At 68.9% G+C, this 57,303-nt stretch carries 48 protein-coding genes and 2 tRNA genes (2 of these 50 only partly in view); 25 read left to right on the top strand and 25 right to left on the bottom strand.

The window, feature by feature from the left end:
* From ACSMFO_RS22200 to ACSMFO_RS22215, 4 genes are all read right to left on the bottom strand, one after another.
* Positions 1-856: the 5' portion of a PucR family transcriptional regulator gene (locus tag ACSMFO_RS22200; protein ID WP_436460345.1), read on the bottom strand. 380 nt of this gene lie to the left of the window's left edge; the window shows 856 of its 1,236 coding nt (coding positions 1-856); the start codon lies at positions 854-856; its stop codon lies off the left edge, out of view.
* 37 nt (positions 857-893) lie between these two features.
* Positions 894-2,084, bottom strand: coding sequence for a helix-turn-helix domain-containing protein (locus ACSMFO_RS22205; RefSeq protein ID WP_038512015.1), 1,191 nt, complete (start codon positions 2,082-2,084; stop codon positions 894-896).
* A gap of 339 nt (positions 2,085-2,423) precedes the next feature.
* Positions 2,424-3,413 (bottom strand): alpha/beta fold hydrolase, encoded by a 990-nt coding sequence (locus ACSMFO_RS22210; RefSeq protein ID WP_436460346.1) that lies wholly within the window; start codon positions 3,411-3,413, stop codon positions 2,424-2,426.
* Between the two features lie 341 nt (positions 3,414-3,754).
* The gene (locus ACSMFO_RS22215) at positions 3,755-4,966 is read right to left on the bottom strand and encodes a PucR family transcriptional regulator (protein WP_436460347.1); all 1,212 of its coding nucleotides are present in this window, start codon (positions 4,964-4,966) and stop codon (positions 3,755-3,757) included.
* Between the two features lie 314 nt (positions 4,967-5,280).
* Between ACSMFO_RS22215 and ACSMFO_RS22220 the strand changes: the two genes are divergently transcribed.
* On the top strand, positions 5,281-6,477 hold the full coding sequence (locus ACSMFO_RS22220) for a PucR family transcriptional regulator (protein ID WP_436460348.1): 1,197 nt from the start codon (positions 5,281-5,283) through the stop codon (positions 6,475-6,477).
* Between the two features lie 148 nt (positions 6,478-6,625).
* Here the strand turns inward: ACSMFO_RS22220 and ACSMFO_RS22225 are convergent, their stop codons facing one another.
* Both ACSMFO_RS22225 and ACSMFO_RS22230 read right to left on the bottom strand, forming a co-directional pair.
* Positions 6,626-7,843 (bottom strand): lipase family protein, encoded by a 1,218-nt coding sequence (locus tag ACSMFO_RS22225; RefSeq protein WP_436460349.1) that lies wholly within the window; start codon positions 7,841-7,843, stop codon positions 6,626-6,628.
* Between the two features lie 36 nt (positions 7,844-7,879).
* Positions 7,880-8,452, bottom strand: a complete 573-nt coding sequence (locus ACSMFO_RS22230) for a hypothetical protein (protein ID WP_037339454.1) — start codon at positions 8,450-8,452, stop codon at positions 7,880-7,882.
* A 487-nt stretch (positions 8,453-8,939) separates the two neighbouring features.
* Between ACSMFO_RS22230 and ACSMFO_RS22235 the strand changes: the two genes are divergently transcribed.
* The 7 genes from ACSMFO_RS22235 to ACSMFO_RS22265 all read left to right on the top strand — a co-directional run bounded on the left by ACSMFO_RS22235 (position 8,940) and on the right by ACSMFO_RS22265 (position 17,913).
* A complete protein-coding gene (locus tag ACSMFO_RS22235; protein ID WP_436460350.1) occupies positions 8,940-10,175 on the top strand; it encodes a DUF6801 domain-containing protein in 1,236 nt (411 codons plus the stop codon).
* 64 nt (positions 10,176-10,239) lie between these two features.
* The gene (locus ACSMFO_RS22240) at positions 10,240-11,361 is read left to right on the top strand and encodes a DUF6801 domain-containing protein (protein ID WP_436460351.1); all 1,122 of its coding nucleotides are present in this window, start codon (positions 10,240-10,242) and stop codon (positions 11,359-11,361) included.
* 286 nt (positions 11,362-11,647) lie between these two features.
* Positions 11,648-13,861: a heavy metal translocating P-type ATPase gene (locus ACSMFO_RS22245; RefSeq protein WP_436460352.1), complete on the top strand. Its 2,214-nt coding sequence runs from the start codon at positions 11,648-11,650 to the stop codon at positions 13,859-13,861.
* A gap of 49 nt (positions 13,862-13,910) precedes the next feature.
* Positions 13,911-15,794 carry a serine/threonine-protein kinase gene (locus tag ACSMFO_RS22250; protein WP_436460353.1) on the top strand — a complete coding sequence of 628 codons (1,884 nt, stop codon included), beginning with the start codon at positions 13,911-13,913 and terminating at the stop codon, positions 15,792-15,794.
* Positions 15,795-15,803: 9 nt separating this feature from the next.
* Entirely contained in the window at positions 15,804-17,648 is a 1,845-nt protein-coding gene (locus ACSMFO_RS22255; protein ID WP_436460354.1) for a serine/threonine-protein kinase, read from the top strand.
* 79 nt (positions 17,649-17,727) lie between these two features.
* Positions 17,728-17,802: transfer RNA gene (locus tag ACSMFO_RS22260), tRNA-Val, on the top strand.
* A gap of 36 nt (positions 17,803-17,838) precedes the next feature.
* Positions 17,839-17,913, top strand: a tRNA-Val gene (locus ACSMFO_RS22265).
* Between the two features lie 759 nt (positions 17,914-18,672).
* Here the strand turns inward: ACSMFO_RS22265 and ACSMFO_RS22270 are convergent.
* The 4 genes from ACSMFO_RS22270 to ACSMFO_RS22285 all read right to left on the bottom strand — a co-directional run bounded on the left by ACSMFO_RS22270 (position 18,673) and on the right by ACSMFO_RS22285 (position 22,300).
* Positions 18,673-19,665, bottom strand: a complete 993-nt coding sequence (locus ACSMFO_RS22270) for a caspase family protein (RefSeq protein ID WP_436460355.1) — start codon at positions 19,663-19,665, stop codon at positions 18,673-18,675.
* A gap of 6 nt (positions 19,666-19,671) precedes the next feature.
* Positions 19,672-20,043: a TIR domain-containing protein gene (locus tag ACSMFO_RS22275; protein ID WP_436460356.1), complete on the bottom strand. Its 372-nt coding sequence runs from the start codon at positions 20,041-20,043 to the stop codon at positions 19,672-19,674.
* A 547-nt stretch (positions 20,044-20,590) separates the two neighbouring features.
* Complete coding sequence (locus ACSMFO_RS22280; protein ID WP_436460357.1) at positions 20,591-21,004, bottom strand: hypothetical protein; 414 nt, start codon at positions 21,002-21,004, stop codon at positions 20,591-20,593.
* 711 nt (positions 21,005-21,715) lie between these two features.
* Positions 21,716-22,300 carry a TetR/AcrR family transcriptional regulator gene (locus ACSMFO_RS22285; protein ID WP_436460358.1) on the bottom strand — a complete coding sequence of 195 codons (585 nt, stop codon included), beginning with the start codon at positions 22,298-22,300 and terminating at the stop codon, positions 21,716-21,718.
* A gap of 88 nt (positions 22,301-22,388) precedes the next feature.
* Between ACSMFO_RS22285 and ACSMFO_RS22290 the strand changes: the two genes are divergently transcribed.
* A complete protein-coding gene (locus ACSMFO_RS22290; protein WP_436460359.1) occupies positions 22,389-22,808 on the top strand; it encodes a VOC family protein in 420 nt (139 codons plus the stop codon).
* 34 nt (positions 22,809-22,842) lie between these two features.
* On the opposite strand, the gene shbA is transcribed toward ACSMFO_RS22290, so the two are convergent.
* From shbA to ACSMFO_RS22320, 6 genes are all read right to left on the bottom strand, one after another.
* A complete protein-coding gene (shbA, locus tag ACSMFO_RS22295; RefSeq protein ID WP_436460436.1) occupies positions 22,843-23,415 on the bottom strand; it encodes an RNA polymerase sigma factor ShbA in 573 nt (190 codons plus the stop codon).
* A gap of 157 nt (positions 23,416-23,572) precedes the next feature.
* A complete protein-coding gene (locus ACSMFO_RS22300; protein ID WP_360130398.1) occupies positions 23,573-24,097 on the bottom strand; it encodes an RNA polymerase sigma factor in 525 nt (174 codons plus the stop codon).
* Between the two features lie 73 nt (positions 24,098-24,170).
* Positions 24,171-25,664 carry an MFS transporter gene (locus tag ACSMFO_RS22305; RefSeq protein ID WP_436460360.1) on the bottom strand — a complete coding sequence of 498 codons (1,494 nt, stop codon included), beginning with the start codon at positions 25,662-25,664 and terminating at the stop codon, positions 24,171-24,173.
* On the bottom strand, positions 25,661-29,857 hold the full coding sequence (locus tag ACSMFO_RS22310) for a beta-ketoacyl synthase N-terminal-like domain-containing protein (protein WP_436460361.1): 4,197 nt from the start codon (positions 29,855-29,857) through the stop codon (positions 25,661-25,663). Before ACSMFO_RS22310 ends, ACSMFO_RS22305 begins: the two co-directional genes overlap by 4 nt.
* Positions 29,854-31,590 (bottom strand): fatty acyl-AMP ligase, encoded by a 1,737-nt coding sequence (locus ACSMFO_RS22315; RefSeq protein ID WP_436460362.1) that lies wholly within the window; start codon positions 31,588-31,590, stop codon positions 29,854-29,856. The genes ACSMFO_RS22310 and ACSMFO_RS22315 overlap by 4 nt, the downstream gene beginning before the upstream one ends.
* Positions 31,591-31,627: 37 nt before the next feature.
* Positions 31,628-32,287 (bottom strand): hypothetical protein, encoded by a 660-nt coding sequence (locus ACSMFO_RS22320; protein ID WP_436460363.1) that lies wholly within the window; start codon positions 32,285-32,287, stop codon positions 31,628-31,630.
* Positions 32,288-32,734: 447 nt separating this feature from the next.
* Here ACSMFO_RS22320 and ACSMFO_RS22325 point away from each other — a divergent pair, with 447 nt between their 5' ends.
* Genes ACSMFO_RS22325 through ACSMFO_RS22345 form a run of 5 tightly spaced genes read left to right on the top strand, consistent with a single transcriptional unit; the run spans position 32,735 to position 36,656 of the window.
* Positions 32,735-33,772, top strand: a complete 1,038-nt coding sequence (locus ACSMFO_RS22325; RefSeq protein WP_436460364.1) for an alpha/beta hydrolase — start codon at positions 32,735-32,737, stop codon at positions 33,770-33,772.
* Positions 33,769-34,602, top strand: coding sequence for an SDR family NAD(P)-dependent oxidoreductase (locus ACSMFO_RS22330; RefSeq protein ID WP_436460365.1), 834 nt, complete (start codon positions 33,769-33,771; stop codon positions 34,600-34,602). The genes ACSMFO_RS22325 and ACSMFO_RS22330 overlap by 4 nt, the downstream gene beginning before the upstream one ends.
* Positions 34,599-35,825 (top strand): glycosyltransferase, encoded by a 1,227-nt coding sequence (locus tag ACSMFO_RS22335; RefSeq protein ID WP_436460366.1) that lies wholly within the window; start codon positions 34,599-34,601, stop codon positions 35,823-35,825. Before ACSMFO_RS22330 ends, ACSMFO_RS22335 begins: the two co-directional genes overlap by 4 nt.
* Before the next feature lie 28 nt (positions 35,826-35,853).
* Complete coding sequence (locus ACSMFO_RS22340; protein ID WP_378413059.1) at positions 35,854-36,228, top strand: hypothetical protein; 375 nt, start codon at positions 35,854-35,856, stop codon at positions 36,226-36,228.
* Positions 36,225-36,656, top strand: a complete 432-nt coding sequence (locus ACSMFO_RS22345) for a MarR family winged helix-turn-helix transcriptional regulator (protein WP_436460367.1) — start codon at positions 36,225-36,227, stop codon at positions 36,654-36,656. The genes ACSMFO_RS22340 and ACSMFO_RS22345 overlap by 4 nt, the downstream gene beginning before the upstream one ends.
* Here ACSMFO_RS22345 and ACSMFO_RS22350 read toward each other — a convergent pair.
* Positions 36,622-37,062, bottom strand: a complete 441-nt coding sequence (locus ACSMFO_RS22350; RefSeq protein WP_360130370.1) for an SRPBCC family protein — start codon at positions 37,060-37,062, stop codon at positions 36,622-36,624. The genes ACSMFO_RS22345 and ACSMFO_RS22350 overlap by 35 nt on opposite strands.
* A 436-nt stretch (positions 37,063-37,498) precedes the next feature.
* Here ACSMFO_RS22350 and ACSMFO_RS22355 point away from each other — a divergent pair, with 436 nt between their 5' ends.
* Both ACSMFO_RS22355 and ACSMFO_RS22360 read left to right on the top strand, forming a co-directional pair.
* Positions 37,499-38,302 carry an LLM class flavin-dependent oxidoreductase gene (locus ACSMFO_RS22355; RefSeq protein ID WP_038512070.1) on the top strand — a complete coding sequence of 268 codons (804 nt, stop codon included), beginning with the start codon at positions 37,499-37,501 and terminating at the stop codon, positions 38,300-38,302.
* A gap of 159 nt (positions 38,303-38,461) precedes the next feature.
* Entirely contained in the window at positions 38,462-39,445 is a 984-nt protein-coding gene (locus ACSMFO_RS22360; RefSeq protein WP_395871580.1) for a TerC/Alx family metal homeostasis membrane protein, read from the top strand.
* Positions 39,446-39,555: 110 nt separating this feature from the next.
* Here the strand turns inward: ACSMFO_RS22360 and ACSMFO_RS22365 are convergent, their stop codons facing one another.
* Positions 39,556-39,987, bottom strand: a complete 432-nt coding sequence (locus tag ACSMFO_RS22365; protein WP_436460368.1) for a hypothetical protein — start codon at positions 39,985-39,987, stop codon at positions 39,556-39,558.
* Between ACSMFO_RS22365 and ACSMFO_RS22370 the strand changes: the two genes are divergently transcribed.
* From ACSMFO_RS22370 to ACSMFO_RS22380, 3 genes are all read left to right on the top strand, one after another.
* Positions 39,962-40,357: a hypothetical protein gene (locus ACSMFO_RS22370; RefSeq protein WP_436460369.1), complete on the top strand. Its 396-nt coding sequence runs from the start codon at positions 39,962-39,964 to the stop codon at positions 40,355-40,357. The two genes, ACSMFO_RS22365 and ACSMFO_RS22370, sit on opposite strands and share 26 nt — an antisense overlap.
* A 171-nt stretch (positions 40,358-40,528) precedes the next feature.
* Complete coding sequence (locus ACSMFO_RS22375; RefSeq protein WP_436460370.1) at positions 40,529-41,317, top strand: hypothetical protein; 789 nt, start codon at positions 40,529-40,531, stop codon at positions 41,315-41,317.
* Positions 41,314-42,981, top strand: coding sequence for a serine/threonine-protein kinase (locus tag ACSMFO_RS22380; RefSeq protein WP_436460371.1), 1,668 nt, complete (start codon positions 41,314-41,316; stop codon positions 42,979-42,981). The genes ACSMFO_RS22375 and ACSMFO_RS22380 overlap by 4 nt, the downstream gene beginning before the upstream one ends.
* 21 nt (positions 42,982-43,002) lie before the next feature.
* On the opposite strand, the gene ACSMFO_RS22385 is transcribed toward ACSMFO_RS22380, so the two are convergent.
* A complete protein-coding gene (locus tag ACSMFO_RS22385; RefSeq protein ID WP_436460372.1) occupies positions 43,003-43,806 on the bottom strand; it encodes a DUF2382 domain-containing protein in 804 nt (267 codons plus the stop codon).
* 370 nt (positions 43,807-44,176) lie between these two features.
* Here ACSMFO_RS22385 and ACSMFO_RS22390 point away from each other — a divergent pair, with 370 nt between their 5' ends.
* A complete protein-coding gene (locus ACSMFO_RS22390) occupies positions 44,177-45,778 on the top strand; it encodes an ABC-F family ATP-binding cassette domain-containing protein (protein ID WP_436460373.1) in 1,602 nt (533 codons plus the stop codon).
* A gap of 4 nt (positions 45,779-45,782) precedes the next feature.
* Here ACSMFO_RS22390 and ACSMFO_RS22395 read toward each other — a convergent pair whose 3' ends face one another.
* The 3 genes from ACSMFO_RS22395 to ACSMFO_RS22405 all read right to left on the bottom strand — a co-directional run bounded on the left by ACSMFO_RS22395 (position 45,783) and on the right by ACSMFO_RS22405 (position 49,774).
* The gene (locus ACSMFO_RS22395; RefSeq protein WP_436460374.1) at positions 45,783-46,604 is read right to left on the bottom strand and encodes a class I SAM-dependent methyltransferase; all 822 of its coding nucleotides are present in this window, start codon (positions 46,602-46,604) and stop codon (positions 45,783-45,785) included.
* A 427-nt stretch (positions 46,605-47,031) separates the two neighbouring features.
* Positions 47,032-48,045: a YdcF family protein gene (locus tag ACSMFO_RS22400; protein ID WP_436460375.1), complete on the bottom strand. Its 1,014-nt coding sequence runs from the start codon at positions 48,043-48,045 to the stop codon at positions 47,032-47,034.
* 109 nt (positions 48,046-48,154) lie between these two features.
* On the bottom strand, positions 48,155-49,774 hold the full coding sequence (locus tag ACSMFO_RS22405) for an ABC-F family ATP-binding cassette domain-containing protein (RefSeq protein ID WP_436460376.1): 1,620 nt from the start codon (positions 49,772-49,774) through the stop codon (positions 48,155-48,157).
* A gap of 63 nt (positions 49,775-49,837) precedes the next feature.
* Here ACSMFO_RS22405 and ACSMFO_RS22410 point away from each other — a divergent pair, with 63 nt between their 5' ends.
* Positions 49,838-50,194, top strand: a complete 357-nt coding sequence (locus ACSMFO_RS22410) for a DUF6412 domain-containing protein (protein ID WP_038523096.1) — start codon at positions 49,838-49,840, stop codon at positions 50,192-50,194.
* 68 nt (positions 50,195-50,262) lie between these two features.
* Positions 50,263-51,039 carry a membrane protein insertase YidC gene (gene yidC, locus ACSMFO_RS22415; RefSeq protein ID WP_436460377.1) on the top strand — a complete coding sequence of 259 codons (777 nt, stop codon included), beginning with the start codon at positions 50,263-50,265 and terminating at the stop codon, positions 51,037-51,039.
* Here the strand turns inward: yidC and ACSMFO_RS22420 are convergent.
* Positions 51,029-51,676 (bottom strand): GOLPH3/VPS74 family protein, encoded by a 648-nt coding sequence (locus ACSMFO_RS22420; RefSeq protein WP_436460378.1) that lies wholly within the window; start codon positions 51,674-51,676, stop codon positions 51,029-51,031. The genes yidC and ACSMFO_RS22420 overlap by 11 nt on opposite strands.
* Before the next feature lie 50 nt (positions 51,677-51,726).
* Here ACSMFO_RS22420 and ACSMFO_RS22425 point away from each other — a divergent pair, with 50 nt between their 5' ends.
* Positions 51,727-52,284, top strand: a complete 558-nt coding sequence (locus ACSMFO_RS22425; protein ID WP_436460379.1) for a hypothetical protein — start codon at positions 51,727-51,729, stop codon at positions 52,282-52,284.
* A 63-nt stretch (positions 52,285-52,347) separates the two neighbouring features.
* Here the strand turns inward: ACSMFO_RS22425 and ACSMFO_RS22430 are convergent, their stop codons facing one another.
* Positions 52,348-54,696, bottom strand: a complete 2,349-nt coding sequence (locus tag ACSMFO_RS22430) for an excinuclease ABC subunit UvrA (RefSeq protein ID WP_436460380.1) — start codon at positions 54,694-54,696, stop codon at positions 52,348-52,350.
* A gap of 57 nt (positions 54,697-54,753) precedes the next feature.
* Between ACSMFO_RS22430 and ACSMFO_RS22435 the strand changes: the two genes are divergently transcribed.
* A complete protein-coding gene (locus ACSMFO_RS22435) occupies positions 54,754-55,722 on the top strand; it encodes a helix-turn-helix transcriptional regulator (RefSeq protein WP_436460381.1) in 969 nt (322 codons plus the stop codon).
* Between the two features lie 62 nt (positions 55,723-55,784).
* On the opposite strand, the gene ACSMFO_RS22440 is transcribed toward ACSMFO_RS22435, so the two are convergent.
* The gene (locus ACSMFO_RS22440) at positions 55,785-56,249 is read right to left on the bottom strand and encodes an Lrp/AsnC family transcriptional regulator (RefSeq protein ID WP_038512105.1); all 465 of its coding nucleotides are present in this window, start codon (positions 56,247-56,249) and stop codon (positions 55,785-55,787) included.
* A gap of 162 nt (positions 56,250-56,411) precedes the next feature.
* Here ACSMFO_RS22440 and ACSMFO_RS22445 point away from each other — a divergent pair, with 162 nt between their 5' ends.
* Positions 56,412-57,303 carry the 5' portion of an indolepyruvate ferredoxin oxidoreductase family protein gene (locus ACSMFO_RS22445; protein WP_436460382.1) on the top strand. It continues 2,558 nt past the right edge of the window, so 892 of the gene's 3,450 nt are visible here — the first part of the coding sequence; the start codon lies at positions 56,412-56,414; its stop codon lies off the right edge, out of view.

The raw sequence follows: 57,303 nt of genomic DNA on the forward strand, positions 1-57,303 counted from the left end.
CGGCGAAGACGGGTGGGACCGCGGGGCCGATCGCGGCTCGCGTGCCCGCCAGGGCTTCGGCGAATCGCTCCCGTTCGTCCGGTTCCGGAGCGGGCAACAGCAGACAGGGCGAGCTGCTCTCGAAGTCGGCGAGCGCGGCCGGTGGGGCCTCGACCGACGGCTGGTCGAGGGCGACGGCGACGAGCAGGTCCGGTAGTTGCCAGCGGGCCAGGTCGGCGGCGTGTTTGACGACTTCGGGAGGCGACGGGGGGTCGGCGAGGAGGAGCTCCATCAGCCGGTGCCGCCGGCGCTCCAGTGCGCCGGCGGCCTTTTCCCGCGCCTCCGCGTGGCCCTCGACAGACAGCGCCGAAAGCTCGTCGATGTAGGCGAAGATGGCTTCCGCGAGCAGGCACAGTGTCGCGGAAGGCACCCCGGCGCGGCGTCCGATTTCGGCCATCCGCCGCCAGGTCACCCTGGCGCCCACCCGGTAGGCCGCCTGGAGGACGTCGACGTTGCGGCCCTGATGGAACTCCTGGACGCCCAGGCTCACGAACACGCTCCGCCGGTCCTCCGGCGGTGCCTCGGGGTTTCCGAGGCGTTCCAGGAACTGCACGAACGCCATCTGCACGCCGGTCTTGAGCGCCTTCCCGAACGCTCCGTCCAGTGGCCGCGCGTATTCGGGGATGGTCCGCTGGATCTCCCGGACCACCTCCCCGGCCGTATCGCCCAGCCCTGGCCGGAACACGGTCGCCAGTTCTCTCGGCAGCAGCGCCCAGAGCTGGACCGGACGCCCGCTCGACCCACCCGGCCGGGCGGGCGTGAGCAGCGGTCCGTACGTCGCCTCGACCCCGCTGCGGGCGTCCTGCGGTCGGGTCACCTCGTCACCTCGTTGTGAGTGGGAAACGCTGATCTGGTCAGTCCTCGGCGAGGAGGGCCTCCGCGCGCAGGGCGATCTCCATGTCGAGCCGGTCGTCGGCGTTGTTCAACCGGTCGCCGAAGAGATCGATGAGCTGGTGCATGCGGTACCGGACGGTCTGCGGGTGGACCTTGAGCTTCTTCGCGATCTCCGGAGCACTGCCCCGGGATTGGAGCCAGATCAGCAACGTCTCCCCGAGCCGCGCCCGCTGTTTGGGCGTGAGGTCGTCGAACGGGGCGAGGCTGCGCGTGCACAGCTCACGGACCAGGAACTCGTCGGCGAGCAGCCACAGGGTGGACAGGTGATCGCTGTACCGCGTGACCGGATTGTCCGGCAGGACCCCGCGCTGGACCAGCCGCAGGGTGCGGCGCGCCCACAGCAGGGAACGCGGCGCTTCGGTGAGCCGCACGGCCGGGCCGATCACCGCGCGCCAGCCGGGAAGCCGTTCGGCGAGATCCTTCAGGTGCTTGTCCGGGTCGCCGGTCACCAGGCAGGGCTTCGGACCTTCGAAGTCGACCAGGACGTCGGCGTCCAGATCGGCGCTGTCGGGGTCCAGCGGGCCGAGCCGTCGCTCCAGCGCGACGACCGTGACCTCGGTGGGCAGTGCCCACTGCGCGTTCGCGGCGTGCGACGCGATCGACTGCGGGGAGGACGGGGGATCGGAGAGCATCAGTTCGAGCAACCGGCGCCTGCGTCTCGCCCTGGTCCCCGCGGCCCGTTCCTGGGCGGCCGTGTAGCCCTCGATGGACAGTGCGGAAATCTCGTCCACGTAAGCGAAAATCGCCTCGGCCGCGGTGCACAGGAGATCGGCGTCCGCTCCGATCGCCTGCCCGAATTCCGAAACGTGCCGCCACGCGACACGGCCGCCGACGCGGTAGGCCGTCTGCAGGCAGTCGAGACTGCGGCCCTCGCTGAATTCGACCTTCCCGAGGTTGCGGAACACCGCCGACCACTTGTCGAGCGGCGCCGTCCCCTGACCGACGGTATCGAGACAGTGCAGGATCGCCTGCCGGATACCCTGCGTGATCATCTGCCCGAACGCGCCTTCCAACGGCTGCGCGTATTCGGGAACGGCTCGTTGCACCTCCTGCAGGATGGCTCGTGCCAAGGGGTCGGCCCGCGGCCGGAACCGCTCGCCCAGGTCTCTGGGCAATGACGCCCACAGTCCATTCGCACCGGTGCTGCGCACAGGTCGGTTCTCCACTGGGGTTCTCGGTGCCGGCGTGAAGGCGCGCGGTCGCTGGACCGGACCCGGTGGCTGGCGGTGCGGGGTGGCGGGGTGGCGCACGTCGGGGTCGGGGCGTGCGGTCCGCAGATCGTGCCGCGAGAATCCGGTATCCAAGTCGGTCATGTTTTTATCCTTGTTAGCAACAAAATCAGCCTCTTCAACGGTGAAGCCGATCCAGATTTTGTGGCTCACGCAACATAAAATCCGGCCGAGAGGACTGTCAACGGCTGGCGGGAGCTTGATCGGCCACCTGGATGGACTACACCCGAACGGGTGGTCGGATCCGGCGGCGAGTGACATTTAGGCGGGCCTGAGATGGCGTCCGGATGACAACTTTTCCGGGACGTTTTCGGGCGCTTCCGCCGCCTCGCTGGCGCGGATGAGCACCTCGACGACCTCGTCCAGGCTCAGCCTGGCGGGCGCGGTCGCGGCGAGGAAGCGTTCGAGCTCGCCGGCGAACCGGGCCGGGTCGGCCACATGTGGAAAGTGTTTCGCATTTTCGAACACGGTCAATCGGCTGTCCGGCAGCACTTCGGCGGTCTTCCGGCCGTGCGCGACCGGGATGAGCGGATCGTGCGCGCCCCAGACGACGAGCGTCGGCACCTCCCTGGCGAGGTAGAGCTTGTCGATCGCGCTCGCGCGCTGGCCGCGGAGGTCGATCAGGCTGCGGGCGATGAACAGGAACGCGCGCCGCCTGCCCGCGTCGGCCAGTGACGCAAGGTGACGGGTCAGCTCGCGGGTCTCGGGGGAAAGTTTCCCGCCGAGGGACCGGCATGCCGCGGCGAGTCCGCGCGCGATCGCGACGGTGGCGGGGTTGACCGCCAGGGAAAGCGTCACGTTGGCCCCTGGCAGCGCCGTCGCGCGCAGCACCGGGGTCACCTGCGGGCCGAGCCCCGCACTACCCACGAGCACCAGCCGGGCGCACATCTCGGGGAACTGGTAGGCGAACTGCATCGCGATCCCGCCGCCGAGGGAGTGCCCGACGATGGTGGCGTGCCGGTTCCCGGTGAGCGCGAGGACGTCGCGCACCACGCTGGCCATCGCGCCGAGGCCGTAGTCGGCCCGCGGGGCGGCCGAATCGCCGTGTCCGGGAAGGTCCGGGACGAGGACGCGTCGCTCGAACCCGCTTCGCTCGAAGTGGTCGAGCAACGGGACCCAGGTCTCGCCGCTGCCCGAGATCCCGTGCAACAGCACGAGCGGCTCGCCCGCGGCGTCCTTTGTGGACGGAACGTATTCCCGCAGCCGGATTTCCCGGCCGTGCAGGGTCAGGGTGCGCGCTTGGAGGGCCATGTCCCGCCTTTCCGTTGTCAGGCGTCAAAATAACGTGTGGAACGCCGGGTTCGTCAGCGTGTCGCGGGACACGTCCGTCGATTGCGACCCGGGTGACAAGAATGCCGGGGCCGACCCCGAGGCGGATGCCAAAAGCGGGAACGACGGCCTATTGCGCATCGACATTTTCCCACCGTCCCGGTATTCAGGAAAGCGTCGGTAAACACCCGTCACCACGGGGAGAAATGCGATGGCCTGCCGGGCTGACTTCCATGTCGACCAGCCGAGGGCGAAGCACGCCCGCCGCGGCCTCCGCTGGGTGCTCCCCACCGTGCGGCCACCGGAACGGCGAGTGCGGCGGATCAGGTCCCTTCGTCGCGGCGGTGAGCGCGCATGAGGCGTTGCGCGCGCAGGGCGAGCTGCATGTTCAACCGGTCGTCGGCGTCCCTGAGGCGGTCGCCGAACAGATCCTCCAGCTGACGGAGGCGGTTCCGCACGGTCTGCGGGTGCACGCCGAGCCGCTGCGCGATCTCCGGTGCCCCGCCACGGGTTTCCAGCCACGCCAACAGGGTGTCGCTGAGCCGTTCCTGCTGTTTCTCACTCAGCGAGGTGAACGGGTCGAGGCTCTGCTTGGCGAGTTCGGCGCCGAGGAAGTCTTCGGCGAGCAGCCACAGCGTGGCGAGATGGTCCCGGCACCAGATGACCGGGCCGGGCGCGTCCTCGCCGGTCAGCAGGAGCGCGCGGCGCGCGGTGCGGAGCGCGGCAGGGGCGTCGACGAGCGGTACGACGGGGGAGACCGCCACCCGCCAGCCGTCCAGTGCGTCCTTAAGCGGGGCGAGGTCGGCGTCGGGATCCGCGGTGAGCAGGTACGGCTCCGCGGTGTCGAGGTCGGCCAGCACGGTGTCGTCCAGGAGATGGGCCGGAAAGGCGGGAGCCCCCGCGGCGCGTTGGAGGGCGACCATCGCGGCGGTACTCGGAACCCGCCAGCCCGCGCCGTCGGCCAGGCTGGCGATGCTGCACGCCGAGCCTTCCGGCGCCTGGGCGATCAGCTCCAGCAGCCGTCGCCGCCGGAGCGGGATCGCCCCCGCCGCCCGGGCTTCCGCCTGCTGGTAGCCCTCGATCGTCGTGGCGCAGAGTTCGTCGACGTAGACGAAGACGGACTCGGCCGCGAGCGCGATGACGTCGAGACCGACGCCGAGCCCGCGCACGATGGGCCGCATCGCCCGCCATGCCGCCCGCGCGCCGACGGTCACGCTGTCGTGCAACGGTTCCAGGCTCCGGCCCTCGGCGAACTCCATCCGCCCGCGCATGCGGTAGAAGTCGATCCAGCGGTCGTGGGGGATGTCCGGATCGCCGATGCAGTCCACGTAATGCCGCACCGCCCGCTCGCACGAGACGACCAGGACACGGCCGAAGACGCCGCGCAACGGCTGCGAATACGCGGTGACCGACCGCTGCACCTGCTTGACCATGGCGGCCGCGGCGTGCCCGGTATACGGACGCAGTTCTTCGCCGAGCGAACGCGGCAACGTCGCCAGCATGCCGAAACCGCGGTACTCGACCACCAAGACCACCCTTTGATTTTCTTCGAACCGGGGAGAGAAACATGAATCCGTTTGCATAACCACGTCGGATCGACGGGAACGGTGCGGGGCCGTTTGTACTGGATCGGCGGACGGCCTGTACCCCGAATGTGACGTTGAATTTGCAACGGAAAGTCGCGGGGCTCACCGAGGTGACAACGGACGGGCGTTTCGGTGTGACGTCTTTTGACACGGATGTGTCGACGGTTCTACGCTCCGTGCATTCGAGCGCGCCGGTGGCGCGCGGACGAAAGGGAATTGGTGCCCGTAATCGTCGGCCTACTTCTCAACGGGGGATCGCACACGTGAGCTGGCAGCCCGTCGGCGCCCTGTGGGCACGCCTGCCGAGGGAACTCGGCGACGCCGTCCGCCCGCGCATCCCGGCGATCGCCCGGCACTGCGTCGAAGGCGTGGTGTCCGAGATCGGCGAATGCGCCGAGGTGTTCAGCGACGGTGAGGCCCGTGCGGCGGCCGTCGAGCTGACCAGGCGCAGTATCGAACGCGCCATCGACCGGGTCGGCGTCCCCGAACTGCTGCAGAACGACCTCCTGGTCGATTTCCGCGCACAGGGCCGCATCGCGTTCCATCAAGGACTCAGCCGGGAAGCCGCGCAGGCGGCGTTCAGGGTCTCGAGCCGGGTGCTGTGGCGTTCGATCGCTTCGATCGGCCGTCAGCTCCAGCTGCCCGGTGACGTCCTCTATGGAGCGGCCGAATGCCTCTTCGGCGACGTCGTCGAGGTGACGATGGCGCTGACCGACGGCTACAACGCCGCACAGGCGGAGGCGACGGGCCCGGCGGAGCAGCGTGCGCGGTTGTTCCGGCTGCTGGCAGGCGGCACCGGGTACAGCCAGGCCGACGCGAGCGCGCTCGCCGTCGCCATCGGCTGGCGGATCCCGGAACGGATCACGGCGGTCGTCTTCACCGCGGCACCCGGGGCACCCTCGTTCCCGGCCGGTCTGCTGCCCTCGGCGGTGCCCGTCGATCTCGTCTCCGACGTGCCCGGCGCGCTGGTGGCCTGCCCCGAAGCCGACCTGAGCGGTCTGCGGGAGCTGCCGTCCGGATGGACGGCGACGGTGGGGGTGTCGGTCCCGATCGCGCAGGCCGCCGAGTCGTACCGCATCGCGCGCCGCGCGTCCGAGCTCGCCCAGCGCGGCATGATCACCACGGTCGGCCCCGTGCTGTGGTGCGAGGAGCACATCACCACGCTGCTGTTGCTCGCCGACGAGTTCCTGCTCGACCGGCTGGCCGGCGAGGCGCTGGAACCGTTGTCGGGGCTGGCGCCTCGTCAGCACGACGAGCTGTCCGCGACCCTGCTCACGCAGGTGCAGACGCGGGGGAGCGCGCCAGAGATCGCCCGGCAGCTCGCGGTGCACCCGCAGACGGTGCGAGCGCGGCTGCGGCGGCTTTCCGAGCTGTTCGGCGAGCGGCTGGACGATCCGGATCAGCGGCTGCGGATCGAGCTGGCGTTGCGCGCGGAACGCCAGCGGCCCGCCGACGTCTGACGGTCCTTGTCCACAAAGGACGCTCGGTCGCGTGACTGGATGGACGGCACGTGTGATCAGACGGACGACACGCGTGTCCCGGCGGACGGCTCGGGGTCGTGAGTGGCGATTCGGGTTCTAAGCCGAAACGCCACTCACGACCGGTACGTCAGGCGCAGTTCGACGTCGCAGGGGTGCCCGCGACCCGGTCCTTGAGGAACGCGAGCACGTCGGCGTTCCCGGTGTAGACCGCCGTGATGTGGTCGGTCTCGAAGGTCTTCCAGGTCGTCTTGACCCCGGCGGTGCAGTAGGCCTTGTGCAACGCGTCGGCCTGGGCGAACTGCACGAGCTGGTCCTGGGTGGCGTGGTAGAGGAACACCGGGACCTTCGGGGGAGTGCCGCCGAGCTTGTTCTCGTTGAGGCGCTTCACCCATTCCGGGCGCACGTACCCGGCGCTGGTCGTGTAGTCGGCGATCTTGTTGTTCGCGTAGGTGGTGAGCAGTTCGAACGTGCACGCGCTCTTCTGCATCTCGGCCAGTTTCACGCGGCCGTTGTCGCTGAGGAACGAGTCCAGTTTCAGTTCGGGGTAGGCGTTGTCCAAGCCGATCAGGGCGTAGGCGAAGACGCCGAAACCGAACTTGCCGTCGAGCTGCAGGGTGACCTGGACGAGGTCGGCGGGCACACCGCCGGCGGCGACGCCGACGAGGTTCAGCTCCGGTGCGTAGGTGGGCTGCAGTTCGCCGGCCCAGGCGGCCGCCCCGCCGCCCTGCGAGTACCCGCGGAAGAGCACCTTGGCGTCGGCCGACAGTTTCGACTCCGGCAGACGCTGCGCCGCACGGACGACGTCGATCACCGCCGGGCCTTCCGAACGCCCGACCACGTACGTCGTCTTCGGATCCTGGCGGTAGCCCTCGTAGTCGGTGAGGGCGACGGCGTACCCGGCGTCGAGCGCGTCGTCGAGACCGGACTGCTCGTAGAACGCGCCGATGTCGATCATCTTCGACGGGGTGCAGGTGAACGCGGGACCGTGCGTACCGGCGGCGAACGAGACGATCGGCGCCTTCGCCGGGTCCACGTTCTTCGGCACCAGCACGGTCCCGGTCACCGCGTCCGGCTGCCCGAGTGCGTTCGTCGACAGGTACATGACCTGCCACGCGTTGACGGAATCCTTACGCGGACCGGCTTTCGAGACCCGCGAGCGGATGATGTCACCCGGTTTGCCCGCCGGGAGCGGAGACGGCGGGGTGTAGAACGAGTCGTCGGACGCCGCCGGGACGGCGGAGCTCGCCGGGCTTCCGGTCAGCACGGTCAGGAGACCGGCGGACAGGACGATCGCCAGCGCGACGGCGAGCGTCCGGCGGGACGGGCGGGGGAACGGGGTCGGCACGGCCGGGCCTCCAGGGCGGGGTGGCGGGTCGGGGGATCAGGCGTTGCCGCCGTAGACCTGGCGGCAGGTCGTGGACTCGGTGAACGCGAGATCCAGTTCCGGGTTGGTGCGCAGATGCTTGATCGGGCCTTCCGGCTCGCTCAGCCCGCTCATCGTGCTGTCCGCGTCGGCGACCACCTTCTGCAGGCTTGCCTGGTCGGTGACCTTCGCGTCCTGCATCTGCGTCAGGGTGGCGGACACCTTCGACTTGGTCTCGCCGAGCGTGGTGGTGGCCTTGTCCACGGCGGACTGTCCATCCGGGACCGGCGGCACGCCGGCGTTCCGGATCCCGCCCGCCATGTCGTCGAGCGCGGCGGACAGCGAGTTCAGGAAACTCACCATCGCGGTTTTCGTCGCCTGCGGGTTGGCGGGGTCGAACGCCGGCGGCTGGGACAGTTTCGCCGAGCCCGTCGCGACGCCCGAGCACACCTTGTCCACCCACGCGAGCGCGGCCGGGTCGGCGTGCCTGCCCGCGTCGGCCGGGTCGTCCGACCCGCAGGCGCTCAGCAGGACCGCCGCGGCGGTCACGGAGACGGTGGCGAACGCGATTCGCGCTGCCGTGCGGCGCATTCTTTTCATGGTTTCCCCGTCGAATTCGGCGAAAGAGGGCCTGCCGCGGCACGACGAGCGGGATTCCGCGATGGTCGGTGGCGACCGGCTTGCTGAACCGCGAGGTTACTCACGAAAGATTACGGCAGGCAAGGCGGGTGCGAGCCGGAAAAGGGGGATTGGCACGCGCGAGATAGTTTTCCGGGACGCGATTGTCACCCTCGTCAGCGGTTCCGCGAACGGCCTCATTCGGCTCTGAACTGGGGAAACCCATGTGCCGCTACTAGGAACACCCCTGGCGCACCGTGCCAGCGTGACAATTTACCGATGGCGCGTCAACTTTTCCGGGGAAGCACTTGATAGCGGTGCGGACGCGTCGTTAGTTTACTGTTCGGTTGCGATCCGTCAGACATCGTCGCTACCCGGAGAATTCTCTCGGGCCGGTAATCATTGCTCTGGGGAATTGTACGCCGTTTCGTATCATCGTTGATACCACGGAAGGACGATCGTGAGTCACCGTAGAGGAACCAAGAAGGCGGTCGCCGCCGCCGCTGCCGGTGCCGTGGGGCTTGCCACCGCGGTACTCGTGGTCGGGGCACAGTCCAGTGTCGCCGATCCGATCTCGCTCCCGCTCAACTATCACTGCAACCTGCCGCTCGTGGGGTCGCAGTCGCTCAAGGTGGTGATCAACACCGATCTTCCGCTGTCGGTCAAGACCGGTCAGCCGACCGGGACGTTCGACATCAAGGCCGTCTCCACGATCAACGCGGACACGGTCAGCGGGCTCAACCTGATCGGTGCGACCACGCTCGAAGGCCAGGCCATCGCGGCGGCGAACGTGGCGGCACCGGGGCTCAACCTCCCGGTCAAGGTCCCGAACGACATCGCCAAGCAGAACATCCCCACCTCGGGCGAGATGACGATCAACGCGGCGGGCAAGACGCCTTCGTTGACCTTCAACCAGCCCGGCGAGGCGAAGATCACCGTGGGCGACCTGCAGCTGAAGGTCACCCCGCGCAAGGCCGACGGTTCGGTCACCGGCATCACGCCGGACGGCACGATCGACGCGCCGTGCACGCAGGATCCCGGCCAGAACAACACCCTGGCCACGATCAAGATCGGTGAAGGTGGCGGCGGCACGACCACGCCGACCACGCCCACCACCCCGACCACGCCCACCACCCCCACGACGCCGACCACGCCGACGACCCCGCCCACTACCACCACCCCCGGTGGCGGCGGACTCAAGTACGCGTTCGGCATCAAGGGGCAGACCGCGCTGAAGTCGCTCGGCAGCACCGCGGCGATCAACGGTGGGTTCGACGCGGACGTGGACCTCGCGTCGAAGACGTTCACCGGTGACCTGAAGCTCGACCCGTCGTCCACCCAGTTCAAGCTGTTCGGGTTCATCGACGGGCGTTCGGAGATCAAGGTCGAACAGGTCGGCAAGCAGACCGGTGAGCTCGTCGGCACCGGGTTCAAGGCGCACATCAAGTTCAACGTGTTCCTGCCGAGCGTGCAGATCTTCGGGATCCCCATCAGCACCGACCCGAAGTGCGGCACGGTCAGCCCGTCCACCAGCGAGATGACCACGGGTCCGGACTTCGACCTGCTCAAGGGCGGGAAGCTCACCGGTACCTACTCGCTGTCCGCGCTGCAGAACTGCGGTCAGCTGAACGACTGGGTCAGCGCGTTCGCCAAGAGCGACGGCAACACGCTGGACCTGAACCTCACCAAGAAGTAAGTCAGGCCGCCGGTCCCCGTCGCCTCCCGCGACGGGGACCGGTGCCGTTTTCGGGAAGGCGACCATGCCCCTTCGTGCCAACGTCCGGATGCTGCTCGCGGCGGGCCTCATCGTGCTGATCACCGCCGGCTGCCTGCTGTTCGTCGCCGTCCGCAGCGCGGCGGCGGGCACGCCTGTGGACAAGAAGCTGTCGTTCACCTGCCCGTTCCCGCTGATCGGGTTGCAGAAGCTCGACGTGAACATCAAGGCCGACTTCGAGGTGCCGACGGCGCCCGGTGGCACGCTCACCACCTCCGGGCTGGCCATCACCGTGACCGTGCCGGACAAGGCGGCCCGCGGGCTGAACCTCGTCGGCGCCACCACCATCGAGGGCACCGCGGCGGCGGGCGTGACCCTGGTCAACGGCGACGCGAACCCGCTTCCCGTGCGTCTCCCGCTGAACGTCGCGAAGACCGATCTGCCGCCGTCCGGCTCGTTCAGTACGGTGGCGACCGGCTCCGTCCCGACCATCACGCTGGCGAAACCCGGCAAGACGACACTCACCGTCGGCGACTTCACCACCCGTCTCACCCCGAAGAAGGCCGACGGTTCCTTCACCGGGCTCGGCTCGTTCACTTCGGACTGCGTGCTCGACCCCGGCCAGGACCCGGTCCTGCTCGCCTTCGAACTCGGCGACAAACCCGCGGGACACCGGTACGCGGTCGCCGGGAAGACCGGCGTCAAAGCCCTCGGTGCCGCCGCGCCGCTCACCGGCACGTTCGACCTGAGCCCCACCGCGGCCACCGTGTTCAGCGGCGGCCCGGTTTTCGACAAGGCGCACGCCGACTTCCGGCTGTTCGGCTTCCTGCCGGGCACGGCCGATCTGGAGTTCGTCGCCGAAGGACCGCAGGGCGGCGACCTCGCCGGGACCGGTTTCGTCGCACGGCCCCGGTTCACCACCGTCCTCCCGCTCGTCACGCTCGTCGGCATGCCGGTCAGTACCGGGCCGTCCTGCCGGACGTCGGCCCCGTCGACGGCGGAACTGCGCACCGGTGACGGCTTCACCATGGCGAAAGGCGGCGCGCTCGCCGGCACCTATTCGCTGGCGCCGCTCACCGGCTGCGGCGCGTTCACGTCGTACGTGAGCACCCTCTTCCAGGGAGACGGCAACACCTTCGAACTCGCGCTGACCCCACGCCAGGCCTAGTGGTCGGGGGCAGTCCAAGTACATGAAGGCCCCCTTCCTGTACTTAGGCGCAAGGATGGGGGCCTTCATGTACTTGGGAAAGAGTCCTTCACGCGCGGCAGGCCCTGAACGCCACTCACGACCCCTGTATCGAAGCCTGACCTGAGACACCTGTTTCCACCACCATCGCAGTAGTCGGCCCGGCGACGGGTCCGGTTCCCGCCGCCGGTAATCTGCCTCGCGACACCACCAGGGACGCCTGTTCCACCACCGAGGAACCATCGGTGAAACCTGGGAGTGCCACGAAATGACGATTTCCGCGCCGGAGTCCGCCGTCCGCACGGTGGAACTGACCGTGTCGGGGATGACTTGCGCCGCGTGTTCGGCGCGGGTGGAACGCACGCTGAACAAACTCGACGGGGTACGCGCGTCGGTGAACTACGCGACCGAGCGCGCCACCGTGCAGGTCCCCGGAACGCTGGCCGACGAAGTGCTCATCGAGCGGGTCCGTAAATCCGGCTACACGGCCGAGATCCGCGGCGACGAGGATCCGGACATCGGTTTCGCCAAGGTCCGGGATCTCCGGCGACGGCTGGTCGTCGCCGCGTTGCTGGCGATCCCGCTGGGGAACCTTTCGATCACGCTCGCCCTGGTGCCGCGGCTGCGGTTCCCCGGCTGGGAGCTGCTGTGCCTCGCGTTGGCCGTGCCCGTGGTGTTCTGGTCCGCGCTGCCGTTTCACCGGGCCACGCTGCGAAATCTCCGTCATCGTTCGTCTAGTATGGACACTCTGGTGTCGCTGGGGGTGCTCTCGTCGTTCGCATGGTCGGCCTGGTCCGCCTTCGCGGGCGGCACCGAACCCGGCTACTGGATCGGCTTCGGCCCGACCGCGGCCGGTGCCGACGCGATCTATCTCGACGTCGCCGCCGGGGTGACCACCTTCCTGCTCGCGGGCCGGTACTTCGAGAGCCGGTCCCGGCGCAGCGCCGCCGGGCTGCTGGCCGCGCTGGACGCCTTGGCCGCCAAGGACGTCCGGGTCTTGCGGGACGGGGCCGAGCGGATGATCCCGATCGGCGAGCTGGCCGTCGGCGACCTGTTCGTGGTCAAGCCAGGGGAGGCTGTCGCCGCCGACGGTGTCGTCCACAACGGACTGTCCACTGTGGATGTCAGTGCGGTGACCGGCGAGCCGGTTCCCGCGGAGGTCACCACCGGGGACCGGGTCATCGGCGCTTCGGTGAACCGGGACGGCAGGCTCGTCGTCCGCGCGACCGCGGTCGGCACGCATACCCAGCTGGCCCAGATGACCGCGCTCGCGGAACGCGCCCAGGCCCGCAAGGCCGCGGTGCAGCGTCTGGTCGACCGGATCTGCGCGGTGTTCGTCCCCGCCGTGCTCGGCGTGGCCGCGCTGACGCTCGCGGTCTGGCTGCTCGGCGGGGCGCCCGCGCGCGAAGGGTTCGCGGCGTCCGTCGCCGTCCTCATCATCGCCTGCCCGTGCGCGCTCGGGCTCGCGACGCCGACCGCGCTGATGGCCGGGGTCGGCCGCGGCGCCCAGCTCGGCATCCTCATCAAGGGCCCGGACGCGCTCGAGGCGAGCCGCACGGTGGACACCGTCGTACTGGACAAGACCGGCACCGTCACGACCGGGAAGATGACCGTCACCGCGTGCCGCCCCGCCGACGGGTTCACCACCGGCGAGCTGCTGCGGTTCGCCGGGGCCGTGGAGGCCGGTTCGGAACACGCCATCGCGGCGGCCGTGGTGACCGCGGCGCGGGCGGACCCGCCTCCGGTCGAACGCTTCGCCGCGCTGCCCGGGCTCGGCGCGCAGGGCGAGGTCGAGGGGCACGACGTCCTTGTCGGCAACGCGCGGTTGTTCGCCGATCGAGGGATCCCCTGCGACGTCACGGCGGCGGATGGCGCGACGGCGATCCTCGTCGCGGTGGACGGCCGGATCGCCGGGCACCTGGAGGTCCGGGACGTCGTGAAGCCGTCAGCGAGGGCCGCCGTCGACGCCCTGCACGCGCTCGGCCTGCGGACCGTGCTGCTGACCGGCGACAACGAAACCGCCGCCCGCGTGGTGGCGGACGAGATCGGCGTCTCCGACGTGCGCGCCGGGGTGCTGCCCGCGGAGAAGGCCGCGGTCATCGAGGAACTGCGGGCCGGGGGAGCGCGGGTCGCGATGGTCGGCGACGGGATCAACGACGGTCCGGCGCTGGCCACCGCGGATCTCGGCATGGCGATGGCACAGGGCAGCGACATCGCGGTCCGCTCCGCCGACATGGTGCTGGTCCGCGAAGACCTGCGCGTGGTCCCCGACGCCATCCGGCTCGCCGACCGCACGTTGCGGATCATCCGGGGGAACCTGTTCTGGGCGTTCGGGTACAACGTCGCCGCGATCCCGCTGGCCGCGCTGGGACTGCTGAACCCACTGATCGCCGGGGCGGCGATGTCGCTGTCGTCCGTGCTCGTCGTGTCCAACAGCCTCCGGCTCAAGGACTTCGGCCGGGCGGACCGACGCGCCGCGTGACACTTCCGGGTGGTTTTGTACCATCGCCCCTCGGAACAAGGGGGCCTTCGTGAAGCCGTTGAACACCGGCGAACCCACCGGCGTGGGGCGCTACCGGGTGTTCGCCGCGCTCGGCGAGGGCGGGATGGGCCGGGTGCTGCTCGGGACCTCCTCCGACGGGCGCCTGGTCGCGATCAAACAGGTCCATCCCGGTTTCGCGCACGACCCCGGCTTCCGCGAGCGGTTCCGCCGGGAGGTCGAAACCTCCCGCCTGGTGTCCGGTGCGTACACCGCGCCGGTCATGGACGCCGACCCGAACGCGCCGACACCGTGGCTGGCCTCGGTGTTCGTACCGGGACCGGCCTTGTCCGAGGCCGTCTCCGCCGGCGGTCCATTGCCGCCGATGGCGGTACGGCATCTCGCCGCCGGGCTCGCGCTGGCGCTCGGCGACATCCACCGGGCCGGGCTGATCCACCGCGACCTGAAGCCGAGCAACGTCATCCTCACCGGCGACGGTCCCCGGGTGATCGACTTCGGCATCGCCCGCGCCGTCGAAGGCGACTCCGAACTCACGCACACCGGCGCCGTCATCGGTTCGCCCGGGTTCATGTCGCCGGAACAGGCCGAGGGCAAGCCGCTGACCCCGGCGAGCGACATGTTCTCGTTCGGCGCGCTGCTGGTGATGGCCGCGACCGGAACGAATCCCTTCACCGGGACGTCCACCCCGCACACCTTGTACAACGTCGTCCACGTCCACCCCGATCTGCGGCACCTCGCGCCCGAGCTGCGGCAGATCGTCGAGCCGTGCCTGGCGAAGAACCCGGCGGACCGGCCGTCCCCGGCCTGGGTACTGGAGCGGCTGGGCCCGATCCCGCCGGTCACCAGCCCGTGGCCGCCGGTGGTGTCGCACCTCATCGCGTCGCAACAGGCCGAGGTGCGGCGGCTGCTGAACCCGCCACCGCAGAAGCGATCCCGACGTGGCCTGTACGCGGGGCTCGCCGCGGCCGGCGTCGTGCTGCTCGTCGGTGGCGTCGTCACGGCGGTCTCCCTGTCCTCGGACGATCCGCCGCCGGCGGCCGTCGCGCCGAGTTCGCCGCCGCAACCGGACGAGCCGATCGCCACTCCGGTCAACCAGGACCCGCTCGGCCCGGACAACCTGCGCCGGGTCGACCTGTGCAAGGTCCTGAACGGACGCGACGTGCCCGGGTTCGGCAAGCTCAGCACCAAGATCGACATACAGTTCGATTCGTGCACGTACTCTTCGCCCGCGGGCAAATGGCTGGAGCTCGCGATCGGCGGCGACCTGGTCGAAGGCGAAGCGGGCGGCGAGCTGGAAGGGCTTCCGTTGCGGATCAAGGGATCCGACGACGCGTGCGCGGTCGCCGTCCCGGTCTCCGGCCTGCCGAACACGAAGCTCACCGTCGACGTGAATTCGATGTCCACAAAGGACGCCGCGTGTTCGGTGGTGAAGGCCGCGCTCGCCGACGCGGTCAAGCGGATCCGGGCAGGCGGCCAGGAACGCGAGCTCCCCGCCGGGACGCTGGCGCCGCTGGACCCGTGCGCGCTGGTCGGCCCCGTGACGACGGACCGGCTGATCGGCCCGGTCGTCGAAACGATCCGCGAACATCTGCACCAGTGCCGGTACGACGCGGCGGGCAGTGTCCGGCTGAGCCTCGTGCGGGCGTACCCGCCGGTCCAGTCGAAGGACTCGTACTACACGGGGACCGCCACCCTGGATCTCGGCGGCGCCAAGGTGTACCTGGCGAAGAAGGACGACGGCATCGCCCGCTCCAGCTGTTCGCTGACCTGGCAGCATCGGTCCGTCAGCGACCGCGACGGGGAGAACGTCGAGCTGACCGTCGGCACCAGTGGTACGAAGATGACCGCCGACGAAGCCTGCGAGAAGGCCAAGGCCTTCGCCGGGGTGCTGCTGCAGAAACTTCCGAAACCCTAGGGCTGGTCAGTGAAACCGTTGAACCCCGGCGAACCCCGGCAGATCGGCCCGTACCGGATCATCGCCGAACTCGGCGAAGGCGGGATGGGCCGCGTCGTGCTCGGCCTGGCTCCGGACGGCAGGCTCGTCGCGGTCAAACAGCTGCACGCCCAATTCGCGCACGACCCGCGTTTCCGTGAGCGGTTCCGGCGCGAGGTCGCCACGTCGCGGCTGGTCTCCGGCGCCTACACGGCCGCGGTGATGGACGCCGACGCGGAAGCGGAAACCCCGTGGCTCGCCTCGGTCTTCGTCACGGGACCGTCCTTGAAGGAGGCCGTGGACGCGGCCGGACCGCTGCCCGCCGAGTCGGTGCGGCTGCTGGCGTCCGGGCTCGCCGCGGCGCTGACCGAGATCCACCGTGCCGGGCTGATCCACCGGGACCTGAAACCCAGCAACATCATTCTGACGAGTGACGGCCCGAGGGTGATCGACTTCGGCATCGCGCGGGTGGCGGAGGAGGCGCAGGACCTCACCGGGACGGGCGCGATCATCGGCTCGCCCGCGTTCATGTCCCCGGAACAGGCGGGCAGCGGGCAGATCACCGGCGCGAGCGACGTGTTCTCCCTCGGCGCGATCCTGGTCATGGCCGCGACCGGCCGCGGCCCGTTCACCGGCCCGACCGCGCCGCAAACGCTGTATAACGTCGTGCACGGCGCGGCGGATTTCAGCGTCGTCCCGGACGAGATCCGGCAGCTCGCCGAACCGTGCCTGGCCAAGGATCCCGCGCGGAGGCCGACCCCGGAACAGATCCTGGACTTCCTCGGCCCCGTGCCGCCCGGTGCTGCGCCCTGGCCGCCGGCCGTGCACGCGCGGATCCGCCAGCAGGACAACGAGGTGCGTTCAGTGCTGGCGCTGCCGCTGCCGATCTGGCGGCCGCCGCCCAAGAAGATGGCGCCCCGGACGAAGAAGATCCTGTTCGGCTCGCTCGCCGCGGTCGTCCTGCTCGTCGTGGCCGGGATGGTCGCGCTCGGCCTCGCGATCGCCGAGCACGCCAAACCCGAGAATCCCGGGGTCACCTCGCTGTCGGCGAACGATGCGCTCGCAGCGGAACGTCTGCGGCTGGTGGATCCGTGCAAGGTGCTCGCGGGCCGGTTCGTGCAGGAATTCGGCACCCTGAAACCGGAAACGAGCCCGATCTATCCGGCCCGCTGCAAGTACACCGGACTCAAGGGCGTCAGCTTCGAACTGCGGCTCGGCGAAGGGGTGAGTACCAGCAGCGTCGAACGGACGGAGCGCACGGCCGAAGGGCTGCCGTTGCTGCGCAGCACGATCAGCGGCGGCTGCGATTCGGTCGTGCAGCTGCCGTCGGACCGGCGGCTCGGCGTCGTCGTCTCCCATCCGGGGCGGGAGGGCGATCCCTGCAAGGCCGCCGACGACATGCTGAGCGCCGCGCTCACCCGGCTGCGTACGCACGAGGTCGATCGCGCCGGTGACCCGGCGAGCATCCTGCCGCTCGACCCGTGCGCGGTCGCCGATCCGGCGGTACTCGGCAGGACCATGCCCAACACGCAGCCCGCCCCGCGGACGTTGCGGATCTGCGAGTGGGTGGGCGGCGGGGACACGCTGACCGTCGAACTGCAGCGAGGCGCCTACGCGCCGGAGGGATCGCCGGTCGACCTCGGCAGCGGTGTCACCGGTGACATGCGAGAGTTCGGCGGCTCGAACTGCGCCGTCACCTGGCAGCATCGGCCGCTGCCGGACCGCGAGGTCGAACACGTCGCCGTCCGGCTCCTGGCGCGCGAGGGGAGCGGAAGCCCTTGCGGCCGGGCGAAGGAGATCGCGGGCTCGGTCGCGTCCCGCCTGCCGAAACCCTGAGCCTCGCGGATGGGTAACCCCCTGTGAGGCCCCGAAAACGGGGTCCGCTAAGCTATCGCCAGTACGAACGAAACACCACGCGCGTTTAGCTCAGCGGGAGAGCGCTTCCCTGACACGGAAGAGGTCACTGGTTCAATCCCAGTATCGCGCACCAGGTTCGCTTCCTCCGGTGGACCGAAGTTCGTACCAAGGGCGATTAGCTCAGGGGGAGAGCGCTTCGTTCACACCGAAGAGGTCACTGGTTCGATCCCAGTATCGCCCACCAAAGCGGCCCTATTCGAACCAATGTCCGAAAGGACGGCGGTGAGTAGTTCCGCTTCGGTCATACCGTCAAACGAGACTCCACCCTCCGGGGTGGGGTCTCGTTTGCTGTTGGGGCCGGTGTGGTGACGGCCGTATACGTCGAGCCAGAGGCGCTACCTACTTCGACCAAGCCGTCGACCCCTTCACTGAGGCTGTGACGTCCAACACGTACATCGGCGCTCTGCCCGTCTGGGTCATGAGCATCGAGTTCGAGGGTGGCAAACACCAACTTGGCATAGCCTTCTTGACACTGTGCTACACGTTGGTAAAAGCGTTGCAGGTTGGCCAGCAGTTAACTCCTGAAGGGTGGAGTGCGTTCATTGGCGGAGTCGAAGATGGAGAATTTCGACGTCCGTGACTTTGACTGGCCTGCTGAGGGTGTCGCTGAGACGGCAGCGAACACCTTCAGCAGGCAGCGTGAAAATAACAAAAATTACTGCTCGTCCAAAGCTTGAGCGATCACGTGCAGGTACCGTTGAACCTGTTCACGGTCGCTCTCTTTCTCATCGTCTGATAGTTCGGCATACGGTGTTTCCATCTGTTTCGCCCAGCGTTCGACGAACTCGCGGGGGATCGTAAGGGATCCGTCAGAGTCCTGAATGCACTTTGAGTGAAGATACCGTTGCCAGTGCGACCATCGCTCGTGTTCGATGGCGGCGAGGTGCTCTAGTAACTCTCTATTTGCTAAAGTGCTCGACGGATTTGCCGGTTTATTCGACATTCAGATGAGTCCCTCGTCCACGAGCTTCCAATAGTGCTGGCCAAGCACTGTCAGCTTACATGACTTGCTACCCATTGCGGCGTGCCACATATGCGGGGCATCGACAGGGCGAACGAGGTTGACTCGAACGAAGTTCTGCAACTTGCGAAACGTTACTGTGTTGACTTCGTCCGGGGGTGGGATCGACGGATCGGCGAGCTGGTCGGGTGACCTTTCTGGCTCATACGATGGATCCAGCAGGAAATTATGGTCGGGTGTCGGGAAATGAGTTGTCAGCGATTGTAGTTCTATGAGCGATATTGGCGGCTCGGTTTTGCGCAAAGACACGAAAGTCTTCACGTTCGTCTTGAAGACGGGTCGTTGCGCCCATGGCCCCAATGATTGATCGATGTGCGCGTAGACACTTCCCGGTGTTACGTCTCCCACGAGGTTCGCCGCCGCTCCGTTGAGGGCGTCTACAAGTAGACTAGTGAAAACTCCTGCGCCACCACCGGACACCTCAAGTGAGTATTGATTCGCAGTCGAGGCGGTGAGAATGGTTGTCCCGCTTGAAATTTCGGCTATTTTCGTCGCGATCGTATTATTGCCTGCAACGCCGCTGTGGCAACTGTCAAGAATCACCACCTTATTTTTGGCTGCAGACTGGTTTGCGAGCGTCATGACCTCTGACAAGGCGAGGCCGTCGTCCCCGCTCGTGCAGTCACTCGCGCACAAGAATCCGCCGGTGTCCTCAATGTAGCCATGCCCTGCAAAGTAGAACAGCGCGATATCTGAGTCGTCTGAGAAGAGTTCTCGAACAGCTTCCTTGAGTTCTTTTTTTGAAACAGGCTGGTCGGGGCCAGTGCCGGTATGGATTTGTGGGGCTGTAAAGTTCAATGTTCCGTCGGCGTTGCGTTCGAGAACGGCCTTTACGGCGTGGGCATCGTTTACGCAGCCGGTCAGCCCGCCTATGTTCGCGTAGTAGTCGATTCCCACGATGAGCGCTTTACGCATATAGGCCTACAGTGAGTCGATGAAGTTGCTGATATTTGCGTCGCTCCAAGCAGTGGTGGCCACACCGGCAATGTTGGTTCGGTCGTTCGTGTATGCCCAGATGCCACGTATCTTCTTACCCTCCTCCCGTGCGCACTGGATTTCCCACTTTTGCCCACTGGACGTAAGGGAGTTCTTGCTCACGAGGACGATCACCCCGTGTGATCGCTTAATTCGGGTACGAACCCTTTCCTTCCACTCGGTCGCGTATGGCTCCTTCACGGACATGTCAATAAAATCATATGGCGAGCGCGGGTGAAGTGACTGACCTTTGAGGAAGTCTCGTTGCGTCTCGTCCTCGATGGCGAACGCAACGAAAATAACTTTCCGGTCGGGCATGATGTCTCCTCGGGTGCGAGCGGGCGGAGCTGTGCTCAACGTCGTCGTGTTGGCCTTCTGTCCTGCTGTGGAAGGTGTTGGGCTGAAGATCGCATCGTGCCTGCCCAGCGTTACGGGCTGAGATAACACTATGGAGTCGACTTGCAAGAGAGTGGAACACATCTGTGATGAGGGCTGCCAGGGGCCGCCTGAACTTGCCGACTGGTGGTGTCTGCGTGCCCCTCTCGTATGCGGCTTGCAAGAATGATAAATGTAAATCTGAGCGAGCTACTACTCGTCGAGTGATCACTCAGCGTATTTCCTATGTCGAGCCAAAGTTCTTTGGGATTCCGTTCTCCACCTCAGGATCTGGGCCGAGATCTTCGATAATATGAAGTACGCGAGAATCGCATACGCTCTCGAAGTCTGAATGAAAGTTGAGATGCGTAAGGTTGACGCCAGATTGAATATGTGTAAATCGCCCAGAGTGGACCTGGTCTTTTATTTCAATGAAACAGTTCCGAATTGAGTCCGGAATCCCATGCATGCTTGAGAAAACTGTAAATCATTAGTGATTGGTTGTCCATTCTTCGTGTAGGATTGTGCCCTGTTCGCTCACGATCATGTGAAGGTGCTGCCCGCGCCTCCCCGGGTCTATGACAATAATATCGGTCGTGTAAGAGTCTGTATTGCGGCTGTAGCCATTCTTGACGAGTACTTTGATGCCGTCTTGCTCAAACTGTGTATCTCTGCCTTGTTGTGCCATAGACTCTCGCAACACTCTTTGGATTGCATTATTTGCGACAGTACGGATTTGGGTACGTCGCGCGAGTTCTTTTCGGCCTGCTGTCATTCGTTCGGCGCGTTGAGAAACTGATGTTATGTCGGAAGGCCGACCAAGTAGTTCGCAGCCGATTTCGAAGGTGAGCTTGGCATCGTCCCAGTTCTCCTTCTGGCGGCGAAAGATATCCTTGAATCCCATTTCGGGCTCCCTTGTACGATGGAAATCGGTTGGTAATCTCTAGTGAGTTTGAGGTCAGCTTTTTGTGGGCCGACGCGACCGTCCTGCGCGGGCGATGCATATGGCCTCCTCTCTCTGCGTGCGTAATCACCTCCTGGGGTTGATAGCACGTTCAGTCGACAACCAGGCCTGGGGCGTTACGGCTCGATGGGGTAGGCAACCTCTAAGTGTCCCGAGCGTGCTCGGTACCCGGGTTGTCATGGACTGGCCGTCGACACTGGTGTGGATCTAAGTGGCACTCCGCGGAAACTGCTTCCGCGCCCCACGTCGCCGGAGCAGCTTCTTGACGGTGGTCTCACCTAGGTCATACTTTTTGGCGAGTGCTTTGGCGGTCGCCCCTGGCAGGTAGGCGTTCACGAGGGCTTCGAGTTCTGCTGTCGAGAGTCGGTCAACCACTCGCCAGCGTTTCCATCGCTACCCTGCGTGACGGAATGGCTTTTAGGGGAATCCGGCGCATCGTTGTGGATCATGTGCAACGTTTTGACCAGCGGGTTTAAGAGATACTGCCGGTTCGCATACCGGTGACAGAGCACCACCGCAGTAAAGGCCCCACCCGGCACTGGGTGGGGCCTTTTGCGTTGTGCCCGGACACGTAACTCGTCTGATTGGACGCCGAACTCGATGATCTGGCCCGAATCACGCGAGTTCCGTCTCTGAGCGCGCGAGTTCGGCTTAGCGGAGCGCTTCGATCATCGGGGTCAGGGTGTCCATGGTCGCGGCGAGGTCGGACTTCGGGTCGGGGGAGTGGGCGAGCCAGACGGCGGCCTCGTTCATCGCGCCGGAAAGCAGGCGTACCAACGGTTCGACGGGCCGCTTCGCTAGGACGCCCTCGGTCATCAGGCCGGTCAGGGCTTCGGCGAGATGCCGGGCGGACGACTCCGCGTCCATTTCGCGCCAGTCCTGCCAGCCGACCACCGACGGACCGTCCAGCAGCATGATCTGCTGCGTTTCTGGATCGGTCGCGGCGGTGAGGAACGCGCGGCAGCCGGCGAGCAGTCCGGCCCACGAGTCCGGCGCGGCGTCCGCGGCCCGCGCGATCTGCTCGCCGACGTCGTGCTGCACGACGCCGAGTACGTGCCGGAACAGCTCCGCCTTGCTGCTGAAGTGGTGGTAGAGCGCGCCTTTGCTGACGCCGGCGGTCTGCGCGATGGTCTCCAGGCCGACCTTGCCGTACCCGTGCTCGGCGAACAGCCGCCGGGCGGTGGCGGTCAACGCCTCCATCGTCTCTTCGCGCTGCTGCTGTTTCGTGCGGGCCATGCCCGGATCTTGACATACCGACCGTCGGTTGGCTAACTTCGATAAAACAAACCGACGGTCGGTATTGTTCACGAGACAAGGCGGCACCATGCGTCTGACCAGCTTCTATCCCGTTCTCATGACCGAGAAGATCGCCGAGACACGGGACTTCTACCGCGATCACTTCGGCTTCAAGCTCACCTTCGAAGCCGACTGGTACGTCAGCCTGAAACGCGGTGAGTGGGAGCTCGCGATCCTCGCCCCGGGGCACGACACCATTCCCGGCGGAGCGGGCAAACCCGTGCAGGGACTGTTGCTGAACTTCGAGGTCGAAGACGTCGACGCCGAGCACCGGCGGCTGGTCGGAGAGGCCGGGCTGCCCGAGGCGCTTTCCCTGCGCAGCGAGGAGTTCGGGCAGCGGCACTTCATCGTCGCCGACCCCAACGGCGTCCTGATCGACGTGATCCAGGAGATCCCGCCGACCGGGGAGTTCGCCGGGCAGTTCACCGACGAGGCGCGCCCGAGCTGACGCCTGGCCGGGCGAAGGACGCCCGGGTGGTCGCTCAGATCACCTCCTCAGCGGCCAGAACCTTACGTAGGCGCGCGAGGGCGCGATGCTGGGCCACCCGGACGGCGCCGGGGGTGGACCCCACGGCCTCTGCCGTCTCTTCGGCGGACAATCCCACGACAACCCGCAGGACCACGATCTCACGCTGTTTGTCGGGAAGGACGCGCAGCAGCTGCGACATGCGCTCGTTCAGCTCGCCTTGGAGAGCACGCTGCTCGGGACCGACGCCGCCCTCGACCTCGTCGGGGACTTCGGCGACCGGCTCGGCGCGGTTGCGGGCCGCGGCGCGATGCGCGTCGGCCACCTTGTGCTGGGCGATCCCGTAGACGAAGGCCAGGAACGGGCGGCCCTGATCACGGTACGAAGGCAATGCCGTGAGCACCGCGAGACACACCTCCTGAGCAACGTCGTCTGCGGAAGCGAACGAACGCTCCTGCCTGCCAACCCGAGCGCGGCAGTACCGCACTACCAAAGGACGGATGGCCGCCAGCAACCGCTCGACCGCTTGAGGATCACCCTCAACAGCGGCAGCGACCGGGATGCTTTCGACGTCGCTGCGGCTAGGCACTTTCGATACGGGGCTCGTTTGACCTGCGGCGATCAACTGGCGCGTCAGCGCGCGACTTTTGACCTGTGCCAAGGTCTTGTCGAGATCCAAGCTACGACTGAGGGAGTCATTGAAGGCATCACTGGCCTGGGACAGCCAGGTCGGCACGTTGCGGGTATCAGTCACTGTTGCCTCCTTCTGTCAGGTCCTGTGCCGGTCTCTGTTGCCCATAGAGCCGCTCAAGTCGTTTGCGGGCGTGGCGAAGGTTGGATCTGACTGTCACGGTCGACAGGCCTAGGTGATCAGCGATCTGTGTCGGGGAGAAACCGTCGAGTGCCCAAACGATGACGTCACGTTGCCGCGTCGGAAGTTGATTCACCAAGCTCGCGACCCATGCGGTCTCCTCCAGAAAGGAGATCAATCGCTCGGTCTCTCGATCCAGAGGCTGAGACCAATCACCCTTGACCGCGCGGCGTACACCCTCTTCTGTTCGCTGTAGCTGCGCTCTGGCGATCCGGGGTGCGGCCTTGCGCACCCAAGCACGTGGGTGGTCAAGACTGCTCCAGCGTTCGAAGGCTTGGACCATCGCATCCGCGGCGGCGTCCTTCGCGGTCTCGAGATCGAAGCCCGCCTTGCACAGGAATCCCACCAGCTGTGCGAAGTCGTGCTTGAAGAACTCGTCGAAGTCCGAGTACTCGTTCACCGAACATCACCACTCCCTCCCCTACGGTCGTATCTCACCAGTAGGTGCAGCGAGAGTGCTCGTTCGTGCAACGTCAGGACGCGCGGTTGCGGATTTTGGCGGAGAGCACGGCCACCACGAACGCCCCACAAGCGACGGCCGCCGACACCTGAAGTCCCGCGGTGCAGGCGGCTTTCGCGGCGTCGAGCAATTCGTCGGCTGAATGCGACGTGAGGCCTGATGCGGCCGCCTCCGCTTGAGCCGGTCCCGACAGAGCGAGCGCCCGCGCCGGTTCGGGCACGCCGGCCGGGACGGTCAGATGGCCCGCGTACACGGCAGCGGCCACGGAACCGAACACCGTCGTCCCGAAACCGGCGCCCAGTTCGTAGCCGGTCTTCTCCACGGCCGCGGCGCCGCCGGCCTGGTCCGCCGACGTCGCCGAGAGCAGGGTGTCGGTGCTCGACGTGAGCGCGAGCGCCATCCCCAGGCCCAGCCCCGTCAGCCCGGCACCCAGCAGCACCGGCGAAGTCAGCGCGGCCGGACCCGCCGCCGGGACCAGCAACGAGACCGCCGCCACCGCGAACCCGGCCGTCCGGACCCGGGCGTTGCCGAAGCGTCCCAGCAGGGACGGGGTCACGACACTTCCGACGGCCGACGCGCCCAATACGAGCAGCAGCCGGCCCGCGGCCGCCGTGGGCGATAGGCCGAGCACCACCTGCAGGTATTGGGCGAACAGCAGGCCGAGCCCGACGAGTGTGCTCATCACCAGCAGCACCCCGCCGACAGCGGCCCGCACGCCCGGCCGCCGGAACAGGGCGAGGTCCAGCAGCGGCGGATCGGTCCGGCGCTGGCGGCGCAGGAACAGTCCGATGAGGACACATCCGGTCAGGCCCGAGGCGACGGCCGTGGTCCAGGCGCCCGGATGCCCGACGGCGAAAGCGATCCCGAGGACACCACCCGCCGCGAGCGCCGCACTGACCGCGTCCCACGGCCGCCGCCCGGGTGGGTTCCGGGGGAGCCACCGCAGCGCCAGGATGACCGCCGCCAGGATCACCGGCGGATTCAGCAGGAACGTGGCCCGCCAGCCCCACACCTCGACGAGCACGCCGCCGAGGATCGGCCCGAACACCGAGCCGGTGCCCGCGATCCCGCTGCACACCGCGATCGCCGTCCGGCGACGCCGCTGATCCGGGAACAGTTCGCGGAGCAGCGACATCGTCACCGGCATGATCATCGCGCCGCCGCAGCCGAGCAGCGCGCGACAGCCCAGCAGCACCGGGACGTTCGGCGCGAACGCGCAGCCGAGCGACGCGATCCCGAACACGACGTACCCGGCGACCAGTACGCGCCGCCGCCCGTACCGGTCGCCGAGGGTGCCGAACGGCAGCAGCAGCGGCGCGGCGGTCAGCGGGTAGATCGCCACGATCCACACCTGAGCCGCCGCGCCCGGGCGCAGCTGCCGGACGAGGTCGGGCAACGCGACGTGCAGCACGGTCGCGTCGACCGCCACGAGGAAGAGCCCGGCGCCGAGTACCGCCAAAAGCGGCCAGGCGCGGTCGACCGCTCGCTCGGCCCGGGCCGTGGTCACAGGAGTTCCGTCAGATGCCTCGCCACGACATCGACGTGGGGCGGGTCGACCACCGACAGGTGATGCGCCTCGACCGGCACGATCTCCAGCTCCGGGCACAGGTCCGCCCAGCCCGCCGCGAGATCCGTGCGCGAATACCGCGGTTCCATTGCCAGCCCCGCCGCGTACTGCTCGGTCGCCCGGTAGAGCACGACGCGCCCGCCGTAGTGACGGGGCGTGCCGCGTTCGGCCGCCAACGTGTCCAAAAAGGACTGACGCTGGTGCCGGAGGACACCGGGGCTGAGCAAGCCCGCTTCGGCGACCCGCCGCATGGTCAGCTCGATCTGCTCCTCTTCGGGCAGCGGTGCGAGCTCCTCATGACCGAGCCGCACTTCGCGGCCGTAGGTCCCCTCGACGTACCCGGTGAAGCGCAGGAACCGCCGGGCGGACGACGCCCTCGCGTCGAGATCCGGCTCCGGAAGCGGGAGCATCGTGTCGATCAGCGCGACGAACTCGACCTCCTCGCCTTCGTCGGCGAGCCGGGCGGCGACGCCATACGCCAGTGCCCCGCCGAACGACCAGCCCGCCAGCCGGTACGGCCGGTCGCGACGTTGTTCCCGCACCAACGGCAGCAACTGCTCGACCCGGTCTTCGATGCTGACACCGGGAACGCGTTCGAACCCGACGCACGGCACACCGGTGGGCAGCCGCTCCAGCAGCGGCCGGTACACGGTGCAGGTGCTGCCACCAGGGTGGAACAGCAGCAACGGCGCGACTCCGGCCTCGCCGGGCGCGAGGACGTGCACCGGCCCCCGCTCCTCCCGCGTGTCGAGGACCGCGCGGGCGACGTCGGCGATGGCCGCGAGCGTGTCGTGCCGACGGAGTTCGGCGGCGTCGACGGGCGTGGCGAGTTCCGTGCTGAGTCCCTCGGCGAGCAACTCGGCCAGCCGATCCGGTGCGGCCGTCTCGGTCAGCCGGACGTGCGTTCCGGCCGCTTCGGTGCCGGTGTGTTCCTGCCACAGACGCAGGACCAGCCGGTCCGCCGCGTCCCAGGCGCGACCGCGCGACGGCAGCGGCTCCTCGTTCTCGCGGGGCGCGAGATCGCGGCTGAGATCAGCGAGCGTGGCGCCGCGGAGCACGGCTGCCGAGTCGGGTTCCGTGCCGAACTCCCGGCGGACGGCCTCGCGGATCCGGTTCGCCATCAGGGAATCCAGCCCGAGTTCCACCAGCGGGACATGGGCGTCGAGGCGGTCGGGCCGCAGCCCCATCACGGCGGCGACGATCTCGGTGAGCCGGTCGCCTCCGCCGCTGCGCACCGGTTCGGGATCCGGCGTGCGGGTCGCGAACGACGGTGCTTCCTCAGTGGAGGTGTACCAGTGGCGTTCGTGCCGCCACGGCATCGGCGGGACGTCGACCAGCCGGGCGCCGTCGTCCGGATCGGCGGTGGTGATCCGGGTGCCCGCGCAGTACAGCTCGGCCGCGGCGGCGCCCAGCGCGCGGACCTCGTCCTGGCCCCGGCGCAGGGTTCCGGTGACGAGCGCGTCGTCGATCCCCTCGGCTTCGAGCGTCCGCGCCACCGAACCCCGCAGGATCGGATGCGGCGACACTTCGAGGAACACGCGGTGCCCGTCCGCGGCGGCGGCCGCCACGGCCTGCCGGAACCGCACCGGACGCCGCAGATGCGCGGCCCAGTACCCGGCGTCGAAATCCGGTAGCTCCCGCGGATCGGTCAGCACCGTGTCGTACCAAGGCACCGTCGGACGACGGCCGCCCAGTTCGACGAGCGCCTCCCGGAGCGCGGGCAGCACCGGGTCGACACGGGCGGAATGCCCGGCGACCTCGACCGGCAGCCGACGCGCCCGCAGCCCGGCGGCTTCGAGCTCCGCGACCAGGAGATCGAGCACGGTCGCGTCCCCGGCCACGGTCAGCTGCCCCGGCGCGGATTCGACGGCGAGCTCGATGTCCGGGTACAGGTCCAGCTCTTCGGGCGCCAGTTCGACCGCCGCCATCGCGCCACCCGGCCCGATGGTGCCCAGGAGCCGGGCCCTGGTCGCGACCAGGTGGACGGCCTCGTCGGGGGTGAGCACGCCGCTCACCACGGCGGCCGCCGCGGAGCCGAGGGAGTGCCCGACGACGGCCGCGGGCCGGACGCCGAGCGCCTCCCACTGGGCGGCGAGCGCGATCTGTGTGCCGAAGATGGCCGTCTGGGTTTCGGGCAGGGACAAGGGATCCCCGCTGGTGAGCAGGGCGCGCAGCGAGCGACCGGTGTGCTCGGTGAACAGGTCGTGGAGCTTGTCGACCTGGGCGGCGAACGCGGGTTCGGCGGCCAGCAGTCCCTGCCCCATACCCGGCCACTGCGAGCCGTGACCGGAGAACACGAACACCGGGCCGTCGGTGCTCCGGGTGGTGCCGGTGACCGCGCCCGCGGGCAGCGGATCGGCGCCGGAACCGACGGCGCGCAGCAGCTCGGCCAGCTCGGCCGTGTCCCCGGCGACGACGGCGGCGCGGTGCGGACCGCCGTTGTCGCGGCGGGCGAGCGTATGGGTGACGTCGGCGAGGGAAAGCGACGGCGTGGCTTCCAGCCAGTTCGCCAGCTGTGTCGCGCGTTCGGTGAGACGGTCGTGGGTGCGGGCGGACAGCAGTCCGATGCGGACGTCGCCGCGGTCCGGGACCGGCTCCGGCGGCGGCGCCTGTTCGAGGACGACGTGCGCGTTGGTCCCGCCGAAACCGAACGCGGACACACCCGCCGTGGCCCGCCCGGACCGGCGCGGCCACGGCGTCGGTTCGGTCACCACCTTCAGGCGCAGGTCGTCGAACGGGATATGCGGGTTGGGCGCGGTGAAGTGCAGCTGAGGCGGCAGTTCGTCCCGGGTCATCGCGAGGACGACCTTGATCAGCCCGGCGATCCCCGCCGCCGCCTCGGCGTGCGCGATGTTCGTCTTCACCGAGCCGATCAGCAGCGGTGCGTCGGCGGGGCGGTCCTTGCCGAGCACGGCACCGAGCGAGCGGGCCTCGATCGGGTCGCCCAGCAACGTGCCGGTGCCGTGCGCCTCGACGTAGTCCACAGTGGACGGATCGAGCCGGGCGCCGTGGTACGCCGTGCGCAACATGTCCTGCTGTGCGAGGGGATTCGGCGCCGCCATGCCTTGTGACCGGCCGTCGGAGTTGACCGCGGTGGAGCGGATCACCGCCAGCACCCGGTCCCCGTCGTACTCGGCGTCCGCCAGCCGCTTGAGCACGACGACACCGCAGCCCTCGGCACGCGCGATACCGTCGGCGTCCGCGGCGAACGTCTTGCACCGGCCGTTCTCGGCGAGCAGCCCCGCCGCGGCGAACGCGGCCGTCGGTCCGGGCAGGAGCATGAGGTTCACCCCGCCCGCCAAGGCCAGATCCGCCTCGCCGTCGCGCAGCGCGCGCACCGCGTGGTGCACCGCGACCAGCGACGAGGAGCAGGCGGTGTCCACTGCCATACTAGGCCCGCGCAGGTCGTAGACGTAGGAGAGCCGGTTGGCCGCGATGCTCCCGGCCGCGCCGGTGGCGGTCCACAGATCCACACCGCCGCCCGCCATCGTGAGGTGGCCGTAGTCGTGGGTCGAGATCCCGGTGAACACGCCGGTCCGGCTGCCGCGCAGAGAAGCCGGGGCGATTCCGGCGTGTTCCAACGCGGCCCACGCGACTTCCAGGAGCATCCGCTGTTGCGGGTCCATTGTGGACGCTTCACGGGGGGTGATGCCGAAGTGGTCCGCGTCGAACCCGGCAACGTCGTCGAGGAATCCGCCGACGATCGGTGCCGCGTCGGCGCTCCACCGGCCCGGCGGTGCGGTCCGGACGGCGTCCCGGCCACTGCGCAGCAGCTCCCAGAACTCGTCGAGTCCGTCCGCGCCCGGCCAGCGGCAGCCGAGGCCGACGACGGCGATCGGATCGGTCCGGCGACGGTCGGTGCCCGCCGGTTCGGGTTCGGGCTCGGCGCCGCCGGTGAGCGAGCGGGCCAGGTGGTCGATGGTCGGGCTCTCCCACAGCAGGGTGGCCGGGAGCGGTGTGCCGAGCAGGTCTTCGAGATCGGCGGCGATACCGACGGCCTGGCGGGAGGACAGGCCGTAGTCGCTGAGCGGGCGGTCGGCTTCGAGCCGGGCCGCGTCGACGCCGGTGTGCCCGGCGACCGTGTCCAGCAGCCAGCGGCGCAGCGTGGGGGTGTCGAACGACGGGTTTCTCATCGCACCAAGGCCTTTCCGTAATCGCCGGCGAGGTAACGGTCGCGGCAGGCGCTCCGCGCGATCTTGCCGCTGGAGGTCCGCGGGACCAGGCCCGCCGGGACGAGCACGACGTCGCGCAGCGCGAGGCCGTGCGCGTCGGAAACGAGCCGCCGGACCGCCACGGCGAGCGCCTGCTCGTCCTCGGTGGTCAGCGCGCTGTGGCCGCGGTGCTCGGCGACGACGACCGCGGCTTCGGTGTCGGTGCCTTCGACGGCGAACGCGGCGACACTGCCGGGGCGGATGTCACGGTCGGCCGAGGCCGCCGTCGCTTCGACGTCCTGCGGGTAGTGGTTGCGGCCGTCGACGATGAGCAGATCCTTGATCCGGCCCGCGATGTAGACCTCGCCGTCGTACCGGACGCCGAGGTCACCGGTGCGCAACCAAGGGCCGGTCGGCAGCCCCTCGTGATCGCCGGTCAGCCTGGCGCCGAACGTTTCGGTGCTCTCCAAGGGTTTCTGCCAGTAGCCGGTGCCGACATTGGGGCCGTGGACCCAGATCTCGCCGACCGAACCGTCCTTCAACGCGACGCCGGTTTCCGGATCGACCAGCGCGACCCGCTGACCCACCGGGACACCGCAGGCGACCAGCTTGAGACCGTCGTCCGACGGCCGTGCCGTGCCGTCGCCCAGCGCGGCGCGGTCGAACGTGGTGACCCGTGGTGGGACGCCGGGACCGGTGGTGACGAACACGGTCGCCTCGGCCAGCCCGTACGCGGGCCTGGTCTTGTCCGGGGTGTACCCGACTTCGGCGAAAGTGTCGTGGAACCGGTCAAGCACGCCGGGGTTGATCGGCTCGGCGCCGTTGACGATCGCGGCGACCCGGTCGAGACGGAGCTTGGCGCGGTCTTCCTCGCGCACCCGGCTCGCGGCGTAGTGGAACGCGAAGTTCGGGGCGGCGCTCCAGCTCCCGTTGTGGTCGCCGAGCAGTTCCAGCCAGCGCACCGGACGCTCGATGAAGGCCAGCGGATCCATCAGCACCGATCGCATGCCCATCGCCAGCGGCGTGATCAAGCCGAGCACCAGACCCATGTCGTGGAACAGCGGCAGCCACGACACCGTGGTCCCCGTCGGCGCGATTCCGAGCCCGTGGACCGCCTGGCTGACATTGGCGAGCACGTTCGCGTGGGTCAGCACCACGCCGGCCGGGCTGCGCGTCGAACCGGAGGTGTATTGCAGGTACGCCACGTCGTCCGGCGCCGGGGCAGGGGCGGGCCAGGCGCGGACGGGTCCCGTCTTGTCGGCCGCGACGACCGTGACGTGCTCGCCGCCGGGCAGGCCGGTGAGGAACTCGCGGACGGCGTCCTCGGCCGCGGCGGTGGTGATCACCGCGGTGGGGGAGCAGTCGGTCAGTACCGCGGCGAGCCGCCCGGCGTGCCCGGGCAGTCCGGGATCGAACAGCGGCACGGCGATCGCGCCCGCGGTGATCGCGCCGAGGAAGGCGACGACGTAATCGGTGCTCTGCGGGCAGAGGATCGCCACCCGGTCGCCGGCCCGGACGGGCAGCGCGCTCGCGACGGCGTCGACGCGGTCCTTGAGTTGTTTCCACGTCAGCGTCCGCCGTCGCCCGGCGCGATCGGTCGCGAAGTCGGTGAAGGTGACCGCAGGCCGGTCGCCGTCGGTGTCCGCCCAATGCCGCAGGCAGTCGGGGAGGGTGGGGCCGGCCGTGGCGGGCAGGTTTTCGGGGGCCAGGGACATGACGTCTCCTCGGGGGATCGGCGGGTGGTGCGGGGGATCAGCGGCCGAGCGGACCGGCGGCGTGCCGCCAGGCGTCGACGGCGAGCGCGTCGAGATCGAGGCCGGTGGTCCCGGCGTCACGAAGCACGACCAGCACGTCGTCGGCGGCGATGGCGACGGTGCGCAGACGCAGTCCCGGCAGCTCGGGGGGCTGCCCGGGGAGCGTCAGGAGTTGTTCGTAGGAAAGGGTTTTCGCGCCTGGCACGACAGGAGCCGGGTGGACGGTGACGGTCGACACCGCGGTACCGGCCGCGTCGTCGACCGTCACCTTCGAGCACCGCCCGGCCTGCGCGGCCCAGGCCGCCAGATCGGGTGGGTTCGTCATGCGGGCGACCAGTTCGGAGACCTGGCCGCCGGGGACGGCGGACTGGAAGCCCTGGCCGGCGGCGCCGTCGCCGACCAGCCTGCCGTGGACGACGTCTTCGCAACCGCCGACGTCGACCCTGCTCTCTCGACGGTTCGAGGTGGACAGTGCCGAGGCCACGTCGAAACCGTCGCGCGCGGACGCGTGCGGGACGGTTTCCGGTGGCAGCAGGGCGGCCTCCGGAACGGTGGGCGGAGGCGGTGCGGGCGCGGCCTGAATCGATTCTCCAGGCGTGCCGGAAATGGTCGCGACCGCGGCGGCGGACACGACGAGTGCGCGAATTCGGGCAGCCATGAATAGCCCTTTCGGAAGGGTCCGTGGGGAGGTTTGGTCCCTTCGGTGGGACGCGGGCGCCGGGGTCGCGTCGGGGAACGCCGAACCCGGGCGGCACGACGAAGGCTACGACGGGAAATCGAATACCGGAAGGCGTCAAGAGAACGTAAATGTCCTTCGTGTACAGGACGTGACCTGCGTTTTCCGGACTTTTCGCTGGTGTGCGAGCTGATCTGGTACTCCCGTGCCACAGTCGCTCACCGTCCGTGAGTGATGGGTCACCCGACTGGGGGAGGTCGATGGTTTTCTTGTTTCCCTGGCATTCATATTGTCCTCCCGGATTGTGGGCAGGACAATTGCGCGGAAGCGGCCCGTCCGCTTAACGTGTCGCCACCGCTGATTTTCTTTCTCGGGTAATCGCCGTCACATTTTCGAATTCTGTCGAACGACCGGGACAAAGGATTACGTATGCGCAATACTTCGAGGCGGCTGTGGGCGGTCGCGGCCGTCATCTTCCTGCTGCCGGGCGTCGTCGCGGCCCCGGCGCAGGCCGAGAGCGGTGTCCCGGACGCCAGGGCCGACGACGGCTCGCACGTCGTGGCCCAGACCACTGTGGACGGTGATCCGCGGATGCTGGACCTCACCGTGCGCTCGGTCGGCGTCGGGAGTTACGCGATGGTCCGGCTGATCCTGCCGTCGGGATGGGCCGCCGAACCGCAACGGAAGTGGCCGGCGGTGTACCTGCTCGCCGGGGAGACACGGCTGCAGGACTATCGCGGCTGGACCGCCAACACCGACATCCGGAAGCTCGCCGACGACTCCGGCGCGCTGGTGGTGATGCCGGGCTCCGGTTCGGCGGGGTTCTTTTCCGACTGGTGGAATTACGGCAAGAACGTCGTGCTCAATCAATGGGAGACCTTCACCGCCGTCGAGATCCCGCAGCTGATCGATCGCGGCTATCGCGGGGACGGTCGCCGAGTGGCGGCGGGGCTGTCACTCGGCGGCTACGGTGCGGTCGAACTCGCCGCCCGGCGGCCGGGGGTGTTCCGGTTCGCCGGGTCGTTCAGCGGCAACCTCAACCCCACGGGTCCGTACGGCGAGCTGCTGACCAGTGCGATCGTCGCTTCCGCCCGGCAAGACCCCGAAGCGCTCTGGGGTGACCGTCGTCGAGAGGCGTCGCGCTGGGACGCGCACGACCCGCTGGTGAACGCCGACCGCCTGCGTGGCACCGAGCTGTACCTGTCGACGGGCAACGGCCTCCCGGGGCCGTTCGACGGCAAGCTCCCGATCGACGTGCTGCCCGGCGCCATGCTGCTCGAATTCCTCTGCTCCGGGCAGACCACCGCGATGGCCGACCGGCTGAACCGGCTCGGTGTCCCGGTCATGACGGACTTCTACGGGGCGGGCACGCATCATTGGGCGTACTGGCAGGACCAGTTGCACAAGACGTGGCCGCGGATGCTGCGTGCCCTCGCCGCGCCGGTGAAGGCGGGGGAGGCGTCGTGACCCGTCCGTCCTTTGTGGTCACCGGGGCGTCGAGCGGGATCGGCCGGGCTTGCGTGGCCGAACTCGTCCGGCGGGACGCCCACGTCTGGGCCAGTGTCCGCACCGACGCGGATGAAACGGACCTCGCGCGGACCTTCGGCGAGGCGGTCACCGTGCTGCGGATGGATCTGCGGGATCCGGCGTCGATCGCGGACTGCGGGGAGAAGGTCGCGGCGGCGGGCCCGTTGCGGGGACTGGTGAACAACGCCGGGATGGCCCGGCCAGGACCGTTGGAACATGTCCCGCTCGACGATTTCCGGCAGCAGCTGGAGGTCAACGTCACCGGTCAGCTGGCCGTCACGCAGGCGATGCTGCCCGCGCTGCGCGCCGCGACCGGTGCCAGGGTCGTCACGGTCGGGTCGATGGGCGGGCGGATCGCGGGGCCGATGGTCGGGCCGTATCACACGTCGAAGTTCGCCTTGGTCGGGTTGACCGACAGCCTGCGCGCCGAGCTGGCCCCGTCCGGGATCGGCGTCGTCCTCGTCGAACCCGGCGCCGTCGCCACCTCGATCTGGCCGCGTGCCCGCGTCGCCGCCGAAGAAGTGCGTGCCGCACTGCCGGAAGCCGCGCGGGAAAGGTATGCGGCGCAACTGGACGAGGCCGAGCGCAGCGCTGAGCGGTCCGCGCGGAACGGTGTGCCGCCCGAGCGGGCGGCACGGGTCGTGGTCCACGCGCTGACCGCACGCCGCTTCGCGCCGAGGTATCTGGTGGGCAGGGACGCGCGGATCGCCGCCGTGCTGGCGAACCTGCCGTTCCGGCTCCGTTACCGGCTGACGGCGGCGAAGCGATGAGCCGGCGCGTCGTGATCGTCGCTCCCGGCTCGCGGGGCGACGTCCAGCCGTGCATCGCCTTGGGGCGTGGTCTCGACGGCGATCGGGTGCGGGTGCTGGCGGCCGAACGGTTCCGGACCCTGGTGACCTCGCACGGCCTGGATTTCGCGCCGCTCTCGGCCGATCCCGCGGAGATCCTCGGTTCGGACGGCGGACGCGAATGGACGGAGGGGCGCACGTCCGCGACCTTCCTGCGCGGGTTACGCGGCGCGCTGGCCCCGGTGATGGAGCGCCTGCTGGCCGACGTCCACGAGGGATCGGCGGGAGCGGACCTCGTACTCGCCCCGACGCTGGGATTCCTCGGCGCGCATCTGGGCGCGTCGCTCGGCGTTCCCGACGTCGAACTGCACTACCAGCCCAGCGTGCCCACGGGGGCCTTCGCGCATCCGCTGGTGCCGTGGGCGGCCAAGACCGGGCCGTGCGGCAGGCGGCTGAGCTTCCGCGCCGTCGACACCGTCGCGTGGCAGGTGCTGCGGCCGGAGGTGGACAGATGGCGCGAGCGGTCACTCGGCCTGCCCTCGGCCGGTTTGCGCGGGCCACGACGGACGGAAACTCCGGTGCTGTGCGGGTTTTCCGACGCCGTGGTGCCCCGGCCGAAGGACTGGCCCGCGCGGGTCCACGTCACCGGCTACTGGTTCCTTGAGGCGCCCGCCGCCTGGCGGCCGGACCCGCGCCTGAGGGATTTCCTCGCGTCCGGGCCGCCTCCGGTGTACGTCGGTTTCGGCAGCATGCGGCCGTCGGAGGCGGAGCGGACGTTCACGGCCGTCCGCACGGCGTTGCGCCGCGTGGGGTTGCGCGGCCTGCTCGGTACCGATGCCGGAGCAGGCGACGACGATCTGCTGACCGTCGGGGACGTTCCGCACGCGTGGCTGTTCCCGCGCGCCGCGGCGGTGGTGCACCACGGTGGCGCGGGCACGACCGCGGCCGCGTTGCGCGCGGGCGTTCCCTCACTGGTCTGCCCGGTCTTCTCCGACCAGCCGTACTGGGGCGACCGGGTCTTCCGGCTCGGCGCCGGGCCGCGTCCACTGCCGCTGCGGGAGCTGACCGCGGACTCGCTGACCGCGCGGCTGCTGGAGCTGTCCGGCAACCTCCTGTTCCGTCGCGGCGCGCAGTACGTCGCGGCGCGGCTGCGTGAGGAGGACGGGGTGGCGCGGGCTCGGCAGGTGCTCCGGGAGGTGGGCTAAGTGTATGCGTTTCGCATATAGTTGAGCCATGGAACTCGAGACGGCGATCAACGAATGGCACGAGAGCGTCAACGAAGGCGATCTGAGGCGATCGGCGGCCGCGGTCGGGGATCCCGTCGTCGTCCTCGGGCCGAAGGGCGCCGGGCCGATCACGTCCGCGCAGTTCGCCGACTGGGTGGATCGGTCGGGGATCAGGCTGAAGCCGCGATCGTGGCATCCGGTCAGCGATCGCCTGATGGTGGTGGAGGAGGACGCGACCTGGCCCGAAAGCGCGGGGCCGACGCGGGTGGCGACCGTGTTCCGGGTGGGCGGCGGCAAGGTCACCGCGGCGCTCCGGCTGCCCGATCTGAAGTCCGCGCTCGAACTGGCGTACATCTGCCGCGAGATGGCGGCGACCGAATGAGCACCCAAGGTCCTGGTCAGGCGCTGTTCGCCTTCGTCCGGCACTGGTCGCGCCGGACGGCGGCCGTCGCCGATCAGGGCCGTCTCGTCCTCGTCGGCGAGGCGGTCCACTCTCTCGCCGAGCGCAGGGCCGAGACGACGGTGAACGCGATCGCCGTCGAGATCGGCCTCGACCAGAGCGGCGCGTCTCGGCTGGTGAAGGCCGCGATCGAAGCGGGTCATCTGGCCATGGAGGCCTCGCGGAGCGATGGGCGCCGTCGTGAAGTTTCGCTGACGGCGGCGGGCCGGACCATGCTCGACCAGGCACACCGCTGGCAGGAACAGGTTTTCGATCAGCTCACCGACGGATGGAGCGAGAAACGGCGAAGCGAGTTTCAGCGGGCCATGAGCGATCTCATCGACCGCTCGCGTCTGCTACATGCTCCGTGAGGCGGCCGAAGCAGGACTGCCAGCCTTCGACGTGGCTGTCGCGCTCCGCCACGGTCTCGAAGATCGCTTGGTGGAACGACATTTCCGTCTTGCCGTCGAGGTCGAAGAAGTCGACCGTGACGAGGGTGTCGTGCCCGCGGAAGCCTTCCGGCTCCTCCCAGGCGAAGCTGAAGACGAGCCGCTCCGGCGGGACGATCTCGTGGTAGACGCCTGACATCCACAGCACGGTCTCGCCGTCGCTGATGCAGGTGCGCCACTTGCCGCCCTCGGTGAGGTTGACGGTGCAGGACCTGCTGGTGAAGCCGGCCGGGCCCCACCACTGGGCGAGATGGTCGGGATCGGTCCACACGCGGAAGACGAGCTCGCGCGGCGCGTCGAGGAGACGGGTGATCGTCAGGTCGGTCATCGTGGTTCTCTTCCGCAGGTATTCAACCAAGAGGTTAATCAATGTCCTGGTTGAACTCTAGTGGAGTTGTCAACCTGTGGACGAGGTGGCGGGTCGGGGTAGCGCCGGTCGCGGAGTTCGATGACGTCGGACGCTCGCCGCGGCACGGTCGAGTGTGGAGGATTTGGGACGTTGAGCGTCCCGAATCCTCCACACTCGGGCCGCCTGGCCCTTGATCAACGGAGGATTGGGGACACTCAGCGTCCCGAATCCTCCGTTGATCAAAGTCGCAGCCAAGTGCGGGTCGGTTCCGGACACTCAACCTCCGGAACGCAGCCGCACTCGCCGGTATCGGGCTCCCTCAACGGCAGCAGGACGAAAGCCTCCAGAATTCGAATCGCCACTCGGTCACGCCGAACCGTCCCGAGTGTCGGTGCCGGTCCGTACGGTCGCAGGCATGACTCTGCGCTCAGCACTCTGGCTGCCGATCTTCGACGAACTGGCCGACCCGGTGATCGTCGCGCGTCTCGCCGCCGAAGCCGAAGAAGCGGGCTGGCACGGCTTGTTCGTCTGGGACCACATCCGCTGGCGCGAGCCGGTGCGCGCGATCGCCGATCCGTGGATCACCCTCGCCGCCGTCGCGTCCGCCACCGAGAACCTCGCCTTCGGCCCGATGGTCACACCGCCGGCCCGCCGCCGCCCGGTCAAGCTCGCCCGTGAGACGGCCACGTTGGATCGCTTGAGCGGCGGACGGCTGATCCTGGGCGCGGGGCTCGGCAGCGATCGCTTCGGCGGGGAGTTCTCGAGGACCGGTGACGAACCGGACGATCGCAAGCGCGCCGAGATGCTCGACGAGTCGCTCGAGATCCTCACCGCCGCTTGGTCCGGTGAGCCCGTGCGGCACCACGGCGTGCACTACACGGTCGACGACATCACCTTCCTGCCTCGTCCCGCCCGCCCGATACCCGTGTGGCTGGCCGGTTTCCCGGGGAAGACGAAGCCGATGCGCCGGGCCGCGCGGTACGACGGGTTCTTCCCGGTGAACCTGCCGCACGCGGACGAGTTCGCCGAGGCGGTCGAGACGATCACCGCGCTGCGTGAAGGTGACGAGACGCCGTACGACTTCGCCATCGGCGTGCCCGCGGGCACGGATCTCGCGCCCTATGAGCGGGCGGGCGCGACCTGGTGGATGGCCGAATTCCCCTGGGACGACCTGTCCGTCGACGCGGTGCGCGGCGTCTTGCGGGAGGGCCCGGCTTGACCCCCGCTTTAATATCTCTTTACTAAATGCGATACTGGACCGACGAGGGGAGTACTTCCCAAGAGCCTGCCCGGTCAGTACGGACATCCCGCCGGTGTCCCCGGGAGGCCGCCCCACCGGGGTGAAGGAGACCTCGAACTTCGAGTTCGAGGAGACTCCATGCCCGAGTCCGTGGCAACCGTGGGATCGCCCGCGTTGTGGGCGATCAGCATCGCCGTCCTGCTGGCACTGCTCGTCGCCGATTTCGCGGTGACCCGGCGCCCCCACGAGGTTTCGATGCGGGAGGCCGCCGGCTGGTCGGCCTTCTACCTGGCGCTTCCGGTGGTGTTCGGGCTCTGGTTGTGGCTCGAGTTCGGCGGCGGTCAGGCGCTCGAGTTCATGACCGGGTTCGTCGTCGAGAAATCCCTGTCGGTCGACAACCTGTTCGTCTTCATGCTGTTGCTCGCCGCCTTCGCGGTCCCGTCCGAGGTGCAGCAACGTGTGCTGCTGTACGGCATCGTGGGCGCGCTGGTGCTCCGCGGCGTCTTCATCGCGGCCGGTGCCGCGATGCTGTCGGCCGGGACCTGGGCGTTCCTCGTCTTCGGCGTGGTCCTGTTCGCTTCGGCGGTCAAGATCCTGCGCGAGGCCATGTCCGGCGGTCAGAGCGAGATGGACCTTTCCCAACTGCGGTCGGTCCGCCTGCTGCGTAAGCTGATGCCGGTCACGGACGACTACCGCGGCACCCGGCTGACCGTGCGTGAACACGGACGCCGCGCGCTAACGCCGCTGGCGGTCGTGGTCGTCGCGGTCTTCGCGACCGACGTCGTGTTCGCGGTCGATTCCGTGCCCGCGGTGTACGGCATCACCGAAGACCCGTACCTCGTGTTCGCCACCAACGCCTTCGCCCTGATGGGCTTGCGCGCCTTGTACTTCGTGCTCCACTCGGCGCTCGCTAAGCTGGTCCACCTGAACCACGGCCTCGCGATCATCCTCGCCTTCATCGGCGTGAAGCTGGTCCTGCATTGGGCCCACGGGATCTGGCCTTCGGTGCCGCAGGTCCCGACCCCGGCCTCGCTGGGCGTGATCATCGCCGTCCTCGTCACGGTCTCGTTCACCAGCCTGTACGCGCGCCGTCGCGAAGCCGCCCGGACGGCCCAGGAGTGAGCGATGATCACCGCGCTCGTCGTCGGCTTCCTGATCGATGTGGCGGTCGCCGCCCTCTTCCTGGCCGCGCTGGTCCTGGTGTGCGCGGCGATGCGGCCCCCGCGCTGAGCTCAGGGGAAGCGGATCACGGTGATCCCCGCCAGCACGAAGAACACCAGCACCACCAGGGTTCCGCTGTGCCCGCCGGATGAGCTGGTCACGACCTGCTCGACGGCGCCGGTCAGCCGCACGCCGCAGTCCGCGACGACGGTGTGCCTGCCCGCCTCGATCCGCGTGAACTCGACGGCCGCGGTGAAGGCGCCGGTGCCGTCGGCGTAGGCACCGCCGACGCGTTCGCCGTCCGACGTCAGCGTCACCCGCTCGCCGGGTGTGCAGCCCTTGCCGGTCGCGGACAGCGCGTCGCCGGGTTGCACACTCGGCCGGTCGAGGACCAGGTCGTTCGGGCCCGGCGGGGTGCTGCTCGTCGACGGAACGTCCGTCGGCGGCGGGGGAGTGTCCGTTGTGGACGGTGGTGTCGTGGTGGGCGGCGTCGTCGTGGTCACCGGAGTGGTCGGCGTCGTGGTCGTCCCCGGTCTGGTCGGGGTGGTCACCGGGACCGTCGGCTTGGTGGTCGGCGGCACCTTCGTGGTCGGCGGCGCCGTGGTCACGGTCCCGGTCACGCGGAAGGTCGCGCTCCCGGTCAACGGCCCGCCGGTCCGCGCGTTCGTGCAGGTACCCGTGACCGTGTGGCCACCGGGTGTCGCGTTGCCCGGAACGGCCGTCCCGACCTGTCCACTGGGGGCACTGACCGACGTGATGGCCGTTCCTTCCCACGTGAAGGAAATCGGTCCTTTGCACGGGGAGAAATTCCAGGAAATGGTGAAAGAACTCCCGGCGGGTCCGCTCGAAGGTTTCAAACCAACCGTGGACTGATAAGGGGACTGCTGCGCGTTTCCCGCCCCCACCTGGGAAAGCAGGAACAACAACCCGGTCACGGTGCCGAATATCAGGCGAACCACGATACGCATTGGGACGTCCCTCTCCGGTAAGTACTCGCTGTAGCATTCCGGACCAGTCGGCCAAGGAAAACAGGGGATGCGCAAAATGGGACGTGTCATCGCGGCAGGGGTTGCGTTGGGGCTGTGCGCGATCCTCTTGGGTGCACCACCGGCCAATGCGGACGACGTCCTCGACGGCAGGCTCGACCTGGCGGTCACCCTCGACGACCGGCCGATCGCCAACGCCACGGTCATGATCGATCCGGCGAAACAGCTCGAACTCACCGTCACGGCCACCAACAGCGGAGGGACTTCGGTCAAGGTCCGCAGCGTCCGGGTGTCCGGGGTGGCGCTGGCCCTGACCTTCTTCGCCTACGACACCACGGCGCCGTTCGAGGTTCCCGCGCACAGCCGGGTCACCAGGACCTTCGTGCTGGACATGGCCGATCTGTCCGGTCAGGCGATCGGGCTGCTCCCGTCGACGGTCGAACTGCTCGACGCGCAGCGCGGAACGCTCGGCGAGGCGACCACCGTCGCGGACATCCGCGGATCCTTCTGGTCCGTCTACGGCGCTTTCGGGCTCGCGATGCTCGTGCTGACCGTGCTGGCGTGGCTGACCGCCCTGCTCGCGCTCGCCCGCCACCGCCTTCCCGCCAACAGGTGGCGCCGCGGCCTGCGTTTCCTGCCGGCCGGATTCGGCACCGGGCTCGTCGCCGTCGTCTCGCTGTCGGTGCTGCGGCTCGTCCCGCCGGAGCCGGCGATCGAGATCCCGGTGGTCCTCGGCGCCGCCGCGATCGCCTTCCTGCTCGGCTACCTGACCCCGCATCCCGCGCCGGGCCCCAGCGGTGAAGAGACGGTCCGGTTTCCTGACGACACCAAGGAATTCAACCGATGAGCGCACCCGCCGAGGTCGTCGCCGCGCTGCCGCAGTACGAGATCGGGCCCGCGATCGGCCAGGGCGGGATGGGGGTCGTCTTCGCCGGCGTCCACCGTTCGCTGCGCCGCGACGTCGCCATCAAACAACTGCCGTGGGACGTGCTGAACCACGCCGTCAGCAGCGAACTCTTCGACCGCGAAGCGCGCGTGCTGGCCAGCCTCGACCATCCGCACATCGTGCCCGTGTACGACTACGTGCGCACCGGCCGTGAGCACCTGATGGTGATGGAACGGCTAGACGGCGGCACGGTGCACAGCCGGTTCCATAATGGCGAGATCGGCGGGGAACAGGCCTGCGCGATCGGGCTGGCGATGCTCGCCGGTCTCCACGCGGCGCACGAAGCGGGCGTGCTGCATCTCGACGTCAAACCGAAGAACCTGCTCTTCACCACGCAAGGCGTGATGAAGGTGGCCGATTTCGGCATCGCGAAGGTGATCAGCGAGGGCGCCACCCTCGTCACGCACGGCGGCGAAGTCCTCGGCACGCCCGCCTACATCGCACCCGAGCAGGCGATGGGCAACGCGCTGAGCCCGGCGGCGGACGTCTACTCGGCGGGCACGGTGCTCTACGAACTGCTGTCCGGGAAACTGCCGTTCGACAACACCCGTGGCGCGATCAGCATGATGCGCCAGCACATGTTCACCGATCCGCGCCCGATCGACGGCGTGCCGTCACCGCTAGCCGGGGTCGTCATGCGCAGCCTCTCGCGCGAACTCGACTCGCGGTACCGCGACGCGGAGACCTTCGCCGCCGACCTCGCCTCCGCCGCCACCGCCGTGTACGGGCCGGGCTGGCTCGAACGCTCTCGCGTGCCGGTGCGGCACCTCACTCCGAGGGTGATCTCCGCGATCGGCGCGACGGTGCCCGCCGGAGACGGACCGACCAGGCCGGTCCGGCGTCCCGCACCGGATCCGACGCTGTCGGCGACCCGCGCGGAACTCGAACCGGGGAAACGTCCGGGCTCGGTGCTCTGGTTCCGGCTGGCCGCGGCCGTCGCCGCGATCGTGCTCGTGGTGCTCACCCTGCTCACACCGGAACGGCTGCCGCACGAGGCCACGACGCTGAAGATCGATGGCGTCGCGGCCTCGTCGGCGTCGCTCGACCTCAGCAAGACGTTCGCGGTGACGGGGGAGGGGAACCCGGGCCAGGTCACCCTTGCCCTTTCCGCCGCCGGGATCCCGCTCGGTTCCGCGTCGGCGGTCCCGAAACCCGAGGGCGAGGGCTACCGTGCCGATCTCGCGTTTCCCGGGCTCACCCGGTGGATCGTCGGCGGTGCCGTCACCGCGACCCTGACCGCGGACGGTGTCCCGCGGACCTTCACCGTCGTCACCGAACAGCATCCGCTCGCGAGCGCGCTCGGCGCGGGCAGCCTGATCCTCGCCCTGTTCGCCTTGGCGTACTTGGAATCCGGGCTGCGGACCCTCCGCAACGGACACCGCTGGCGGGGCGCGCTCGTCGGCGGGCCGGTGCTCGGCCTGCTGTTCGGCGCGACGGCGTGGCTCTGCGTCTCGGTGCTGAGGGTGCACGAGCCCGCGGTCCTGTTCGGCGTCGGCTGCGCGATCGCGGGGGCCGTGGCGACCGGTTTCGTGGTCGCGGCCGCCCGGGTCCGGCGCATGCGCTGAACCCGGGCGGCCCGCTCCGGGTCACGACTTCCGGTGCTTGCCCTCGTCGTCGACGACCTCGAACTGCTCCTTGCGGACCTTGCCCGAGATCGTCTGGTCCTCGGTGACGGTCTCGGTCCTGAGCCTCGCCCGCTCGACCGCTACGGTTTCCTTGTCCACCACCGGTTTCTCGGCGTGCAGCACGACTTCCTGTTCGTCCTCGGCGATCTCGGCCCGCTCACCGCCCGGCTTCGTGATCGGCTCCCGCTCGATCCGGACCTCCTCGTGGCTGACCGGAACGGTGACCTGCTGCTCCTCGGTGACGACGTACTTGCGCAGCCGGACATGGCCGGTCTCGACCTGCTCGGTGCCGACGTTCAGCCGTTCCTCGGACCGCGTCATGGCGGGCTCGGTGTCCCGATCCTTCCGACCGGAATCCGCACGCGTGCCCGGGTCCATGCCCGCCTTGCCACGGCCGCCGTCGCCCCGGCCCTGCGTCCGGTCGTCCATCCGGCCGTCCGGCGAGGTCCGCGGCATCGGGAGCCCGTAATGCTTGTACAGCTGCGCGCTTTCCTCCATCGACAGGTGGCCGTCGGCCTCGATACGGGGCGCGTCGGAGACGGCGTCCTTGTCGACACGGACGTGCACACCGTCCTGGTCCGCATGCGCTCCCGAGAGCGGGACGAAACTCTCCTTGGTGCCGAACAGGCCCGTCTTGACGGTGATCCATTCCGGCTGGCGTGTCGCGTCGGCGAGGTAGACGTTGCCCACCTTCCCGAGCTTGTTGCCGGTCGGGTCGACCACCGCACTGTCGATGAGTTCCTGCGGCTGCATGGTCTTCGCCATCGGTCCTGCTCCTCTCGAAAGATGCTGCTGAGAAGCCCACCGTCGGCCGGGCCGGTGATCATGGCAACCGTCGTGGTGCCCCTGTGGGTGACCCCGGAAAGTGGTGGTTTGAAGCGACGCTCACGGGCTAGGACCGGCGCGTAGCCGCAGGTGGAAGCGGGTGCTCGGGTGGTGACCAGCACGCCAGGGGGATGGTGCGAACGTGTGGTTCCGAAAATCGGATGCGGAGGCCTCCGGCCGTGTCCTACCCTCGTGGGCGTGATGCAGCAACTGCTGTTCCTCTGAGGAACGACGCCTCCACCGGTACCGCGAGCCGCGGGTACCGGAGTTCGTTCTTCCTGCTCATCACTTCACCGGAGGCAGTTCCTTCATGCATTCCCCTCTTTCGCCCGCGCCTGTGCGCGCGGCGCACGTCCGCCTGTCCGGCGTCCATCTCTCCTTCGGGGGACGACCCGTGCTCTCCGGCGTCGATCTCGTCGCCGCGGCCGGTGACCGGGTCGCCATCGTCGGGGAGAACGGTCGCGGCAAGACCACGCTTCTCCGGGTGCTCGCCGGTGACCTGGCCGCGGATCGCGGCGAAGTGCACCGGTCGGGTGCGGCCGGCGTCGCCGACCAGCAGATCCCGCTCGGCGCGACCGACACCGTCGGCGCGCTGATCGACCTCGAACTCGCCGCCGTCCGCGATGCGCTGGCTCGCCTCGAGTCCGCCACCGAGGCGCTCAGCGAGGGTCTTCCGGGCGCGGACGACGTTTTCGCCGCCGCGCTGGAACAGGCCGAAGCACTCGACGCGTGGGACGCGGACAGGCGCGTCGAAGTGTCGTTGGCGGCTTTGAACGCCGTGGACGACCGTGACCGTCCACTCGGGACACTCTCGGTCGGGCAGCGCCACCGGGTCCGGCTCGCGTGCCTGCTCGGCGCCGGGCATCCGGTCCTGCTGCTCGACGAACCGACGAACCATCTCGACGCGGCGGGCCTCGAACACCTCACCGAGCGGTTGCGCGCGCACCCGGGTGTGGTCGTGCTGGTCAGCCACGACCGGGCGTTGCTCGCGGACGTCGCCACCACGGTGATCGACCTCGATCCGTCGAGCGACGGCAGGCCGCGCGTCCACGGCGGCGGATACGCGAGTCATGTCGAGGCCCGCCGAGCCGAACGTGCCCGCTGGGAATCCGAGCACGCCGAGCAGATCGCCGAGCGGCAACGGCTGGCCGACGACCTGTCCGCCGCCCGGAACCGGTTGCGGGACAACTGGCGCCCGCCCAAGGGCACCGGCAGGCATGTCCGTGCCACCCGCGCACCCGGACTGGTCCGCGCGGTCCACCGGCGGCAGGAAGAACTGGCCGGGCACGTGGTGGCCGTCCCGCCGCCGCCCGCCCGGTTCTCCATGCCGGACTTGCCGTCACACGGCGGCGCGGTCCTGCTCCGAGCCGCCGGGGTGACGGTGGCCGGACGGCTGGCGCGTCCGGTCGACGTGGCACTGGAAAGCGGCGACCGGCTGGTGGTCACCGGCCGCAACGGAGCGGGGAAGTCGACGCTCCTGAGCGTGCTGGCCAGGGAACTGGAGCCGGACATGGGCACGGTCGCGCGCTCCCGATCGGCGCGGATCGGGCTGCTGGGACAGGAATCCGACCTGCCGGGCAGGCGGACGGCGATGGAGCTGTACGACGAACGGCTCGCCAGGCCGGGGATCTCCGGTCCGGGGCTGGGCGAACTGGGTCTGCTCGGTGGTTACGACCGCAACCGGCCGGTGGCCGAACTGTCGGTCGGCGCCCGGCGCCGGCTGGACCTGGCGCTCGTACTGGCCGGTCGCCCGCATGTCTTGCTGCTGGACGAACCGACCAATCACCTGTCCGCCACGCTCGTCGACGAGCTGACCGCCGCGCTCGGGACGACACCGGCCGCGGTGGTGATCGCGACGCACGACCGGCAGCTTTCGCGGGACACGGCATCCTGGCCGAGGCTCGCGTTGTGAACCGTCAACCGCGGTGGGCGAGGGTGTAGCGCACGGTCTGCGCGAGCACCACGCTCCCGTCGGGCTCGCGGAGCGGTTCGAGCTCCGCGAGCACGGCCTGGCGCACGGCGCCGAGACGGTCTTCCGGGATCAGCTCCCAGAACATCCGCTGGCCGTGCGACCAGGACCAGGTGATCCAGTGTCCGGGGTCGGCGAATTTCACCGGATAGACGCGTTCCACGGACGTGACACCGGTGAAGCCCGCTGACTCCACGGCCTGGCCGAACCCTTCGACGGTGGCGAACAGGCCCGACCTGATGGCCAGCGTCCAGGCCAGCTCCGGTGATACGAACGGTTTGAACACCTCACGCACGGCGGCCCAGCGCGGATCGTCGGCGCCGAACGTGGTCACGCCCATGCGGCCGCCGGGCGCGAGGAGACGATGCCAAGACCGGAGCCCGGCGACCGGATCGGGCAGGAAGAAGACCACGAACGACGCGAGGACCACGTCGAAGGCGGCGTCGGGCAGCGTCGGTTCTTGGGCGTCCATAAGGGAAACCGAGGCGTTGGCGCCGCGCGCCTCGACGTCTTTCGCGGTGCGTTCGACCATTTCCGCGGACAGGTCGATCCCCAGCACCGATCCGCCCGCGCCGACCCGTCCGGCCGCCGGGAACAACACCGCGCCCCGCCCACAGCCGACGTCCAGCACCCGCTCGCCGGGGACGAGCGCGACCCGGTCGAGCAGTTCCCCGGCGAACGTGCCGAAGAAGTCGACCCCGAGGGCGTCGTAGGTCTCCGCCGTCCGGTCGAACAGCCGCGCCATCGCCTGCCGGGTGTAAGCGCTCATGCGCAGGACGATGACCCGGGGAAAACGGTGTTGTCAAACGGATGGCGGGGATTTGTCATGCGGGCTTGAGTGGTGACGGCGAGAATTCGGCCCGGGATGTCAAATTTCTCTGGTGGGTGATGCGTCTCGTGAGTGGGAAGTCCCTCAAGGAGGCCTTCACGGACCGGGCACCCAGGCGCGGCGTGAGCGAAGACGTGACTCACGTGATCAGGGACGTGACTCGCGTGATTGGAGGCCGCACTCGGGTGTTCCGCCTCTGATCACGGGAGTTCCGGCTTCGATCACGTGAGTGCGGTTTCGCGAGAAGGCGCGGGACGTTGCGAAAGCCACTTTCGCAACGTTGAAGGTTGCGAAAGTGGCTTTCACAACACGCCCGCTCGGCTGCCGGGACTCAGGGCCGGTGGACGGTTCTAACCGTCCTGCGGTCTCACGAGAAGGCGCGGGAAACCTGCGAGAGCACGATGAGCCCGCACACCACCAGGTTCTTGTACTTGTGCTCCACCACGATGGCGACGAATTCGCGAATGGTCGCGCTCGGCCAGAAGTACCACGCCGTCGGCGACCCGATGACCTGGCCGTTCACCTTCGCGCGGCGGGCGATGAGGGCGGCGCGGAGTACGTGGAAGTTGTTCGTGACGACCGTGCAGCGGTAGTCCGTCTTCCGCTGCCGCATGATCTCGGCGCTGAAGGTGAGGTTCTCGAAGGTCGTCCGAGACCGGTCTTCGAGCAGGATCCGCTCCCTCGGCACGCCGTTCTCGACCAGATACCCGGCCATGGCGTGGGACTCGGGCAGGTCCTCGTCGGGTCCCTGCCCGCCCGAAGTGACCACCATCGGTTCCCCGCCGCGGCGGGCTTCGGCGTCGATCACGCGCCGGGCGCGGTTCAGGCGTCCGGCCAGCAGCGGCGGGACGCGGTGACCGTCCAGCAGTCCCGAACCCAGCACCACCACGAAATCCACGCCCTTCTCGGTGCGGATGCGGCCGTAGACGATCGAGTACAGGAGGAAGCAGACGAACAGGAACGAGAAGTAGACGACCAGCCCGTTCAGGATGCCCCGGACGATGTCGAGGGGCTCCCAGGCCAGCCGCGTGACGGTGGCGTTGAAGACGATCAGCGCGCAGATGCCGAGCCCCGCCAGCAGCGAAAGGACGTTGGCCAGCCTGCGACCCTCCCGGCGGAGCATGGTGATCCCGTTGCAGATCAGGAAGACCGTCAGCGCGAGAACCGTCGGGATGATCAGCAGGATCACGCCGACCGCGACGAAACCCGCCGCTTCGGGCGAAACCGAGGCGAGGAGCGCGATGAACGTCACGCCGAGGAAGAGGAGCGCGAAGAACAGGTAGAAGCCGTTCCGCAACTTGCGCCGGTCGCGCAGGAAGCTCACCAGGAACGCCGCGCAGCACAGGGCCGCGATGGCGAAGGGGATGGCAGCGGCCTCCACGGGGAACTCCAGCCTTGGGACGATGCGGACACGCGGCGGCATTCAAACACACGACGGAGCCGCCGAACGCACCTCCCGTTGGTGTGTCGCCTTTACCGACCCGAGTGAGTCAGCGCGCGCGTTGCACCGGCCGCTCGTCCCACACCGGTTCCGTCGTTTCCCTCACCTGCCCGTCCGAGCCGAACACGAGGTACCGATCGAAGGAGCGCGCGAACCAGCGGTCGTGCGTCACGGCGACAGTGGTGCCTTCGTACGCTTCCAGCGCCTGTTGTAACGCTTCCGCCGAAGCGAGGTCGAGGTTGTCGGTCGGTTCGTCGAGCAACAGGATGGTGGCGCCGCCGATCTCCAGCAGCAGGATCTGGAACCGCGCCTGCTGGCCGCCGGACAGCTTCTCGAACCGCTGATCGCCCTGCCCGTCGAGTTCGTATCGGCGCAGGACGTTCATCGCCGGCCCCCGGCTTCGCGCGTAGCCGGTCCAGAGAATGTCGACGAGTGTCTGCCCGAGCAGTTCGGGATGGGCGTGCGTCTGCGCGAAATGGCCGGGGACGACGCGGGCGCCGAGCTTCCACCGTCCGTCGTGCGCGACGTCCTCACCGGCCAGTAGCCGCAGGAAATGCGACTTTCCGGAGCCGTTCGAGCCGAGTACCGCGACCCGTTCGCCGTAAAAGACCTCCAGATCGAAGGGTTTCATCAGGCCGCTGAGTTCGAGCCCTTCGCAGGTGACGGCGCGGACCCCGGTCCGGCCGCCCCGCAGGCGCATGGTGATCTTCTGCTCGCGCGGGGGAGCGGCGGGCGCTCCGGCCTCCTCGAATTTGCGCAGCCGCGTCTGCGCGGCGTGGTAGCGCGAGGCCATCTCGTCGCTGCGCGCGGCGTACTGGCGCATGTCGGCGACGAGTTTCTTGAGCTGGGCGTGCTTTTCGTCCCACCGGCGGCGGAGTTCCTCGAATCGTTCGAACCGTTCCGCACGCGCCTGGTGATAGGTGTCGAAGCCGCCACCGTGCACCCAGACGTCGCCGCCGGCGGGCCCGGGCTCGACGCTGATGATCTTCTTCGCCGCTCGCGCGAGGAGTTCCCGGTCGTGCGAAACGAACAGCACGGTCTTCTGGGTCTCGCGCAGCCGTTCTTCCAGCCACTGCTTGCCGGGGACGTCGAGATAGTTGTCCGGCTCGTCGAGCAGGAGGACGCCGGAACCGCCGAGGAGCAGCGCCTCCAGCACCAGCCGTTTCTGCTCGCCGCCGGAGAGCGTGCGCACCTCGCGCCAGCGCGCCTTCTCGTACGGCAGGTTGAGCGCCGCCGTCGTGCACTTGTCCCATACGACTTCGGCTTCGTAGCCGCGAGCGTCACCCCAGTCGCCGAGCGCCTGCGCGTACGCCATCTGGTTCGCTTCGTCGTCGCGTTCCATCAAGGCGAGTTCGGTCTCGTCGACGGCACGCGCGGCGGCGCGGAGCGCGTCCGGCGACACCGAGACGAGCAGGTCCCGTACGGTCCGTTCGTCGCGTACCGACCCGACGAACTGAGGCATCACCCCGAGCCCGCCGCTGATGGTCACCGAGCCCTCGCTGGGGGAGAGTTCCCCGGAGATGAGCCGCAGCAACGTCGTCTTGCCCGCCCCGTTGGCGCCGACGAGCGCGCAGACGCTGCCCTCCCCGACCCGGAACGAGACGTCGTCGAGGAGAAGTCGTCCGTCGGGCAGGTGGTATTCGACATGCGCGACTTCCACGTGACCCATTTCGACAGACTGCCCGCGCACTCGGCGATCACGCAACGCAATATCTCCGGTAGTGTCGGTGACGTGGAGCGAACCTACTTCGGCGTGCGGCTCAAGCTGATGCTTGCGCTGTTCCTGCCCGAGTTGTTCGTCGTGCTCCCGGTCGTCGGCGGGATCAACCCGCTGAGCCTGGCCACCGCGCTGACGGCGTCGGTGGCGGTCGCGAACCCGCTCGGGCTGGCCGCCGCCCTGACCGCGTCCCTCGCCGCCGTCCTGCTCGCGCTCGCGGTGCATTTCCGCCTCGAACCGGCGGCCGCCGCGATGCGGGTGCGCGCCATCAGCCTGCGCGAACGCGCGCAGCTGTTCCTGAGCCTGCGCGATCCCGACGCGCGCGGCCGCGTCCGGCCCAGGGCTCCGTCACCGGGCATCGTGACTGCCTGACCTTTCTCGTTCGAAGGTGCGGCAGTCACTCCTGCCCGCATCCCTTCGACCGACGGAGTGACCTGGTCATGTTCGATTTCTTCCTGTACCCCGTTTCCGCCATTCTCTGGTTCTGGCACAAGGTCTTCGGTGCCGTGTCGAGCCCCGACTCGGGCGTCGCCTGGGTGCTGTCCATCGTGTTCCTCGTCTTCACATTGCGTCTCCTGCTGGTCAAACCCGCGCTCGGCGCGTTGCGCGCGGGCCGCCGCATGCAGGCACTCGCCCCGGAGATGCGGCGGATCAAGGAGAAGTACGGCAAGGATCGCCAGCGAATGGCGGAAGAGGTCCGGAAACTGCACGCCGAAAGCGGCTCCAACCCGCTGGGCGGCTGTCTCCCGGCGCTGATCCAGCTCCCGGTGTTCCTGTCGCTGTACTGGGTCCTGCGCGATTTCACGCCGGGCGCCGTCTCGAACCACGTCTTCGACCACGCCGGTGTGCAATCGTTCCTGAACGCCGACCTGTTCGGCGCGAAGCTCGGCAACTGGCTTTCGCAACCCGCGACGGAACTGGCGGCGTTCGGCACGGATCACGTCCACATGATCGCCGTCGGCGTGCCGCTGATGCTGATCGCGAGCCTGGCCACGTTCCTCTCGATGCGGTCGGGCCTCGCGCGGCAGTCCGCTCCGGAGACCGCCGGGATCACCAAGCTGATGATGTACCTGGCGCCGGTCGGCATGCTGGTCTCGGGTTCGTTCTTCCCGGTACCGATCGGGGTGCTGCTGTACTTCCTGGCCACCAACGTGTGGACGCTGGGGCAGCAGCACTTCCTCACCAAGGTCGTCGACCGGGAGGAGGCTAGCCGCTGACCGACCGGCGGGCCGCGACCGAGTACCGGACCGCCTTCCGCAGTCCGGGCAGGACGGTGTCGACGTGCGCCGCGAGCGCCTTGATCGCGCTCCGGTGCACGCGGTTCTCCTTGGCGCTGAACACCGTGTGGACGTCGCCCTCGGCGGAGAGCACGGCGAGCACCGCGTCCTCGATCGGGACGGCGGTGGGGTCTTGACCGCTCAGCACCACGTCGCGGACTCGTCCACGGAGCCCTTCTGCCACCCGAGGATCAGCCAGGGCGATGTCTCGGACGGGGAAGATTCCCATCGCCCGGTGCCTGCCGACCGTGATCGTCCCGGCCGTGGCGAGCTGGTCCCGGACGATGTCCTCGGCCCGGTGCCAATCGCGGTCGACGACGGTGAGCCAGCGCCGCGGTTTCGTTCCGGGAGCGTCTTCCAGCACCTTGGCGAGGAAGGGGTCTTCCTGGGCGAGACCCGCCGCGGCCGTGCGCTCGGCCTTCCCGTCGCGATCGGAGAGGAGGCCCGCGAGGACCAGATCGGCCACCGCGGCCGCACGCAGGAGCGAGCCCCGCACGACGGCGCCGGCGGGGTCGAGCCGGTTCTTCTCGGTGTCGTAGCCGAGCAGGTACATCCGTTGCGGCAGAGAGTGAGCCATCTCGTCTCCCATCGGGACCGGTCCCGTCGGACAGCTTTACCCTCTGCCGGATGAAGAGCCAGACGACAGCGCGCATTCGAGTGACCGTGGCGCTCGCCGTCGGCTGCCTGCTCGCGGGCTGCGCCACGAATCCGGCGGAACCGGAACCGAAACCCGCACCCCCGCCGTCTCCGACCGGCCCGGATCCCGCACTGCTCTCCTGGGCGGGCGGATACTGCGGCGCGGTGAAGGACATGCGACTGATCGTCTACAGCATGGCCAAGGGCTACGACATCGAGACAGCGGCCGATCTGCCGAAGGCCGAGGAGTCGCTGAAGAAGCTGGACACCGCGCTGACCGCGGCGATCACCGGGCTCGAGAAGCTCCCGAAGATCGCTCAGAACGCCGACGAACTGGCCGCGGGCGAGCTGGCGTTCTACCGGAAGCTCCACGGGAAGGTGACCGAGTTCCGCACCCTGCTGCCACGAGGCGGCGTCGAATACGCCAAGGCCGCCCTCACTCTGAGCGGGGCCGATCTGGTCACGCATGTGCCCGCGGTCAAGACCGGCGACGTGCCGGGCCTCGATCAGGCGATGAAGGCCGACAAGGCCTGCGAACTTGTCGGCTAGATCACGCGAAACAGGGCCAAGAACTGTTCGGTACCGGCGTGTCGGGCAAAGCCCGATGGGGAATCATCGCGCTCGCCCGGGAACTGTTCCCGGGCGGGTGGGTGTTCCCGGCGCCGTCCGGCGCCGGGAACGCGTTCGCAGATGACGTCCGGTGATGGACGCCGAGTCCTCGGCCAAAGCCGACGGCGTGCCCTCGAACACCACCGTCCCGCCTTCGGCACCCGCGCCCGGTCCGATGTCGATGACATGGTCGGCGTGCGCGATCACCCGTTGGTCGTGTTCGATCAGGACGAGGGTCGCGCCGCCGTCGACGAGTTCGTCGAAGAGCGCGAGCAACCGGTCGACGTCGCTGCCGTGCAGGCCGGCCGTGGGTTCGTCGAGGACCAGGCGCAGTTCGTGCGCGGGACCGGCGTCGGCGAGGTGCCTGGCCAGCAGCAGCCGTTGCCTTTCGCCGCCCGACAAGGTGTCGAGGCTTTGCCCGATCGTCAGGTAGCCGAGCCCGACGCGGTCCAGCCAGCGTGACCGCTGCCCGATGGGGGACCGCTCGCCGAACAGCGCGGCGACGTCCGCCGGGTTCATCGCCAGCACTTCGGCGATGGTCCGGCCGTGCAGGCGCGCGGTGAGCGCGTCCGGGTTGAACCGGGTGCCGCCACAGGCGTCGCAAGCGGTCTGGACGTCGTCGAGGAAGGCCAGGTCCGTGATGATGACGCCTTTTCCCTTGCAGACCGGGCAGGCCCCGCGGCCGTTCGCGCTGAACCACGACGGATGTTTCCCCGTGGCCTTCCCGAAGGCTTCGCGGATGGGCTCGGCGATACCGAGCACCGTGGCGGGCGTCGACCGGATGCCACCACGCAGCGGAGCCTGTTCGACGACGACGAAATCGGGATGCCGCCGGGGGAGTTCGCCGGTGATCAGGGTGCTCTTGCCGGAGCCGGCGACCCCCGAAACGACGGTCAGGACCCCGAGCGGCACGTCGACGGTGACGTCACGGAGGTTGTGGCTGCGGGCACCGGAGATCGTCACGGCACCTCGCGCGACGCGGGTCCGCTCGCGGAACCGAAGCGGGACACCGAGGATCCGCCCGGTCTCGGTGCCGGCCGTGAGGAGTTCGCCGGGGCCGCCCTCGAATTGGATGCGTCCACCGCCGTCGCCTCCGGCGGGTCCGAGGTCGATGACGTGGTCGGCGGCCGCGATGACGGCGGGATGGTGTTCGACCACGAGGATCGTGTTGTGCGCGTCGCGGAGCCTGGCCAGCAGTTCGAGAAGGCGGTGCACGTCGTGCGGATGCAGGCCGGTGCTGGGTTCGTCGAACACGTAGCAGACGTCGCTCAGCGCGCTGCCGAGATGGCGGACGATCTTGACGCGCTGGGCCTCGCCGCCGGACAGCGTCCGCGACTCCCTGGACAGGCTGAGGTAGCCGAGACCGACGGAATCCAGCGCGTCGAGGCGTTCCCGGATCGCTTGCGACAGCGGGGTCACCGACGGATCGCGCACGGCCGCGACGACGTCACGCAGTTCGCCGACCGGCATGGCGGACCAGTCCGCGATGGACCGCCCGTCGATCAGGCTTCCGCGTGCCGCCTCGGAAAGGCGGGTTCCCGCGCACTCCGGGCAGGTGCCGCGGGTGACGACTCCGGCGAGTCCTTCCTGTTCCTCGGCCGTGAGGCGCGACGGCGTCTTGCGCAGGTACGAATCCCGCAGGCGCGGGACGATGCCGTCGAACAGGCCGTGCTTGGGGTATTCGGAGCCGGGGTCGTCGAGGGGGAGTGCTTCGGCGTGCAGCAGGGCCTCGACCTTCGCCGCCGGTAACCGTCCTAACGGGACATCGGGATCGACGAGTCCGGAATGGACCAGCCGTTTCCAGCGGTAGGTCCCGGGAGCGAACGTCGGGAACCGCACGGCGCCATCGCGCAGGCTGCGCGAGCGGTCGAGCAGCCGGTCGAGGTCGATGTCGTCGACCGCGCCGAGCCCTTCGCAGCGCGGGCACATCCCGGCCGGATCGTTGAACGAGTAGGCGGGCGAGAACCCGGCGCCCGGCTTTCCGAGCCGGGAGAACAGGAGGCGCAGCAGCGGCGCGATGTCGCTCGCCGTGCCCACGGTGGACCGCGCGTTGCCGGTGAACCGGCGTTGATCGACGATCGTGGTGAAGACCAGGCCGTCGATCCGGTCGACGTCGGCGGGCGGATGCTGGGGGAGCCGGTTCCGGACGAAGGCGGGATAGGTCCCGGTGACCAGGCGCTCGGCTTCGGCCGCGATGGTGTCGAACGCGAGCGACGACTTCCCGGAGCCCGATACGCCGGTGAACACCGTCAGCCGGTGTTTCGGCACCCGTACCGAGATGTCGCGGAGGTTGTGCGTCCGGGCTCCTTCCACGGTGATCGACCGGCCTCGATCCGCTTGAACTTTCGCCATGAACCGAGGCTACGATGAGATGTGGCCGGATTACGGCCACAACTAGCGGGAGGCGTCGTGACGGCACCACGGGAACGGATGCTGCGGCTGCTGTCGCTCCTGCAATCCGGCCGGGCGTGGCCCGCCGCCGAACTCGCGACGGCCATGGAAGTCCCGCCGCGCACCCTGCGCCGGGACATCGACAACTTGCGCGGTCTGGGCTATCCCGTGGAGAGCAGCCGCGGTCCCGGGGGCAACTACCGGCTGGTCGCGGGCACCGCGCTGCCGCCGCTGATGCTGGAACACGACGAGGCGATCGCCACCGTGCTCGGCCTGCGGCTCGCGGCGGCGGGCGGAACCGGCGTGGACCTGACCGCCGAATCGGCCGACCGCGCCGCCGCGAAACTCCGGCGTGTCCTGCCGTCGGCACTGAGGCGGCGGACCGACGAAATGCTCGCCGCAGTCGAGTTCGGGACCGGCGAACGGCCGCGGGTCGCCCAAGACGTCCTGAACGTCCTCGCCGCGGCGATCGCGGCCCGGCGGTGCCTCGAGTTCGCGTACACGGGCAAGGACGGCCCGTCGTCGCGGACGGTCGAGCCGATGCGGCTCGTCCAGCTCGGCAGGCGGTGGTACCTCTATGCCTGGGACCTCGGCAGACGGGATTGCCGGAGCTTCCGGCTCGACCGGATCGGCGCGCCGTCGATGACCGATGTGGCGTTCGAGCCGCGTCCGCTCCCCGTCGAGGATGTCGCGGCGCACCTCCAGGAACGCTTCTACAGCCCGAAATCCCTCCGGATCACGCTGACCCTCGACGTCGGCGCGAGCGAGGCCGCTGCCCGGCTTCACCGGGTCGATGGGGGTTTCGAAGCGCTCGGTGACGACAGGTGCCGATACGTCGCCTACGTCGATTCGTTCGAGTGGCTGGCGGTGGTTCTGACGCTGACCGATATCGGGTTCACAGTGGAGGAACCGGCGGAATTCGCCGAGTACCTGGTGCGGACGGGGGAGCGGCTGCTGCGGGGCGCCACCCGCTTGCCAAGTACATGAAGGCCCCCTTCCTTGCGCCTAGGTACAGGAAGGGGGCCATCATGTACTTCAGGGACCGCCGCTCACGAGGGGTGCGGCCACTGCTGACCGCGCGTCCAGGAATCCAGCACCATCAGCGTCTTCGTGCCCGTCACCTGGTGATGCCGCCGGATCTCGTCGATGGTGCGCTGCAGATGGCCCATGTCCCGCACCCGCAGCCAGACCAGCGCGTCGGGGTCGCCCGCGATCGTGAACACCGCCTGGGCCTCGGGCATCCGGGTGGTGGTGCGGACGATCTCGCCGACCTTGGTGGTCCCGGTGAACCGCAGTTCGGTGAACGCCTCGATGCCCCAGCCGAGTTTGGCGTGGTCGATCTGGACGGTGTAGCCGACGATGACGCCGTTTTCCTGCATACGGTCGATCCGGCGTTTGACCGCCGCGGTGGACAGCGTGACGCGGGCCCCGATGTCGCCAAGGGTGCGCCGAGCGTCCTCCCGCAGCAGTTCGAGGATCTCGCGATCGGTCTCGTCGATGAGCTGGTCCGCCATGAGCCAGGATGGTACGCAGACGCAACGGATATCGGCCAGCGGAGAAGATGGGCCGGATTTTTTGCGTGCAGCGTGCCAATAGACTGCCGCCTGTTGCGAGGGCCCGCGCGGTCGGGTCTCCTGTCGTGACGTCACGCGGGGGTGCCGAAGGAGGCAGGTCTGGTGGAGCAGTTCACGTTGGAGGACCGGTATCTGCGGGAGGACGGCACCGTCTACCTCAGCGGTGTCCAGGCCCTGGTCCGGATGCTGTTCGACCGGGTGCGGCACGATCGCGCCGCCGGGGCGTCCCCCGCCGTGTTCGTCTCGGGTTACGAGGGATCGCCGCTGGCCGGCTACGACCTCGAACTCGGCCGCCGCTCCCACCTGCTCGAAAAGCACGACGTCGTGCACCGTCCCGGTCTGAACGAGGAGCTCGCCGCGACCGCGGTGATGGGCAGCCAGCTCACCGCGTCGGTCGGCTCGTCGCGCGGCGGGGTCACCGGGTTCTGGTACGGCAAGGCCCCCGGCCTCGACCGGGCGACCGACGCCCTGCGGCACGCCAACCTCGCGGGGACCGACCCGGCGGGCGGCGCGGTGGCTCTGGTCGGCGACGATCCGAACGCCAAGTCCTCGTCGGTGCCGTGCGCCTCCGAGCTCGCGCTGGCCGACCTGGCCATGCCGGTGTTCTTCCCGTCCGACTCCCAGGACGTGCTGGACTTCGGGCTGCACGCCGTGGAGCTGTCCAGGGCGAGCGGACTGTGGTCGTCGATGAAACTCGTGGCGAACGTGGCCGACGCCGCGAGCACCGCGCACGTCCGGCCGACGTGGACGGCGCCCGAGCTGGCGCTGCCCGCGTACCGGCACAAGCCCAGCACCCGGCTCCTCGGCACCACGTTGATGGCGCTCGAACGCAGCCTGTACACCGAACGCCTGCCGCTGGCCGTCGAATACGTGCGCGCGAGCGGGATCAACCGGATCGTCCAGGAAGGACCGGCGGATCGCGTCGGCATCGTCACCGCCGGAAAGTCCTATTTGGACTTGATGCAGGCGCTGCGGTTGCTCGGCCTGGACGCCG

It is taken from the genome of Amycolatopsis sp. w19 (genome assembly GCF_051373225.1).
Classification (GTDB): domain Bacteria; phylum Actinomycetota; class Actinomycetes; order Mycobacteriales; family Pseudonocardiaceae; genus Amycolatopsis; species Amycolatopsis japonica.

What these genes read in the sequence shown, in the direction of transcription:
- ACSMFO_RS22310 (WP_436460361.1), bottom strand. Translation starts at nt 29,857, where the DNA reads ATGAGAAACCCGTCGTTCGACACCCCCACGCTGCGCCGCTGGCTGCTG.
- ACSMFO_RS22375 (WP_436460370.1), top strand. Translation starts at nt 40,529, where the DNA reads ATGGGACGTGTCATCGCGGCAGGGGTTGCGTTGGGGCTGTGCGCGATC.
- ACSMFO_RS22350 (WP_360130370.1), bottom strand. Translation starts at nt 37,062, where the DNA reads ATGACCGACCTGACGATCACCCGTCTCCTCGACGCGCCGCGCGAGCTC.
- ACSMFO_RS22240 (WP_436460351.1), top strand. Translation starts at nt 10,240, where the DNA reads ATGCCCCTTCGTGCCAACGTCCGGATGCTGCTCGCGGCGGGCCTCATC.
- ACSMFO_RS22245 (WP_436460352.1), top strand. Translation starts at nt 11,648, where the DNA reads ATGACGATTTCCGCGCCGGAGTCCGCCGTCCGCACGGTGGAACTGACC.
- ACSMFO_RS22325 (WP_436460364.1), top strand. Translation starts at nt 32,735, where the DNA reads ATGCGCAATACTTCGAGGCGGCTGTGGGCGGTCGCGGCCGTCATCTTC.
- ACSMFO_RS22420 (WP_436460378.1), bottom strand. Translation starts at nt 51,676, where the DNA reads ATGGCTCACTCTCTGCCGCAACGGATGTACCTGCTCGGCTACGACACC.
- ACSMFO_RS22380 (WP_436460371.1), top strand. Translation starts at nt 41,314, where the DNA reads ATGAGCGCACCCGCCGAGGTCGTCGCCGCGCTGCCGCAGTACGAGATC.
- ACSMFO_RS22425 (WP_436460379.1), top strand. Translation starts at nt 51,727, where the DNA reads ATGAAGAGCCAGACGACAGCGCGCATTCGAGTGACCGTGGCGCTCGCC.
- ACSMFO_RS22390 (WP_436460373.1), top strand. Translation starts at nt 44,177, where the DNA reads ATGCATTCCCCTCTTTCGCCCGCGCCTGTGCGCGCGGCGCACGTCCGC.
- ACSMFO_RS22210 (WP_436460346.1), bottom strand. Translation starts at nt 3,413, where the DNA reads ATGGCCCTCCAAGCGCGCACCCTGACCCTGCACGGCCGGGAAATCCGG.
- ACSMFO_RS22340 (WP_378413059.1), top strand. Translation starts at nt 35,854, where the DNA reads ATGGAACTCGAGACGGCGATCAACGAATGGCACGAGAGCGTCAACGAA.
- ACSMFO_RS22395 (WP_436460374.1), bottom strand. Translation starts at nt 46,604, where the DNA reads ATGAGCGCTTACACCCGGCAGGCGATGGCGCGGCTGTTCGACCGGACG.
- ACSMFO_RS22315 (WP_436460362.1), bottom strand. Translation starts at nt 31,590, where the DNA reads ATGTCCCTGGCCCCCGAAAACCTGCCCGCCACGGCCGGCCCCACCCTC.
- yidC (WP_436460377.1), top strand. Translation starts at nt 50,263, where the DNA reads ATGTTCGATTTCTTCCTGTACCCCGTTTCCGCCATTCTCTGGTTCTGG.
- ACSMFO_RS22290 (WP_436460359.1), top strand. Translation starts at nt 22,389, where the DNA reads ATGCGTCTGACCAGCTTCTATCCCGTTCTCATGACCGAGAAGATCGCC.
- ACSMFO_RS22320 (WP_436460363.1), bottom strand. Translation starts at nt 32,287, where the DNA reads ATGGCTGCCCGAATTCGCGCACTCGTCGTGTCCGCCGCCGCGGTCGCG.
- ACSMFO_RS22405 (WP_436460376.1), bottom strand. Translation starts at nt 49,774, where the DNA reads ATGGGTCACGTGGAAGTCGCGCATGTCGAATACCACCTGCCCGACGGA.
- ACSMFO_RS22275 (WP_436460356.1), bottom strand. Translation starts at nt 20,043, where the DNA reads ATGCCCGACCGGAAAGTTATTTTCGTTGCGTTCGCCATCGAGGACGAG.
- ACSMFO_RS22440 (WP_038512105.1), bottom strand. Translation starts at nt 56,249, where the DNA reads ATGGCGGACCAGCTCATCGACGAGACCGATCGCGAGATCCTCGAACTG.
- ACSMFO_RS22385 (WP_436460372.1), bottom strand. Translation starts at nt 43,806, where the DNA reads ATGGCGAAGACCATGCAGCCGCAGGAACTCATCGACAGTGCGGTGGTC.
- ACSMFO_RS22360 (WP_395871580.1), top strand. Translation starts at nt 38,462, where the DNA reads ATGCCCGAGTCCGTGGCAACCGTGGGATCGCCCGCGTTGTGGGCGATC.
- ACSMFO_RS22355 (WP_038512070.1), top strand. Translation starts at nt 37,499, where the DNA reads ATGACTCTGCGCTCAGCACTCTGGCTGCCGATCTTCGACGAACTGGCC.
- ACSMFO_RS22280 (WP_436460357.1), bottom strand. Translation starts at nt 21,004, where the DNA reads ATGGGATTCAAGGATATCTTTCGCCGCCAGAAGGAGAACTGGGACGAT.
- ACSMFO_RS22335 (WP_436460366.1), top strand. Translation starts at nt 34,599, where the DNA reads ATGAGCCGGCGCGTCGTGATCGTCGCTCCCGGCTCGCGGGGCGACGTC.
- ACSMFO_RS22430 (WP_436460380.1), bottom strand. Translation starts at nt 54,696, where the DNA reads ATGGCGAAAGTTCAAGCGGATCGAGGCCGGTCGATCACCGTGGAAGGA.
- ACSMFO_RS22285 (WP_436460358.1), bottom strand. Translation starts at nt 22,300, where the DNA reads ATGGCCCGCACGAAACAGCAGCAGCGCGAAGAGACGATGGAGGCGTTG.
- ACSMFO_RS22230 (WP_037339454.1), bottom strand. Translation starts at nt 8,452, where the DNA reads ATGCGCCGCACGGCAGCGCGAATCGCGTTCGCCACCGTCTCCGTGACC.
- ACSMFO_RS22345 (WP_436460367.1), top strand. Translation starts at nt 36,225, where the DNA reads ATGAGCACCCAAGGTCCTGGTCAGGCGCTGTTCGCCTTCGTCCGGCAC.
- ACSMFO_RS22270 (WP_436460355.1), bottom strand. Translation starts at nt 19,665, where the DNA reads ATGCGTAAAGCGCTCATCGTGGGAATCGACTACTACGCGAACATAGGC.